At 49.6% G+C, this 57,671-nt stretch carries 46 protein-coding genes (1 of these 46 running past the window's edge); 8 read left to right on the top strand and 38 right to left on the bottom strand.

Annotated elements, in window-relative coordinates; all coding sequences use genetic code 11:
- Positions 1-205: 205 nt before the first annotated feature.
- Together FHP88_RS02180 and FHP88_RS02185 are read right to left on the bottom strand one after the other, a co-directional pair.
- Entirely contained in the window at positions 206-1,411 is a 1,206-nt protein-coding gene (locus FHP88_RS02180) for a beta-ketoacyl-[acyl-carrier-protein] synthase family protein (RefSeq protein ID WP_144357354.1), read from the bottom strand.
- Entirely contained in the window at positions 1,408-1,659 is a 252-nt protein-coding gene (locus FHP88_RS02185; protein ID WP_144357355.1) for an acyl carrier protein, read from the bottom strand. Before FHP88_RS02185 ends, FHP88_RS02180 begins: the two co-directional genes overlap by 4 nt.
- An 81-nt stretch (positions 1,660-1,740) precedes the next feature.
- Between FHP88_RS02185 and FHP88_RS02190 the strand changes: the two genes are divergently transcribed.
- Positions 1,741-4,299: an ATP-binding protein gene (locus tag FHP88_RS02190; RefSeq protein ID WP_144357356.1), complete on the top strand. Its 2,559-nt coding sequence runs from the start codon at positions 1,741-1,743 to the stop codon at positions 4,297-4,299.
- 33 nt (positions 4,300-4,332) lie between these two features.
- On the opposite strand, the gene FHP88_RS02195 is transcribed toward FHP88_RS02190, so the two are convergent.
- Both FHP88_RS02195 and hrpB read right to left on the bottom strand, forming a co-directional pair.
- Positions 4,333-5,238, bottom strand: coding sequence for a crotonase/enoyl-CoA hydratase family protein (locus FHP88_RS02195; RefSeq protein WP_144357357.1), 906 nt, complete (start codon positions 5,236-5,238; stop codon positions 4,333-4,335).
- A gap of 651 nt (positions 5,239-5,889) precedes the next feature.
- Positions 5,890-8,403 (bottom strand): ATP-dependent helicase HrpB, encoded by a 2,514-nt coding sequence (gene hrpB, locus FHP88_RS02200; protein ID WP_144357358.1) that lies wholly within the window; start codon positions 8,401-8,403, stop codon positions 5,890-5,892.
- A gap of 102 nt (positions 8,404-8,505) precedes the next feature.
- Between hrpB and FHP88_RS02205 the strand changes: the two genes are divergently transcribed.
- A complete protein-coding gene (locus FHP88_RS02205; RefSeq protein WP_144357359.1) occupies positions 8,506-8,988 on the top strand; it encodes an aminoacyl-tRNA deacylase in 483 nt (160 codons plus the stop codon).
- A 15-nt stretch (positions 8,989-9,003) separates the two neighbouring features.
- Here the strand turns inward: FHP88_RS02205 and FHP88_RS02210 are convergent, their stop codons facing one another.
- The 4 genes from FHP88_RS02210 to FHP88_RS02225 all read right to left on the bottom strand — a co-directional run bounded on the left by FHP88_RS02210 (position 9,004) and on the right by FHP88_RS02225 (position 13,159).
- Entirely contained in the window at positions 9,004-9,189 is a 186-nt protein-coding gene (locus tag FHP88_RS02210; RefSeq protein WP_144357360.1) for a hypothetical protein, read from the bottom strand.
- 43 nt (positions 9,190-9,232) lie between these two features.
- Positions 9,233-11,056, bottom strand: coding sequence for an AAA family ATPase (locus FHP88_RS02215; RefSeq protein WP_144357361.1), 1,824 nt, complete (start codon positions 11,054-11,056; stop codon positions 9,233-9,235).
- Positions 11,053-11,250, bottom strand: a complete 198-nt coding sequence (locus tag FHP88_RS02220) for a nodulation protein E (RefSeq protein ID WP_144357362.1) — start codon at positions 11,248-11,250, stop codon at positions 11,053-11,055. Before FHP88_RS02220 ends, FHP88_RS02215 begins: the two co-directional genes overlap by 4 nt.
- Before the next feature lie 88 nt (positions 11,251-11,338).
- Entirely contained in the window at positions 11,339-13,159 is a 1,821-nt protein-coding gene (locus FHP88_RS02225) for a ribonuclease catalytic domain-containing protein (RefSeq protein WP_144357363.1), read from the bottom strand.
- A 242-nt stretch (positions 13,160-13,401) separates the two neighbouring features.
- Between FHP88_RS02225 and FHP88_RS02230 the strand changes: the two genes are divergently transcribed.
- Positions 13,402-14,430 carry a YgfZ/GcvT domain-containing protein gene (locus tag FHP88_RS02230; RefSeq protein ID WP_144357364.1) on the top strand — a complete coding sequence of 343 codons (1,029 nt, stop codon included), beginning with the start codon at positions 13,402-13,404 and terminating at the stop codon, positions 14,428-14,430.
- A gap of 112 nt (positions 14,431-14,542) precedes the next feature.
- Positions 14,543-15,376 (top strand): HDOD domain-containing protein, encoded by an 834-nt coding sequence (locus FHP88_RS02235; RefSeq protein ID WP_144357365.1) that lies wholly within the window; start codon positions 14,543-14,545, stop codon positions 15,374-15,376.
- A gap of 66 nt (positions 15,377-15,442) precedes the next feature.
- On the opposite strand, the gene lysS is transcribed toward FHP88_RS02235, so the two are convergent.
- The gene (gene lysS, locus FHP88_RS02240; RefSeq protein WP_144357366.1) at positions 15,443-16,939 is read right to left on the bottom strand and encodes a lysine--tRNA ligase; all 1,497 of its coding nucleotides are present in this window, start codon (positions 16,937-16,939) and stop codon (positions 15,443-15,445) included.
- Between the two features lie 86 nt (positions 16,940-17,025).
- Positions 17,026-18,124, bottom strand: a protein-coding gene (gene prfB, locus FHP88_RS02245; protein WP_144357367.1) for a peptide chain release factor 2 whose coding sequence is annotated in 2 segments (ribosomal slippage) — positions 17,026-18,048 and positions 18,050-18,124 — 1,098 coding nt in all. Because the reading frame shifts where the segments join, the coding sequence is not laid out codon by codon here.
- 158 nt (positions 18,125-18,282) lie between these two features.
- Between prfB and FHP88_RS02250 the strand changes: the two genes are divergently transcribed.
- Positions 18,283-19,329 (top strand): cyclic nucleotide-binding domain-containing protein, encoded by a 1,047-nt coding sequence (locus FHP88_RS02250; protein WP_144357368.1) that lies wholly within the window; start codon positions 18,283-18,285, stop codon positions 19,327-19,329.
- A 128-nt stretch (positions 19,330-19,457) separates the two neighbouring features.
- On the opposite strand, the gene FHP88_RS02255 is transcribed toward FHP88_RS02250, so the two are convergent.
- From FHP88_RS02255 to rpsB, 25 genes are all read right to left on the bottom strand, one after another.
- On the bottom strand, positions 19,458-19,964 hold the full coding sequence (locus FHP88_RS02255) for an REP-associated tyrosine transposase (RefSeq protein ID WP_144357369.1): 507 nt from the start codon (positions 19,962-19,964) through the stop codon (positions 19,458-19,460).
- A 206-nt stretch (positions 19,965-20,170) separates the two neighbouring features.
- Positions 20,171-24,862 (bottom strand): LamG domain-containing protein, encoded by a 4,692-nt coding sequence (locus FHP88_RS02260; RefSeq protein WP_144357370.1) that lies wholly within the window; start codon positions 24,860-24,862, stop codon positions 20,171-20,173.
- 2 nt (positions 24,863-24,864) lie between these two features.
- Positions 24,865-25,287: a type IV pilus modification PilV family protein gene (locus FHP88_RS02265; protein ID WP_144357371.1), complete on the bottom strand. Its 423-nt coding sequence runs from the start codon at positions 25,285-25,287 to the stop codon at positions 24,865-24,867.
- A complete protein-coding gene (locus FHP88_RS02270; protein WP_260843136.1) occupies positions 25,284-26,162 on the bottom strand; it encodes a PulJ/GspJ family protein in 879 nt (292 codons plus the stop codon). The genes FHP88_RS02265 and FHP88_RS02270 overlap by 4 nt, the downstream gene beginning before the upstream one ends.
- Before the next feature lie 14 nt (positions 26,163-26,176).
- Entirely contained in the window at positions 26,177-26,653 is a 477-nt protein-coding gene (locus FHP88_RS02275) for a prepilin-type N-terminal cleavage/methylation domain-containing protein (protein WP_144357373.1), read from the bottom strand.
- A 2-nt stretch (positions 26,654-26,655) separates the two neighbouring features.
- The gene (locus FHP88_RS02280; RefSeq protein WP_186297565.1) at positions 26,656-27,237 is read right to left on the bottom strand and encodes a prepilin-type N-terminal cleavage/methylation domain-containing protein; all 582 of its coding nucleotides are present in this window, start codon (positions 27,235-27,237) and stop codon (positions 26,656-26,658) included.
- Positions 27,238-27,387: 150 nt separating this feature from the next.
- Positions 27,388-27,870 (bottom strand): prepilin-type N-terminal cleavage/methylation domain-containing protein, encoded by a 483-nt coding sequence (locus FHP88_RS19435; protein WP_186297566.1) that lies wholly within the window; start codon positions 27,868-27,870, stop codon positions 27,388-27,390.
- Positions 27,871-28,024: 154 nt separating this feature from the next.
- On the bottom strand, positions 28,025-29,365 hold the full coding sequence (gene tilS, locus FHP88_RS02290) for a tRNA lysidine(34) synthetase TilS (RefSeq protein WP_144357376.1): 1,341 nt from the start codon (positions 29,363-29,365) through the stop codon (positions 28,025-28,027).
- A 90-nt stretch (positions 29,366-29,455) separates the two neighbouring features.
- Positions 29,456-30,412: an acetyl-CoA carboxylase carboxyl transferase subunit alpha gene (gene accA / locus FHP88_RS02295; RefSeq protein WP_144357377.1), complete on the bottom strand. Its 957-nt coding sequence runs from the start codon at positions 30,410-30,412 to the stop codon at positions 29,456-29,458.
- 193 nt (positions 30,413-30,605) lie between these two features.
- Positions 30,606-34,172 (bottom strand): DNA polymerase III subunit alpha, encoded by a 3,567-nt coding sequence (gene dnaE / locus FHP88_RS02300; RefSeq protein ID WP_144357378.1) that lies wholly within the window; start codon positions 34,170-34,172, stop codon positions 30,606-30,608.
- A 112-nt stretch (positions 34,173-34,284) separates the two neighbouring features.
- Entirely contained in the window at positions 34,285-34,860 is a 576-nt protein-coding gene (gene rnhB, locus FHP88_RS02305; RefSeq protein WP_144357379.1) for a ribonuclease HII, read from the bottom strand.
- Entirely contained in the window at positions 34,853-36,007 is a 1,155-nt protein-coding gene (gene lpxB, locus FHP88_RS02310) for a lipid-A-disaccharide synthase (RefSeq protein ID WP_144357380.1), read from the bottom strand. The genes rnhB and lpxB overlap by 8 nt, the downstream gene beginning before the upstream one ends.
- An 86-nt stretch (positions 36,008-36,093) precedes the next feature.
- Complete coding sequence (lpxA, locus tag FHP88_RS02315) at positions 36,094-36,888, bottom strand: acyl-ACP--UDP-N-acetylglucosamine O-acyltransferase (protein ID WP_420492988.1); 795 nt, start codon at positions 36,886-36,888, stop codon at positions 36,094-36,096.
- Positions 36,861-37,301 carry a 3-hydroxyacyl-ACP dehydratase FabZ gene (gene fabZ / locus FHP88_RS02320; RefSeq protein WP_144357650.1) on the bottom strand — a complete coding sequence of 147 codons (441 nt, stop codon included), beginning with the start codon at positions 37,299-37,301 and terminating at the stop codon, positions 36,861-36,863. Before fabZ ends, lpxA begins: the two co-directional genes overlap by 28 nt.
- A 93-nt stretch (positions 37,302-37,394) precedes the next feature.
- Complete coding sequence (gene lpxD / locus FHP88_RS02325) at positions 37,395-38,441, bottom strand: UDP-3-O-(3-hydroxymyristoyl)glucosamine N-acyltransferase (protein ID WP_144357382.1); 1,047 nt, start codon at positions 38,439-38,441, stop codon at positions 37,395-37,397.
- Positions 38,442-38,458: 17 nt separating this feature from the next.
- The gene (locus FHP88_RS02330; protein ID WP_186297567.1) at positions 38,459-38,977 is read right to left on the bottom strand and encodes an OmpH family outer membrane protein; all 519 of its coding nucleotides are present in this window, start codon (positions 38,975-38,977) and stop codon (positions 38,459-38,461) included.
- Between the two features lie 16 nt (positions 38,978-38,993).
- The gene (bamA, locus tag FHP88_RS02335; protein ID WP_144357384.1) at positions 38,994-41,288 is read right to left on the bottom strand and encodes an outer membrane protein assembly factor BamA; all 2,295 of its coding nucleotides are present in this window, start codon (positions 41,286-41,288) and stop codon (positions 38,994-38,996) included.
- A 242-nt stretch (positions 41,289-41,530) separates the two neighbouring features.
- A complete protein-coding gene (gene rseP / locus FHP88_RS02340) occupies positions 41,531-42,943 on the bottom strand; it encodes an RIP metalloprotease RseP (protein ID WP_144357385.1) in 1,413 nt (470 codons plus the stop codon).
- Positions 42,944-42,953: 10 nt separating this feature from the next.
- Entirely contained in the window at positions 42,954-44,132 is a 1,179-nt protein-coding gene (gene ispC / locus FHP88_RS02345; RefSeq protein WP_144357386.1) for a 1-deoxy-D-xylulose-5-phosphate reductoisomerase, read from the bottom strand.
- Entirely contained in the window at positions 44,129-44,950 is an 822-nt protein-coding gene (locus FHP88_RS02350; protein ID WP_144357387.1) for a phosphatidate cytidylyltransferase, read from the bottom strand. The genes ispC and FHP88_RS02350 overlap by 4 nt, the downstream gene beginning before the upstream one ends.
- 2 nt (positions 44,951-44,952) lie before the next feature.
- Positions 44,953-45,735 (bottom strand): isoprenyl transferase, encoded by a 783-nt coding sequence (locus tag FHP88_RS02355; protein WP_144357388.1) that lies wholly within the window; start codon positions 45,733-45,735, stop codon positions 44,953-44,955.
- A gap of 56 nt (positions 45,736-45,791) precedes the next feature.
- Positions 45,792-46,349, bottom strand: a complete 558-nt coding sequence (gene frr, locus FHP88_RS02360; protein WP_144357389.1) for a ribosome recycling factor — start codon at positions 46,347-46,349, stop codon at positions 45,792-45,794.
- Positions 46,346-47,068 carry a UMP kinase gene (gene pyrH / locus FHP88_RS02365; protein ID WP_144357390.1) on the bottom strand — a complete coding sequence of 241 codons (723 nt, stop codon included), beginning with the start codon at positions 47,066-47,068 and terminating at the stop codon, positions 46,346-46,348. Before pyrH ends, frr begins: the two co-directional genes overlap by 4 nt.
- A gap of 70 nt (positions 47,069-47,138) precedes the next feature.
- Positions 47,139-48,026 (bottom strand): translation elongation factor Ts, encoded by an 888-nt coding sequence (gene tsf, locus FHP88_RS02370; RefSeq protein WP_144357391.1) that lies wholly within the window; start codon positions 48,024-48,026, stop codon positions 47,139-47,141.
- Between the two features lie 231 nt (positions 48,027-48,257).
- Entirely contained in the window at positions 48,258-49,004 is a 747-nt protein-coding gene (rpsB, locus tag FHP88_RS02375) for a 30S ribosomal protein S2 (protein ID WP_186297591.1), read from the bottom strand.
- A 387-nt stretch (positions 49,005-49,391) separates the two neighbouring features.
- On the opposite strand from rpsB, the gene map reads away from it, so the two are divergent.
- Both map and glnD read left to right on the top strand, forming a co-directional pair.
- Positions 49,392-50,168 (top strand): type I methionyl aminopeptidase, encoded by a 777-nt coding sequence (gene map, locus FHP88_RS02380; RefSeq protein ID WP_144357393.1) that lies wholly within the window; start codon positions 49,392-49,394, stop codon positions 50,166-50,168.
- A 17-nt stretch (positions 50,169-50,185) separates the two neighbouring features.
- A complete protein-coding gene (glnD, locus tag FHP88_RS02385; protein WP_144357394.1) occupies positions 50,186-52,825 on the top strand; it encodes a [protein-PII] uridylyltransferase in 2,640 nt (879 codons plus the stop codon).
- Between the two features lie 12 nt (positions 52,826-52,837).
- Here the strand turns inward: glnD and FHP88_RS02390 are convergent, their stop codons facing one another.
- The gene (locus FHP88_RS02390; protein ID WP_144357395.1) at positions 52,838-54,244 is read right to left on the bottom strand and encodes a mannose-1-phosphate guanylyltransferase/mannose-6-phosphate isomerase; all 1,407 of its coding nucleotides are present in this window, start codon (positions 54,242-54,244) and stop codon (positions 52,838-52,840) included.
- Positions 54,245-54,526: 282 nt separating this feature from the next.
- Between FHP88_RS02390 and FHP88_RS02395 the strand changes: the two genes are divergently transcribed.
- Positions 54,527-55,327, top strand: a complete 801-nt coding sequence (locus FHP88_RS02395; RefSeq protein ID WP_144357396.1) for an undecaprenyl-diphosphate phosphatase — start codon at positions 54,527-54,529, stop codon at positions 55,325-55,327.
- Between the two features lie 58 nt (positions 55,328-55,385).
- On the opposite strand, the gene FHP88_RS02400 is transcribed toward FHP88_RS02395, so the two are convergent.
- Together FHP88_RS02400 and FHP88_RS02405 are read right to left on the bottom strand one after the other, a co-directional pair.
- Entirely contained in the window at positions 55,386-56,642 is a 1,257-nt protein-coding gene (locus FHP88_RS02400) for a diaminopimelate decarboxylase (protein ID WP_144357397.1), read from the bottom strand.
- 85 nt (positions 56,643-56,727) lie between these two features.
- Positions 56,728-57,671, bottom strand: partial view of an LL-diaminopimelate aminotransferase gene (locus tag FHP88_RS02405; protein WP_144357398.1) — the 3' portion only. The gene runs 283 nt beyond the window's last position; only the last 944 of its 1,227 coding nucleotides appear in the window; the start codon falls outside the window, past its right edge; it ends in the stop codon at positions 56,728-56,730.

Consider the following 57,671-nt stretch of genomic DNA (forward strand, 5'->3'; position numbering starts at 1 on the left):
CGCCGGTTCGACCTGTTTGCCATTACACAGCTTACTTCGCAATCGTTAAGATAAGACTACCTCTTTTGTTTAGTTTGCTATTACCGGATTCAGTTCCGGGTCATAATCCACACCCTTAGCTAGGTAGGGTGGGCACGTTTTTTGTGCCCACGTGCATGCTCCATAATTACCGCGTGGGCACACACGGCGTGCCCACCCTACGGATCTAAAACCGGGTAATAACCTGCACAGCGTTTAAGCCACCAAAGGCAAATGAGTTGGATATAGCGGTGTTAACCTTATGCTCACGTGCGTTATTGGGAACATAGTCAAGATCACACCCCTCCCCTGGGCCTGTGAAATTTATAGTGGGCGGTACAACACTATCCTGTATAGCTAATACCGTGGCGATAAACTCCAATCCACCGGAGGCACCCAATGCGTGCCCATGCATTGACTTGGTGGAGGAGATTATCAACTTGTCGGCGTGCGATTTAAAGACAAGATGCAGTGCTTCTGTTTCAGTTCGGTCGTTGGCCTGTGTACCGGTACCGTGGGCATTCACATAATCCACATCCTGATAATCAATCTCTGCATCCAGTAGTGCGGCAGTAATCGCGCGCGCGGCACCCTGGGCTGAGGGATCTGTTATGTGGCCGGCATCAGAGGACATACCCGAGCCCGCTAATCTTGCATAGATACGCGCTGAACGTTTTTTCGCATGCGCTTCTGATTCCAGTACCACCATGCCCGCGCCCTCGCCTAACACGAGTCCGCTTCTATCCTGAGAGAAAGGTCTGCAGTTATCAGAAGAGATCACGCGGAGTGCTTCCCAAGACTTAATAAGACCAAATGTAAAAGGTGCATCCGTGCCGCCTGCAACGGCCACATCGACAATACCGGAACGTATCATCAGTGCGGCCTGGGCTATCGCATGATTGGCAGATGAACAGGCACTTGAAACAGTGAATACAGGTCCCTGAATACCCAACTGCATACTTACCTGACTGGCAGCAGCACTTGGCATTCCTCTTGGGATGGTGAAGGGATGGGCACGGTTTTTTTGTTGTTTATAGAGATGATCATAGGTCATCTCATCGGTCTCTTTTCCGCCGCAACCTGTACCAATGACGGCAGCCGCCTGTGTCAGCGCTTCTGCATCCAGGCCGGCATCCACGACAGATTCCCTGGCAGCGATCAAAGCGAACTGACTGTAGCGATCGAGTAACGGAAGATCTTTCTGCGCAAAGAAGGTGGCCGGTTCAAATCCTTTGACCTGTGCTCCCAGCGCCATTTTCAGTGCGCCTGGGGCAAATCCTTGCAAAATATCGATACCACTCTGCCCTGTTTTTATTGCCTGCCAAAAAGCTTCGCTATTCAATCCCAGGGCAGATATTGACCCAAGTCCGGTAATAACAACGCGATTACTCATACCGCTGTCTTATTATCCAACAATATCCTGACGCCATTTACGATATCTTGCACGGTCCGAAGGTTTTCCAGCTCATCATTTGGCACTTCAATATCGCAGATCTCTTCCACTTCATAGACAATGGTTATGGCGTCCAGTGATGTCACGCCCAGATCCTGCAGTGAGGTCTCCAGTGTGATGGAGTCTGCATCAATCATTTTCTGGTTGGCAATCGCGGTTTTTACTATAGTTTCAATGTCTGAACTCATGATATATGCTTCCGTTTATATTTCGAATTAGACTGGATTGCCTATCAGTGACATCCAAATCCACTGTAACATCACTCAAATATGAATAGCAATCCTATTTCCATATTCACGCTTATCGAAAAGAAGTTCTGCGAACTCGCCCATATTCTGCGTAGTCGCCCTGATAGTGAACATGAACAAGCGGCTGTCAGAATCATTATACAAGTCGTGCTTTTTGTCTATGTGTTGGCCTCCGGTCCATCTGCTAACGCAGTTGATGGGGACTGGTACTTTATCCTGACATTTATTTCGCTGTTTATCATCCTCTCATCTACCCTGTTCATTGCCATTCTAATATGGCCAGACAAATCACCTTTACGTCGTGTGATAGGTATTTTTGCGGATGTTTCAGCATTCAGCTTTGGTCTCGCCCTGACAGGTGAGCTTGGCGCACCCTGGTATGCGGTCTATCTTTGGATCACCTTTGGAAATGGTTTTCGCTATGGTGAAAAATACCTCTTATTATCCGGCATACTCTCTGTTATCGGTTTTAGTACCGTTATCCTTGTCACTCCTTACTGGCAACAAAATTTACCGCTTGGTATTGGCCTGCTTATATCACTTATCATTTTGCCGGGTTATGCCGCCAAGCTGACAAAAAGAATCCATTTTGAACGCCGACGCGCAGAAGCCGCCAATCATGCCAAGAGTGAATTTCTTGCTCGCATGAGCCATGAAATACGTACACCACTCAATGGCATTATTGGTACAGGCGAGCTACTAAAAAACAGTCAGCTCAATCCAGTCGATCGCGAGTATGTTGATACTATCTATACATCTGGTCATACCCTGTTACGCCTGATCGAAGACATACTTGATATTTCAAAAATCGAAGCAGGAAAACTGGAAATTGAGCATACCCCGTTTGATTTTTATGCATTGATTAACAGCACCATAAAGATGCTATCAACTCAGGTGAATTCCAGAAAAGTTAAGCTCTATAGTTTTATTGATCCTGACATCCCCTTCAGACTGATAGGTGACCCACTGCATCTGCGCCAGGTATTGATTAATCTGGTCGGTAACGCCATTAAATTTACTGAGACGGGTCACATAGAACTGCGCTGCACGAAACACGAGAGCAGAAGTGATGGCGTATCAATTCGTGTCGAAGTTACAGATACGGGCATTGGTATTCCTGAAGAAATTCAGGCCAAAATATTTGAAAAGTTTACCCAGGCAGATGGAAGTACAACCAGGCGTTTTGGTGGAACGGGCTTAGGTACAACCATAGCAAAGCAGCTGGTTGAATTAATGGGCGGTAAGATTGGTATAGAGAGCATGCTCGGTCATGGCAGTACCTTCTGGTTTGAGCTAACACTTGAGCCACAGGATAAGATCGTATCTGATACTGAGATGCAACTGATGCAGCAATGTCGCGTGTTGAGGCTTGCTCAAACGCATGAGACTGAACAGAGCATCGCCTCTCATGCACTCTATGGATGGGGCGTACAACTGGACGATGTAACGGATCCGAGTGAGGCCTTAGCACGGCTAAAGTTGGCCTCGCGGAAAGCCAATCCATTTCATTTACTATTGATTGATTGCCTGCCCTACTGTTCACAGGTGGCAACCCTTATTGAGGAGCTACTGAAGGACAACACATATCATGAAACGGTCATTCTATTAATTTCACCCGACACAGATGACAACACAGCAGCCTTGCCCACGGCAATTCGTCAGCACATTCATACGTTAAGTAATCCTGCAGACAAGATCCATCTTTTCAATATACTGCACGCTTCTCATGTTGTGGATCACACTGCTCATAACAGTAGCGATGAAAACGACCTTGTGGTAGATACCAATGAACAGCATCAAACACTTGAAATACTCATGGCTGAGGATAATGCCATTAATCGCCTGGTACTTGGGCGAATGCTGGATCAAGCGGGACACAAATATCAGCAAGTAGAGGATGGACAAGAATTACTGGATGCACTGGAGACCCGACACTACGATCTCGTTATTGCCGACATGCAGATGCCGCAATTAGGTGGCCTTGAGGCCTTTAAGATCTTTCAGTTTGCGCACCCTGACAACAAGATCCCCTTCATCATACTCACGGCAAACGCTACGGTAGAGAGCAGAAGAGCTTGCGAAGAGGCGGGAATTAAATGGTTTCTAACCAAACCCGTATCGGCAAAGAGGCTTTATCAAGTCATCCATTCATCAGTTAACAACCGTACTGAAGAAAAGCGTATTGAAGAGCTGCATCCCTCTGATCGTGCCGATCCTGATCAAACAATCCTCAATCAAGCAACCATTGATGAGCTGATCTCTCTTGCTCCTAATCAAGCGTTCCTGATCAAATTATTAAATAAAATGAAACAGGATGGTGCACATTTAATCGAAGAGATGTCGGCAGCCGTAATCGCCAACAATCCCGACAATTTCAATGCGCACGCCCATGCATTGAAAGGCTCAGCCGCCAATCTCGGCATGATTCAACTCCACGCACAAGCCCTTGCAGCAGAGCGCCTGTCAAACACCCAACTTGCGGACCTTGGAATGTCGCAGGTCGACAGTATCAAATCCGCCTTTAATCAGGGCATAGAAGCATTATCAATACTCTTTAAAAACCCCCGGATAATGGTTTAAGCCTAATCGGTTTAAAACAAACAGATGACAATCTCACGCGCTCTGTACCTGATGCCGAACATCCATTGATTCCCTGGAAGATGACCAGCGTTTATTCTGCGCATTCACCAGATACTCCATCAATCGTAGATTTTTGTCAGACAGCTTCATCGCCGTATCTACCCAGATATTGACCACATCCATCAACTCTTTGTAAGAGAGTGGATTAAACTGTTCCATCACCTTTTCAAGCCCTTCAAAACCGGTACTCCTGACATGCTGGTGACGTATGAACTCACGCACAGCAGCGACACCTTTTCCATCATCAACCACCTGATCAATAACACCGAGATCAAACAATTCATCTGCCGTATAGACTTTACCGCTGGAAATGATGCGCTTCGCCATGGCTGGCGCAATTCTCCGCGCCAGAAAACTGAAAGCGCCCATACCGGGAAACATGCCAAAGACCGTCTCTGGAAAGCCAAACTTTGCACTGCGCTCCGCAATCAACACATTGGCTGCAAGGGCTGCTTCAAATCCACCGCCTAAAGTCTCTCCCTGAACCAAAGCAATAGTGGTGAAAGGCAGGTCATAACCGGTTATGGATGCGTAAAGGATATCAATGCAATCCTTGGCATAATCGGCCAGTCTCACCCTATCTTTTACTCGTATGAGTTTTATAAAAAGATCCAGATCCCCCCCCAGACAAAACACACCCGGCTGAGTAGAACAGAGTATCTGATAACGCAGCCGTTCAGGGTCCTCAGATTCATGGCCTTTCTTTGCAATGGATGAAATTAATGATTGAACTTGTTGCAGATCATTGATGAGTCCATTGCTGATGCAAGGCCTATCGGGGTATCGCAGTTTTGCCCATACGGCGTGGTATTCTGAGTCAAACTCCAGATCGACATGTGCTAATCCAGTGTTTTTTGCCAATTTCATTTGCTGCTTCATTTCTCCCACTCCTAATCGATGAAAAGAAAAACAGGGGAAATCCCAAACACACAACGTCAGCCTTCTCCGGCATTGTTACCCATCACTACTTATTAAAATTTGGCTGGCCTTGTAAAGGAATCCCATAACAAACAGGCAATTCCTATGCCTATCTACTGATTCAGTAACCTAAAGCCTCCACTTAGGTTGCCATGTATTATTTGAATTTTGTATCTGTGACTACTTATACCTTAATCACAAAACAGGCTTTTCACGCATCCTTTTATGATATCTGGGCTGCAGTTCACCAATGGCATAGTTACATATCAACCTGACAATCCCTATTGTCTAAGATCATCAACATTGCAAAAAAACATTATCCTTTAGTCATATCAATAAGCTGTCAAACAAACTTAACTTAGAGTCTACAAAGCAACGCTACAACTTGCACTAAAAGCAACACCAAGTTCCTCATACTCTAATCAGGAAGCGTCTAATAGAGGCATGATATTCCCATAAAATTATTATAGTTTAAGGAGAGGCCTGTACGGCACGCCGTTTTTTGCGAAGAGTGGCAACAGTTTGCCGGCCAACTCCGGCCACAGTTGCCACAAATAAAGGTCACACAGTCAACATTTTCTTGATTGCCGTAAGATTTGTATCAACCGATGGCTATTTATTTTTCGGACGGACACGTGATGTAGGCACGGCCGTATAAGGATCTTCTGGCCAGTAATGCTTGGGATATCGCCCTTTCAACTCTTTCCTGACTTCGGCATAGGTACGCTGCCAGAATCCAGCAAGATCTTGTGTGACCTGAATCGGGCGTTGCGCCGGGGAGAGCAGGTGCAGTATCACCGGAACAGTGCCATTACAGAGAGTGGGTGTCTGTTGTAGACCAAATAACGCCTGCAGTTTTACCGCTAAAATGGGTGGCTGACCGGCATGGTACTCAATCCTTTTACGGGTCCCACAGGGCAAGTCGAGATGAGTGGGGGCGAGTTTATCCAGATTTTTCTGCTGCTCCCAACTCAGCATACTTTTCAGTATTCCACCGAGATCAAGTTTTTTCAGATAATCCACTCTTGTTACGCCCTTAAGCCAGGGCGCCAACCACGCTTCAAGTTGGTCCAGAAGGGTCACATCAGATAGATCAGGCCATTTGTCATTCGGAAGCCATTCACGCACTGAGGCCACCCGCTCGCGCCACTGCAACGTTTCGTCACTCCAGGGCAAACTCACAATACCCATTTGTCTTATCCCACTGAGCATTGCCTCGCAGGTGAGTGTAAATTCCGGATCCGGTAACAAACGGGCTGACAGGACGACCGCCCCAAGCCGCTCTTCCTCTCGTGCCAGAACCGCCCTGTTTGCAGGGTCCCAGGTTACACGAGAGCAGGTTTGTATATGCGTCTCTTGTGTCTCTCTGATCTGATCAACTGCAATCGGGGCAGCCAGATAAGCACGACCGTCGCGTTTTCCAGCATCCATGGCCGCTATAACCAGATACTCATGCCGTGAAAGCGGATCACCTTCAGGTAATTGTACGGCACGACCGGTAACCAGCAGATACCGACTATCAGCAGTCGAGGCACGTTTGGCAATCCGATCAGGAAACGCCAGTGCAAGTAATCCTCCAACTCCCAATGCAGACTTCACATCATTAGCCTGTTTGTGTTGTAGACGTCGTCCCCATTGCCTGATCGCACGATCCACTTGTTTACAAGCCTGCAAATCAAGCAACTTGGCATGTGCAGCTTGCCGCCCACTTTTACGCCAGCTCATCAGAAGCTGAATGCGCTCCACAATATCAATACTACGAATTTCTCCTGGCACACGCCTAAGAATGTCCCGCTCACTCAGCAATCCAGCCAGATCCAGTGCCAACGCTCTTTCGCCAGAAGCGCTCGAAAGCATGTGGGCGAGCCGTGGATGCAGGGCAAGCCCAACCATATGCTGACCCGCTTTTGTGATGCGATTTTGTACATCCAACGCATCCAATCGCTGAAGCAGCGCTTGTGCCTGGGCGAAGGCACCTGCAGGAGGCATATCGAGCCACTGCAGCTCAGATGGAGTGCTCACACCCCAGAGCGCCAGCTCCAACACCATCGGCGCCAAATCCGCCTCTATGAGTTCAGGAGGATGAAAGGCCGGTAGTCTACCCTCTTCGACCAAACTCCAGAGACGGTAGCAAACACCAGGCCCCTGTCTTCCGGCACGCCCCGCACGCTGGGTAGCAGAGGCCTTGGAGACGCGTATAGTCTCAAGACGTGTCAACCCACTATTCGGATCAAACCGGGGGCGTCGTGACCAGCCACTATCCACCACCGTCGTGACGCCCTCAATCGTCAAACTGGTCTCAGCAATTGAGGTGGAGAGTATGATGCGTCGTCTGTCGGGTTGTGGCGTCAACACCGCATCCTGCTCTGCTCGACTTAACTCCCCATACAGCGGCAGCACCTTCACATCATTCGGTAACTGCTGTTTTAAAGCAGCTTCAGCACGACGAATCTCTCCTGTGCCAGGGAGAAATACAAGAATATCTCCGGCTGTTTCACGAACCGCTCTGAGCACACCACTTACCAGTAAATCATCTGTATTCAGCTGTGACGCCCTTTCCAGATAGCGACACTCCACCGGAAAGCTCTGCCCTTCGGCGGTGATGACAGGCGCACCGCCTAACAGGGTTGATACCGCATCCGTATCGAGCGTGGCAGACATCACCAGCAGGCGCAGATCTTCCCGCAGGTTTTGTATGACATCCAGGGTAAACGCAAGTGACAGATCGGCTTGCAGACTCCGCTCATGGAACTCGTCGAATATTATCAGGCCAATGGAAGCCAATTCAGGGTCATCCTGAAGTCGGCGCGTCAAAATACCCTCTGTCACCACCTCAATACGGGTTTTAGACGAGACCTGACGATCAAATCTTACTTGATACCCTACGCGTTCACCGACCTTCTCATTGAGGAGCTGAGCCATACGCTGGGCAGCGGCACGGGCCGCCAACCGCCTGGGTTCGAGCATCAGAATCTGTTTGCCTTCAAGCCAGGACTGTTTAATCAGCGCCAAAGGCACTAGCGTGGTCTTGCCGGACCCAGGAGGTGCGGCGAGTACCACCTTGTGACGAGTCTCAAGTGCCTCAGCGAGCCCGGGTAAAAGAGGGGTAATTGGCAATTCGAGCATCAGCGGGACAATGACAAAAGAGTCATGGTGACATGATTATTTGAGATCAGCGGCAACTCTTTTATCATAGCGTTATTTAAGTGATTCACAACATTACACACCATGAGTAAGAGTAAGTCGCCGGTTACACCTGCCATCCGCATGTTAAGAACGCATAAAGTTCCGTTCACCGATCATCTATATCGTTACGAAGATGGTGGTGGTACCCGGGTTTCAGCCAGGGAGTTAGGCGTTGATGAGCATACGGTGATTAAGACACTCATCATGGAAGATGAAAATAATAATCCCCTCATTGTGTTGATGCATGGCGACTGCGAAGTGTCGACCAAATCGCTCGCACGCTGTATTGGCGTAAAATCCATCGTCCCTTGTAAACCGGTCGTAGCGGATCGTCACTCCGGTTACCAGATAGGTGGGACGTCACCGTTTGGCACACGGAAGACGATGACGGTCTACTGTGAAGCGAGTATCTTAGCACTCGACAAGATTTATATTAATGGCGGAAAAAGGGGCTACCTGATTGCGATTTCACCTGCAGATTTGAAGCGCGTGCTCAATCCCATACCGGTATCCGCAATCCAATAGGATGAGCAACGGGCGTTATTGTTTTTTTCTACTCGTCAGTACCACCAGTCCCAATGCCCCAAAAAATGCTGCAACGATCGCGTTGTTCTTACTCAATCCCAGTGCGAGAGCGGCGTAGCCCGCTACACCCCCGCCGATAGCACTAAAGGCAAGACTGCGCATGAAACGACAGACGGCGCAGGAGGGTTGATTATCTGCCATGCGTACAATCCAGATTCAAAAAAGTATAACCGCCATCATCCAACTAACCTGCGGCAACCAATTCGGAGCGTTGCTTTGTACAGGCTAGTGAGAGATCAAATGCTTCACCTTCCGGAAAATCTTGCGCCACTATCCAGATCTGACTGATCGACTCATCAAGCTTTGGCAACATTCTCAGGGTATTACGCGTCCGTTCCTGATCAAAAAAGGCGAACGGCTCATCCAGAAATACAAACTGCTTGCCTCCCGCTGTCCTTTTGATCAGAACCTGTGAGAGCGCCAATCGAAGGGCCAACATAATTTGTCGCTGGGTTCCGCTGGATATCTCTTCAAGATCCATGAAATCTCTTTTCTGGCTTGAGAAGACCCTAACCGTCAGGTCATCCTCAATCTGCAGGTGTTCATAATTGTTATCGGTAAAGATAGGCAACGTCTTTCTGACAGAATCACCCAGATCACGATTAAATCGTTGTGATAAATGGCGGGTTGCACCTGCCAGTAACTCAAGAGAGCGTTCACGCAGGCAAATGCGACGATCATGCTCTGCTACCTGAGCCATCAAGCCAAGCTTGATCTCATCCAGCTTATCGCCTTTCTCAACGCGTCCGCGTTCTTTCTGGATGGCCATTCCCAAACGAATACCTTGTTGCTGCAAGTGCTCTTTCGCCTGTTGCATCTCATCAAGAATCTGCTCAACCGCTGGTTCAAGTTCACTAATTGAGATTGATTCTGCACGAATGCGATCGGGCATTTCCCGTAATTGAGCCTGCTCATCAGATGACTCGGTTTGATCCAGAGTGCTTTCAGCTTGAGGGTGTAGCAAAGCACTCTCCATCGCCCCTGCCAGCACCTCACCCTGAGTCAGTAGATTGGAGACCTTCGACTGCTTGGTCGCCACCCTGATCCAGAATAGCAAAAAGAGTACTGCGAAAAGAGCCGTGGCATATAACAGCCAGGGAAGATAGTGTTCGCCCCACTGAGGAAAATAAGCAGTAATTTGTGCAGCCAACTTCTGACTGTAATCATTCTCCGGTAGACGCGCCAACAACCCCCAGGAGATTGCAGAAATGAGGCCCGCCATAAAGAAGACAAACCGGAAAAAACGCGCCCGTCCTTGCGCCTTTCTTGCGGCAAACTTTTTCGGCAACATCGCTCGATAGGCCGAGAAAGATTCCGCAAGCGTATCCTCCTTCTCATGCAGAAGCGCTTCATTGGCCTGCAAGGCCTGCTGATCGGATTCCAATAGCAGCATGGCCCGAGGATCAAGGTCCAGCTCATTCAGCGCTTCGCTAACCCCATCGATCTCTCGCTGCACTGCGGCAATGGCCTGCCGCTCCTGTTCAATCTCCTGCTCATGTTCGAAGGCCACATATTCCAGGGTGGAAAGTCCGGCCATGCTCTTCACGGCTTGGCTATGGGGCTGTGGAGCGATGATCTCACGCTGAGCGAGATAGTAGGACTCGATGAATTCATCGTACCCATAACCCAACAGATCATAGATCGCTTCATCAACTTCAGCCACACCTCGGGCAAACGGTTTCGTCTCCTCCCCTACCCTGGCCAACTGGACGCCATGATTACCATCCCGATCCACCATCCGGGTAATTTTGTACTGGGACTGATCATTAATGACAAAGTGCAAGGTAATACGACAGGTGGATTCTCCCCAACGAATTAATTTTTGCAAACCCTCATTACCGAGCGAAAAAGTCCGGCCAAACAGGGCAAAGCAGATCACTTCACCAATAGAGCTCTTCCCCGACTCATTCGGTCCATCAATAGCAATGATTCCAGCCCTGGGCAGATCGGAAAGTTCCAGGTGATTGTATTTGAGGAAGTTTTCCGCCCTGATATCGGTAATAATCATGCGTAACCCTCCTCTTCGAGTGCCCGAATCTTATGCAAGGTAAGCTCCATGGCCTCGCGATAGGCGGCTTCATCGAAGGGTTCGTCGCTGTTTCGCCTGCGATCAAACTCGGCATTACAGTAGGCGATAAACGCCTCAGAGGGCCCGGTATCCACTGAGGAACCGGAGTGTTTGACCTGTTCTTCTCCCGACATGTTGGCTCTCCGACTTCGGCCTGATATTGTTATTGTTGAGCGGTCCAGTATAGGGAGTAGCCGCGAAAAATGCGAGAAGGAGACCCGCTTATCCTAAGAGGCGAAACCAGGCCGTCTGATCTTCAACATCCACTTGGCGGAGACCAATTTGCACTCGTGTATCCAGTGGAACGGGCGCTTTCAGTCGAAGGCGCGTCTCCATGGCCAATTCCGGAATCAGTAAGGTGGCCTTGCTGTCTGCCATCTCTACCACCACGCCCTCACCCTGCCATCCTGGATTCTGTTTCAGATAGATGAGCTTCCAGTGCATATTAGAGAGCCGCTCAGTACGGCGAACCGCACCATTAATCGGCTCTGTGACACTAATACGTTCATTAATTTGTTGGATTGATAACGTTGCTTCACCCGCAAGATGTGCACGCAATTGTTGATGCACAACCAGATCCAGATAGCGTCTGAGTGGACTGGTGGTTCGGCTATAACAGTTGAGTCCTAATCCAGAATGGGGCCCTTCCTGGGTTCGGGATTGAGAGGGTCTCATTTTTCTGCGATAGGCATACATCGCCGCTGGGCCTTCGGGGGTTTCCGGCTTATCCGGTGCAGCCTGAGTGGCAAAGGGTACAGGTATGCTGTGTTCCAGCGCATAACCTGCAATCGCCTCACCCGCCATGACCATCGCTTCGGTCACCATGTCCCGACTCGCTATGCGTTCCAAAGGTTTTATAAACACTTCGCCGTCACGCACCCGGACGCTGACTTCCGGCAAATCTATACTCGCCGCACCATCCGCTTGTCGTCTGATCCTAAAACGATCGGTTATCTTTTTGATTGCAGCAAAGGGGGCTTCATGCATGCGCTCATTGACCTCGGCATAAGTCAGGCGTGTCACCCTTATGCGGCTCCTACAGAGCTGCACATTCGTAACCTGGCCTGATTCATCAATTTGCAGGCCCAGAGACAATGCCGGAGATATCGGCTGAAGCCCCAGTGCGAGTTGTTCGGTAATACGTGGCGGGAGCATATGCACTATCCTTTCGGGTAAATACAGATTGGCCGCTCGTGCCCGTGCCTCAAGATCAAGCGGAGAGTCAGGTGTGACCACCGATGCCACATCAGCCACATGAATCCACAGACGATCACCGTCCAGTGATAAGGCGTCATCCGGATCTTCACTCCCTTCATCGTCGATCGCGTAGGCCTGTAGGTCGGTCAAATCCGCACGGGTTTCATCAATGGGTAAAGGGATATCCAGATCTGGATCATCCCAGGTAAGCATCTGCCGCAATGGAAATGGATTATATTCGACAGGCCAATAACCTACCTGCGTCAGCATGCGGTGGGCATTAACCGGCGTCTCCTGATGACCCAGGCGCTGCAATATGCGGCTGCCGTCCGTACGCCCCAGCGCTAACTGTTCAACCTCAATCAGTCGATCCCGGTCCTCTGGTTCAATGGCCTGCTGCTCTAACCGCTTAAGGAACGTCTCCCACGCCTGTTCTGCAGCCTCCTTGGCCTGTATTGCCTGCTGATCCGCTTGTACCTGCTCCGCACTGCGTACCTGGATCAGCTCCGGCGTCCCTTCAAAATAGAGTCCTTCTGCCACCAGCATCCAGGTTGCCCAAGCGGTAGCGGGTGTGAAATCACCATAGATGAGCGAGGCAAGCTCTTCCAGATGAGTCTGTTCTCCACTCAGGAGTTCCCAAGCCTCCTCCAGATCCCCTGCTACATTGCTCAGATCATCCAGCTGTTTTAATGGGCCCGGGTGGAGGATAACAATATCTTTCGCGCGCACTCGCTTGCCCTTACCATCCCCCAAATCAATATCAATCTTGTCACTGACCTGTGTAACGAGTGCGGGTCTGATCTTGTATAGTGCTAAACTGCCGGGTGTTGCTCTATAAACTGACATGGCCTTCCTGTCTGTATCGCTGGGCCGGTGAGTATAAATCCATATAGTCAGAGTGGCGACCCGATGTAACCGGTATGGTACCCTTTCTTCTTTGGTGATGTACTTGAGAGCAATAGCAAATAGTTAATGCAATACATTTATATTAACTATTAATTATTTGTTTTTAATGATTTATTTAAGCTAGAAATAACATTAGCCTATTTTATAGTGACGCCCAATTAGGCACCTGAGGAACCAGCAACATGAATAACCAATGGAAAAGCTTTCTTGAATCGCAATCCGCTTTGATTAGCGATGAAGGCATAGTCCGTTTCGATAACGCTGATCACTACCCGGCTTGCGTCCTGTTTGATCTCTCTCAGCTGGGACTGATCCGGGTTTCAGGTGAGGATGCACAGACCTTTCTCCAGGGGCAGTTCACCAACGACACCCGCGATGTGACTGAAAACCGCAGTCAACTGAGTGCTTACTGCTCACCCAAGGGAAGGATGCTGGCCAATTTCAGGGTGTTTCAGTATCAGGGCGACTACATGCTGCAGATGCCGCACGAGACACTCAGCACGGTCGTTAAACGACTCCCCATGTTTATCCTGATGTCCAAGGCCAAGGTGACCAACGCAAGTGACGAGTTCGTCACCATCGGCATTGCCGGTGAGTGTGCTGAAACACTATTGGTAAACCACTTTAAGTCGATTCCAGCCCAACCCGGTGACACTACCCAGCAAAACGACATGGTTTTGATCCGGATGCCCGGATCACCCGCCCGCTTCATGATCATTGGCAGCCCTACGGCTGTGATCGCGCTCTGGAAGCCACTGGCGGCAGAGGCGTCACCTGCAAACAGCGATTACTGGACACTGCTCGATATTCGGGCAGGCATCCCTACTATTTATCAGGAGACGGCAGATGCCTTTGTTCCGCAAATGACCAATATGCAGATGGTCGATGGGGTCAGCTTTACCAAAGGGTGTTACACCGGACAGGAGGTAGTTGCCCGCATGAAGTACCTGGGTAAATTGAAACGCCGCATGTATCTGGCATCGGTCGACACGGATAGACAGCCCAAACCGGGTGATGAGTTATTTGCTCCCGGCAGTGATTCGGGACAGGGTGCGGGCAGAGTGGTAGATGCCAGACCCTCTCCTCACGGCGGTTTTGAATTGCTGGCCGTAGCTGAGATTAAAAGCTTTGAAGAGAATAATCTTCACCTGCAAAGCGAACAGGGGCCCAAGCTGAAGCTTGGTGAGCTACCTTACGGATTTGATGAATAACTGTTGGAAATCCAACTTAAGTATCCCCAGTATCTTCCGATACAATGGTAACAACAAAATCAGGGACTCACTCATTGTGAGTGTACTCAAAGACAGGAACTGAACCGCCGATATGATTGGTAAAGCTGAGTTTTTTGAATCACTCCAGACTGCAATCAATAACAATCAGATCACCCTTCCCACCCTACCGGAAGTGGCGCTCAGAGTACGCGATGCCGTTGAACAGGAAAACGTAACGGCCCATCAAATTGCTGACATGGTAGCAACTGATGCGGCACTCTCCGCACGATTACTGCAGGTCGCCAACAGTCCGCTTTATCGTGGGCGTGTCACTATCGACACCATTCAAATGGCCATCACACGATTGGGCTTCAAGCTGGTTCGAAGCTTAGTAGTCAGTCTGGCTATGAAGCAGATCTTCCAGGCCACCTCAGATACTCTGGATGTACGACTGCGCACTATGTGGGAGCAAAGTGTAGAGGTCGCAGCGATCAGCCGTGTCCTTGCACAAAGTATCACCCATCTTGACAAGGATCAGGCCATGTTGGCCGGGCTTATCCATAATATTGGCGCGCTGCCTATCCTGACCTGGGCAGAATCCTATCCAGAGCTGATGGAAGATGAAGCCGCACTGGACGAACTGGTTGAAGAGCTGACTCCCGCCATAGGCGTACAGATCCTCAATACCTGGGGGTTTAATGAGACGCTGGTGAAGGCGGCTGAACAATCGCGTAACCTGCAATACGACGGTGGTCCAAAGGCCGATTATGTTGATATTGTGATTGTAGCTCGTCTACAGACACAGCACTCAAACCAGATCGCCTCTCCCGCGGACTGGCTTCAGGTTCCCGCCTTCTTGAAAGTGGGTCTTGATCCTGAAATTGAGCTGATTGAGATTGAGGGTGTAGCAGAAGATATCGAATCCGTGCAAGGGGCCTTTTTGTAATTCGCCACCCTGCACCAACAAAAAAGGGCAGCTATTCCGCTGCCCCTTTTTTCGTTCCGTCTAAACCTACTCTGCCCGCATATGCGGGAACAGCAACACATCCTTTATTGAGGGAGAATCGGTAAACAGCATCACCAAACGGTCAATACCGATACCTTCTCCTGCTGTGGGTGGTAGGCCATGCTCTAGCGCCCGAACATAGTCAGCGTCAAAGTGCATGGCCTCATCATCACCCGCCTCCTTCTCTTCGACCTGCATCCTGAACCGCTCGGCCTGATCCTCTGCATCATTCAGCTCAGAAAAACCATTGGCAATCTCACGCCCACCCACAAAAAATTCGAAACGATCCGTCACGAATGGGTCAGCATCACTGCGTCGAGCCAAGGGGGATACCTCGGTCGGATAGGCGGTGATAAAGGTCGGGTTCATCAGACGGTGTTCTGCCGTCTTCTCAAAGATCTCTATCTGCACCTTACCCAGACCATAGCTTGGTTTCAACGGAATACCGAGATGTTCTGCCAGTGCGCGCGCCTGTTCCAAATCGTCCAGTTGCGCCTCACTGATCTCAGGATTGAAGTGCAAGATCGACTCTTTTACCGTCATTCGCACAAACGGCTGGCCAAAATCGTAACGCTCACCCTGATATTGAACCGTTGTTGAGCCTAAAATCTCCAGCGCCAGGCCGCGTAACATATCTTCCGTCAGATCCATAAGATCACGATAATCGGCATAGGCCTGATAGAATTCGAGCATGGTGAACTCAGGGTTATGCCGTGTAGAAAGCCCCTCATTACGGAAGTTGCGATTGATCTCATAGACCCGTTCAAAACCACCTACTACCAATCTTTTAAGATAAAGCTCAGGGGCGATGCGCAAGAACAGCTGCATGTCTAAAGCGTTGTGATGTGTCATGAAAGGACGTGCAGTCGCGCCACCGGGGATGGCCTGCATCATGGGGGTTTCAACCTCCATGAAATCCTTCTTATTCAGATAATTACGGATGAACTGGATCATTCGAGTACGCACCCGAAAAGTATCCCGTGACGATTCGCTCATGATCAAATCAAGATAGCGCTGACGATAGCGCTGCTCCTGGTCAGTCAGTCCATGAAATTTCTCAGGCAAGGGGCGTAACGATTTCGTAAGCAGTTTCATCTCATCACAGCGAACAGAAAGCTCACCTGTCTTGGTCTTAAACAGCTGACCCTCTGCGCCGATGATGTCGCCGACATCCCACTCTTTTTTATACTTCTCGTTGTAAAACCCCTCTGGCAGGGTATCGCGCTGTACAAAGAGCTGAATCCTTCCTGACATGTCTTGCAGATGAGAAAAGGCCGCCTTTCCCATAACGCGCCGACTCATCATTCGTCCTGCCACACGCACCCGAACACCCAAGCTTTCCAATTCCTCAGGACTTTTCTCGCCATATTCTGCATGCAGCTCTCCAGCAACCACATTCCGGCGAAAATCATTTGGGAAGGCGATACCCCGTTCGCGAATCTGTGCCAACTTCTCACGGCGCAGGGTTATCAGCTTGTTCTCATCCAGGATCTCTTCACTCATGGTAACAACTCATTATTTATTTCAGGGAGGTCGATGGGTTTACTTAAACACCTGGACCATTTTCTCGTCGTTTTACATTTTCGCTGTCAAAGACCACTCTTCAGACTAGCTTCTAAAAACATATCAAGACCGCCATCCAGGACTGCCTGGGTATTACCCGTTTCAACACCGGTACGCAAATCCTTGATACGTGACTGATCCAGGACATAGGAGCGAATCTGACTGCCCCAGCCGATATCAGACTTATTGTCTTCGACCACCTGCTGGTCGGCATTCCGCTTCTGCATCTCATGCTCATAAAGCTTGGCCTTGAGCTGCTTCATTGCCTGATCTCTATTCTTGTGTTGCGACCGGTCATTTTGACACTGTACAACAATCCCTGTTGGATTATGCGTTATCCGAACAGCGGACTCCGTCTTGTTAACGTGCTGCCCACCCGCCCCACTGGCGCGATAGACATCAATACGCAAATCGGCCGGATTGATATCAATCTCAATCGAGTCATCAACCTCTGGAGAGACAAACACTGCAGCAAATGAGGTGTGGCGACGATTGCCTGAATCAAAAGGCGATTTTCGCACGAGCCGGTGAACTCCCGTCTCGGTTCTCAACCAGCCGAATGCATATTCACCCTCAAAGCGGATCGTGGCAGATTTAATACCTGCGACATCACCCGGAGAAACCTCGATCAATTCGGTCTTGAAGCCCCTATGCTCGCCCCAGCGCAGATACATACGAAGGATCATTTCAGACCAGTCCTGGGCTTCTGTACCACCTGAGCCGGCCTGAATATCAAGAAATGCGTTGGCGCTATCCATCTCACCAGAAAACATGCGCCGAAACTCCAGCTCGGACACCTGCTTCTCATAACCCGCAAGATCCGCTATCACTGAATCTACAGTATCTTCATCACCCTCTTCGATCGCCATTTCCAGCAGATCGCCGGCGTCATTCAAGCCATTAAAGAGTACATCAAGGGTAAGAACGATAGCTTCGAGGGACGCACGCTCCCTTCCCAGGGTCTGGGCATACTCAGGATTACCCCAGATCGCCGGATCTTCCAACTCTCTGAGTACTTCTGTCAGGCGCTCCTGCTTGCCTTCGTAGTCAAAGATACCCCCTGAGGGATTCAGAGCGCCCTCGTAATTCGCTGATTTTATTGGTGATAGGATTGAGATCCTGCATGTTGCACCTCGAATGAAACGGAGGGCGAATATTACACTACTATAGCGATTGACGGAAACTGCAGGCCTTATCCGTTCTGAGATCAATACCCTTGCTCCCTGCGTACTATTCTCGTAGTGTAACCCTATCGTATTTTGTCCCAATCTCAGGTTAGCCTTATGGATCTGGATCTTAATAAATTTCGAACGCTGATACCCGTCAACGCCCTTTATGAAGACAATCTGCTCTATCTTGCTGAACAGGCACACGTTGAGCGCTACCTTCAGGGCGAGCAAGTTTTCTCCATTGGGGACAATGACCCTGACACCATCTTTTTGATGTCGGGAGAGATCTGTCTCACCTCGGCTGAGGGAGAGGAAATTAGGGTCTCAGCGGGATCAGATAGAGGTCTGCATGCCCTCGCCAGTCGCAAACCGAGACGTTATAAGGGCGAGGCCGTATCCCAATCAGTCACGGTTGTCCGATTTAAGTCTTCCCTACTTGATCGGTTACTGGCCTGGGGCCACTTCTCCCCCGAGTTCACGACCCCGGCAGATGCCGTCAAGCGTGAAGGACCTAATGCCGAAGAGAGTGAGTGGATGATGTCGATGCTACAGACCTCCGCCTTCACACGCCTGCCAGCTGCCAATATTCAAAGCCTTTTTGCCCAAATGGAGGAGATATCAGCCAAAGCGGGCGATCTGATTATTAAAGCAGGCGACCCGGGAGATTATTACTATGTCATCAAACAGGGCCGCTGTCAGGTGACGCTACCTTCTGATACGGGCGAAGTGATTCTTGCCGAGTTAGGCCCCTGCAGCAGCTTTGGGGAAGAAGCGTTAATTACCGACGCTGTTCGTAATGCCAATGTATCAATGATGTCCAATGGGAAATTGATGCGCCTGGCGAAAGAAGATTTTCTGGCCCTATTAGAAGCGCCGCTTTTGCAGTGGATAGACTATCCAACCCTGATCAAGATGGCGGCAGAGGGCGCCATTCGTATCGATGTCCGATTCAGGCGTGAGTTTGAGCACAATGGCATTCGAGGCAGCATTAATATTCCACAAAACCAACTGCGTGCGGCTATCCCTGAGCTTGATCGCCGCAAAAAATATATCGTCTATTGTGATTCGGGCCAACGAAGTGCTACCTGTGCCTTTTTGTTGAGTCAGGAAGGTTTCGATGTCGATGTACTTGAAGGGGGGCTATCGGCCATTCGCAGCTGATGCCCGACACACACTCCACAGGGCGGGCAGTGCACAACGCCGCCACGTGATACCCCATGGCGCCCACGGGGCGCCCTATATCAGGACCATAGAGCGGGCCGTGCCCGCCGTATCCAGCTTAATCACTACTATTCTTTACCGATGCCGTTCGGTATATCAATATTGCCGCCCCAATCATCCGGGTAATAGGCCGATTTGACAAACTGGTGAAATGTCGACCACGGCCAAGCGGATACACAATTCACCAACCCATGTTTCACCGGATTGATATGCACATAATCCATGTGATGCCGGTAATCAGAGTCGCCATCAATACGGTGCGCCCAGAACCGCTCCTGCCAAAAGGGTAGCGCATACCTGCACTGTCCGCCAAACAGCTGGGTAAACCGCCGCTTGATAATGCCCCAACGGCGTGAATAATCCCTATCCCCTTCAGGCAACGTCCAAACGCAGTGAAGATGGTCAGGGAGTATTACCCAGGCATCGATATGGAAGGGATATTGTGCGCGACATATCCACACCGCCTCTCGCAAACAGGCCCTGGCATGTTCATCAAGAAACAACCGTCTGCGCTGTTTGGTTACTACGGTAAAAAACCAGGTGCAACCAGAATAGTCCCGTCTATAATTTGGCATCCATGCCTCCATGATCCGAATTACTTTGCTAAAAAATCACATCCCATGCAACCGTAACGCCAATGGCGCCCACAGGGCGCCCTATATCAAGACCATAGGGCGGGCCGTGCCCGCCTCCACGTGATACCCCATGGCGCCCACGGGGCGCCCTATATCAGGACCATAGAGCGGGCCGTGCCCGCCGTATCCACACATCACCAGTAAGCCTAATAGGCTTCCCGTTGATAAATGAGTGAACTGGGACGACCAAATACGCCAAAGGTTGCCTTGGCGGAAGGGTCATCCACCGTACCACTCCAGTTGTATTCCAGCCATGTGGGTCCATCAACTTCTACATCGGCACTGCCGGTATTCCCCTGGCCGGGTGGCTGCAGATTCAGGTTGAATTCTCCCCCAACAGGCGGGTGAACAAACAGTAGGGAAACATCGCTCAGGTCACTGGCCGAATACCCACCCGCAATAGCGGCGGGGGCATAAATAGCAGTATTTCTGCTGGGTGCGGTAGATGCATCCAAACCATCCGTCCCATCCAGGTCGTTCAGTGATAGTCCAATCACCTGGGTACAGACATCAGCGACGTTCGCAACAAACCCATTTGCACTCCCATCATAATATTCCGCCCTCAGTGGAACATTCAGAGGAAGCAGCTCAGAACCCTGGGCATTCTGCATCGCCAATCGACCATAACGAACAGGAACACCCGTGGGAGAGAAAGCCTGAGGCAGACCGGCTCCTGTAACACCATCACTGTCCGTTATACTCTGAACGGTAAGATCCACATCACTGGTAAAGGGTGCCACTAAATCATTCACATTTCTGGAATAAACAAACGTATCACCCATCAAGGTAAAACTGAGTGTCCCATCGCCGTTGTCGGCTAGGGACGGCACCCCAATATTCCAGTTCAATCCGACTTTATTCACACCATCCACACCCAACTGGGTTCCATCCGTGGTGACATTCGGCATATTAATATCTGTCGTCGAGAGTTTGTTATAGGCACCCGTATAATTTTGCGTCGTTACTCCACCGTTATTTCTGGCGGTGATAGTAGCAGAAGGCGTCTGTAAGGCTGCATAACCAATGGGTGTACCGGCATAGCTGAATCCACCTGCCACACAACTGTTTTCCAGTGTACCTTGATCAGTAATAGTCAGCGTGAAGTCTGCCGGTATAAAACGCCCCACCCAGTTGGAAGGCGTGGTATTTCCAAAGTTACAACCGACCTTTCCACCAACGACACTGTTTGAAAAATCATTGGTGCAATCACTTCCCTGATCGACGGCCGTAAATGAACCGTCAAACAGACCTTCTGTCAGCAGCCTGAAATTTCCCACTTCACTGTAAGTAAACGCGGTCCCACTAGCCGTTCCATTTAGAGGAGATGCCGCCGAGAAACTACCGGACAACGTTCCAACAGCAACAGCGCCCGTATGGGCATCCAGCTTACTGCTGTCGATCAACGGCGTTCCGTCATAGCCATCATCAGTATCAGCCTCCAGCGTGAAGTTACTCCCCGCCACCGCTGTAGGCGTACCACCACTACCACCGTTGTTCAACACGGGCGAATTCAAGCTCATCGCCAAAGGTCGCACAGAAAACTGATCCGTTGAACAACCGACTACCGGCGTTGCGGTGGTGCTGTCCGTAACGCGACACCCTAAAGAGCGGTATGCCTTGTTGACGGTGAAAGGCGCGGAGGCTTTTAGTCCAGTATCCGCCGCACTGAACAGCAGGCTCTGATTAACCGCAGGTGACAATATAGGATAGGCCGCGCAAGCCGTCGGCGTTGAGGTATCGATCAACTCGACGGTGACAGTACGATCCGCATCATTGGCAAAATCGGTTTCCACCGCATCGGCGGTACCATCACTGTCAGCATCCTTCAATGCCGCCACTTCAATCGTAAACGGTTGCCCGACCAGTTTGGTGTAGAGCCGACCCGTTAGTGCATTATCGCCACTCTCTATACAGTTAAAGCCAAAGGCATCCGTTGAAGCAGGGCAAGGATGTGTCTCCGCATAGAGGGCGGAGACAGCACTTGCATCAGTCACTCCTTTATAAACTCTAACTTCATCCACCGCGCCATTAAATCGATAAGAAGATCCATTTTGGTTACCTGCCCCGATAGTCAGGTTGGCGGTATAGCCACTGTTCATCGGTCGATAGTAGGCATTTGCATTCGTAGCGACGAGTGCGCCATTGATGTAAAGTCGCTTGATACCTCGCCAAGTGCCAGACCCCGCATCACTGCCTTTCTCAAAAGTCGCGACAATATGGGTCCAACCATTCGTCACCACAGGGCCTGACAATATATTCCAGGTGTTTCCCGCCGTTCCTCCTGTTCCTGTCCAGAATTGCCAACGATTATCTGTACCAGCATAGAGGTTATAACCATACCGGTCGGAACCAGAATAACCTCGTGAAGTAATGGGCGAACGCCATGTCCCTGATCCACCATCCACCCGCGCCCAGAGCGAGACTGAGAATGAGTCAGGGTTGAGTGCATTGGTATGTGGAACCGTTACAAAATCATTCACCCCATCATAAAGGCCATAACTGCAGGTACCGGGATCACCCGCACGGGCAGCAGAAGTGTTGGAGGTATTGGCGCCACTCACTGAAGTTCCGTGGTGACCGTACCCACTGTCATCCACCACTTCACCAGCGGTACCATCCCATTCACTCTCATCAGATCGCCACAGCCCAACCAACACAGGAGGTGTCGCCACAGGGCAGGCATGGGTATCATTGTAAAGCGCCGTTACCAGGGCTTGCGTAACGGCTGAGTTATAGACCTTGACCTCATCAATGCGTCCTGAAAAACGGTAGCTGTTATTCGCCTGCCAACCACCGATGCGCAGTGTACTGGACACTACTGCACGGCTATTGTTTGGCGTACTACGACGCTGAGTCAGGGTCTGATCGATACCATCAATGTAGAGTTTATTCTGAGTGACGTTACCGTTAGTAAAAACCGCCACCACATGATGCCAGCCATTGGCCAGACCTGCTGAGGAGATACCATAAACGTCACTGTTCGCCGTATTAAAACCAAAATCTCCGTTGATAAACCAAAGGTCGTGATAATTCCAGCCCAGTGGCATCACGGAATTCCCGCCATCCCAGTACATCCAGAACGAGACACTGGTTTGTGCGCCATTGGCGACCGATACAGGAAGACCAGGAATGGTGAAAGCACCCCCATTATTTGTTGAACCTGATAGCGTGGCATAATCGCAGGTACCAGGATCGCCTGTTTTCGCAGGATCAACCGTTGATTTCCAGGGAATGGGTGTGCCAATGCCTTGTCCGTCAAAAGGACCGCCGGCATAACCCGCCGTATCTTTCAATTCACCGGCACTACCGCTCCATCCACCCACTTCCATACGGTACTCGGCAATCAACACCGGACATGAACGTGCACTGCCATCCCAGTTTTTACCGCTGTTTTGATTACTGTATCCCGTGGCAATTTCTGCTGACGAGAGTGGCACATTAAAAACCTGCAACTCATCAATCTCGCCCTGAAAACGAAAACTGGATTCAGCACTGGCATCTGTTTCACCACCTACGGAGGGGACGCCCGTATCACTCCCCCAAGTCCGTGACCAACTCTGCGATCTACTATCCAGAAGATTACCGGCCGCATCATACAGGTATAGGTACTTCATTTTTGTAGTGGTATCGGCTACTGCCGCAACAAAGTACCAGTTATTTGCAGTTAACACCGGACGAGAGTCAAGGCTTACCGGACGTGGCCCACGTGAGAAAAAGCGTACCTTACCTCTACCACCATCACCGAGACTGACAGCATAGCCACCGGTATTATTCTCATCGTCCGCAAATATACGCTGTCCCGGTGTCGAGACATCCGTGGGCTTAAACCAACCTGTGATGGTTACGCCTGATGTATGATTAGGAAATGAGGAAGGAAGATTCACATACCCGCCTGCATAGCTAAAGCTGGAACAGAGTTTACCGGTTGCTCCAACCGTTATGTTGCCGACAGCCGTACCATGATAGCCATTACTGCTTTCATCAAAGGCTGTATTCCCCGCAAGCTCATCAAAACGCCACTCTGCCATGGGTCTAATGGGTGGTACCGGACAGGCGTGCGTTTCACCGTAAAGCGCCGCCACTTCTCCTGCAGTAACAGCACCATCATAAACATTGACTTCATCAATACGGCCGGTAAAACGATAGCTGTTATTCACCTGCCAACCGCCGATACGAAGGGTTGTTGAGACCACTGCACGTGAATTATTAGGTGTAGACTGACGCTGCGAGAGAACCTGATCCACACCATCAATATAGAGCTTGTTACCGGTTACACTGCCGTTGGTAAAAACCGCCGCAACATGATGCCAACCATTGGCCAGACCCGAAGATGAGGTACCAAAGAGATCACCATTGCCCGTATTGAATCCAAAGTGTCCCCCGGTCAACCAGAGATCATGCATATACCAGCCGATCGGCATTACGGAATTTGTGCCATCCCAATACATCCAGAACGCCACACTCGTCTTCGCACCATTGACCGTTGACAGGGGAAGGCCCGAAATTGTGAAAGCGCCCCCGTTGTTGGTTGATCCCGGCATAATGGCATAACCGCAAGTACCGGGGTCACTCGCGCTGACTGGGCCTGCTGTGGAAGGTGATGGAAGAGATGAACCTATGGCCTGCCCATTGTAAGGACCACTGACATAGCCCGCCGAATCTTTTAACTCACCCGCTGCCCCCGTCCATACAGCATCTTCCAAATGATACTGTGCAACCCGCGTGGCCGCATGAATTGACAGGGGAACTGAAATCAACACGAGCAAGGTAAATACAACGAGTAATCTCAGTAACCTTGAGAGCCTCATTGAAAAATGGGATGCTGATTTAATTAACATACTCAACTCCCCGTTACCGTCGCCCGCAATCGGCGAGATACAAAGTCCGTTGTGCCGTATGTACCCCGATTGGCCGTAACCTGAATATCATAAAGCGTATAGTTATTGGCACCTTCAGTTACGGGAAAGGAGCTACATCCCGTCATGGATATAGCGAACCCATCAATAGTAAAATTGCTGGGAACTGCAGGACAACTATTGTTGGTATTGATCTGATAGACTGCCCACTCCATCCCGCTGGACGCGGCATACCAGGCTCGCACAGACTGCAAGGAGAGCGTGGTGGTGGTATGTTGTGAAACATTCAGCCGCACCATATAGCCGCCCAGAGCCGCCAACACCACCACCATAAACAGCGTACTGATCAGTGAAAAACCACGCTGGCCTGGTTTGATTCTTATGCGGTTGTAACAATCTCTATTCATGGCATATTGGCCAGATGGGCCTGTTGCATGAGGGTGATAGATTCACTCTGCTCTTGCACCGTTATTTCAAGTGAAACGAGACCATTGCGTGTAGGTGTACCAGGGTTGTAATTGAAATCACAGGCACTTACCTGATCAATCAGCAGGGCGCTCTCCGCTGGATTAGTCAAACTAACCAGCTCAGCATGAGAATCAACAGCGCCCTGTGAAGATTGAATTGAGTAACCCTGATAACGGCGAATTGTGCCTGCAGCAAGATCACAGAGATAGGTAATGGGTGTATCCACAACGTAAAACCGTTGATCCGGTGAGCTGGCCGGAAAGGCCGTCATACCCGCGTTATTAAAATCAATCGTGATTGGCCCGGCGGTATTCACCGCAGTAATCGTCGCTGCGTTATCCATATTGTAGGCATTGCTACCAATTAGCCCCGTGTTATAGATCACAAGACAGGAAGCAGCGAGATTACGACAATCATTCACGCCTGCTCCCGTCTGTATTAATCCGCTGTCGACCAAGAGTCCCATTACTTCAAACCGGCTATCCCCATCTGCAGGATTAAAACTAAGACGTAACGGATCCGTCACCGGTGCAGCGCGATAGCGCCCTCCCGTGGTCACATGCAGAAACTCCAGGCATCTTCCCCCGCAGGTAATACGCACACTGTTCGGCAAGGCATCACGCAGTTCTCTACTGATTCGTACCAGTGCAGTATCGGCACGATCAACCAATCGGGCACGACTGGACTGGTCCTGATACATCTCAACGGGTCGCTGAATCAATTGTGACGTCACAAGCGCTAGGACACCACTGATCACAATCACGACGATCAACTCGATGAGGGTGAAGCCTGTCTCTCTATCTTGTGTCATCATCTGTAAATCACCCATCAATTCAACCGATAGGCCGTCACAGGGACGTTTATACCCGCCAGACCATCATAGGTGACGGTGACGATGATACGCACTGCAGGACTACCTGCACCGGTCCCAATAGTTGCGCTCGACACCAGCACAGCGATGTTATACCCCTGCAAATTTGGCACCGCATTGCCGTTTTGATCCAAGGCACCGGCATTATTGGTGAGTCCGTTATAGTCCCAAACATCGTCATAAGTGGAACGTATCTCCCCAACCTCAGGCCCATTCACTTCACCGCCACCGGGATTAAGTAACGGCTGAGTCAGAATCTCCTCCATGTAGGATTGGGCTATTGCCGTCGCCTGCTCCCTGATCATTGGATCGGCACTTGAAAGCGTGGTCTGAGTCATGACCATCATAATGCCAGCCGTGGCCACGGAGAGAATCACAATCGAAACCACCAGTTCGATGAGGGTAACGCCACGTTGCCTGATGGGGCTATGCATAATCAATGTATATACCCTGTTTCAGGTTCAACGATGACACTGCGAGTGCCAATAGCTATTGGCGTCGCACTTGTCAGCAGTGCATTTGTTGTGCTGTTTCTCGGCCGGCCCAGTGAATCAAAATAGAGATTGATTGCTGTCAGGGTGATACTGCCCGGTGCATTTCCCGTATAACCCGTCGCATCACTGCCTGGAAGTCGGACCGGTACGGTAAAGGCCCCGCTGTTACAATTGACGCGCTGGTTGAGTTGGTAGCTCGCCACTGCAATCGCAATCTGGGTATCACAACCCGTGGCAACCGCCATCTTCTGACTGAAGCGCAATGCCTCCCCGACCTCGTCACTGAAGCCCCATTCAAGAAAGGTCAGTTGATTGAAAAAACGTGGCATACCGACAGCCATCAATACACCAATAAGCAGTAATACGACGACCAGTTCGATCAGAGTGAAACCGGACTGTTTTCTTAGAACAAAAGGATTGGGACCCTGTTCGACCCTACAAAAGACTACACCAATCCCGTCATTCACAGACAAAAACGGGCGTCCAAAGGGCGCCCGTTTTATTTTGTCGTTAAATGGTTGCATTGCAGTCTGCATTTTTTACATAGAGATTCGAGGCAATTCACAAGGCGTCTTATTTGCAAAGGTGTCGGAGTCAAATGCATCCCATTTGACTCCGACACCTAATTTCGCGACGCTTGATTATATTGACGCATCAGGTGAGACAGATCTTGACTAAGGAATTGCGTCAACGGTTACGGCCCCATTTGTGGCATTATAAACAATACTCATAGTATTAATCGCACGATATGTATAGGTGCAAACTTGTGCCGCACGAGTAACTATATAATCAGAAGTAGCACCAGTAACCGAAGGTGGATTCTGCATAATCCCAGTCCAAATGCTCCTGCAATCATTGGCATTATTCACGTTATTTCCATCATCTGTACCGACAGGCCAGCCATTTGCATTGGTATCGACTGTGTCATCACCAAAACCAGCCAGGTCTACTTCTGCACCCGTGTGACCATTTGCCACCCACTGTGCATGGGCCAACGAAACTGCCGAACCAAACCCGCCACCTGCACCTTTCACTGCCGCCTCATGGGCCTGATCTTGTACATTCATAAACCGGGGTAACGCCGTAGCCGCCAAGACACTGAGAATCAGGATCACCACCACCAACTCAATCAGAGTAAAACCCGCCTGTTGTTTCATCATTCGCTCCAAGTAGCACGTAATATTTTTAAATTATGACTGATAACAAGCCGAGTCCATGGCAGCTCATTACTTCTCTGTAGAGGAATGTCGTCCAAGTCTGCTAAAACTTTAGCATTTCTAATGGAATTATTTAATTGCTCAAGACCAGTGGCTATTGATGCCAGATGAGCGGGCAATCCCAATTGATAACTAATTGAGGGTCTGAAAAAAAACGTGTTAGCGGTTCACAGTGACAAATTCCTATAACGGCAGCGATTTCTCCGTCGATCTCCAACAGCGGAATGCGCTCACGCATCCAGGGTAGCACTCTGTGCTCCTGCAGCAGATGCTTCACCCGCTTTTTTATCCCCCGTCCCACTGGGCGACACCACTCTCCACCCTGGCGAAAACGTACTCTGTACTGACCGGTATGTAGTGAAATCGGCGACATCTCGCTATCTTGTTGTCCGATTCTGAGCGTACCCAGTCCCTCTGGAAGGTTGAGTATGCGCTCCCCTTTCCAGATAAGAGCCTGACTTGCATCAAAATATTCCAACGGCGACATGAGATAGAGCCGGTCCCGGTATCGCCGCACCTCAGCACCGGACCAACAAACCAGTGGATTTCGATCTTCGTCCGCCAGCAGTACTTCGTTAGCTATCCGAGACAATGTGACCGTATCAGGCATATTAAATTGGGATCGTTTTATCCAGGTCCGTAATAAAGGCCCCACATGATGGGCTGGCAGCGCCCTCAATGCGGAAATACCGAGTGTGCCATCCTCTGGATTGAGGATCTGCTTCAACTGCTGGGTTAGAAAGTCATCCAGCAACTGATCGGCATCGGCGCAATGCCTTGCGCTCCGGGAGAGTGTTTTTGGCATCGCAGGCCAGCGGCTACGCAATAGCGGCATGACTTCATGCCTCAGGTAGTTGCGATCAAAAGTGGTATCTTGATTACTGCCGTCCTCTATCCAGCACAGCCCCTTCTGATTGGCGTACTCCTCCAGCTCTTTGTGTGAGTAATTGAGTAGCGGTCGCGCATGATATCCTTGGGCAAATTCATTCCAAGTTGGCATCGAGGCCAGTCCACTCAAACCTGCACCCCTTAGGAGTTGCAGTAACAGTGTCTCCGCTTGATCGTCCTGATGATGAGCCGTCAGCAACAGTTCACCCGACTTCATCTCTGCGACTATGGCAGCGTAACGGGCTTCCCTGGCCAGCGCTTCCAGGCTCTCGCCAGTAACCGGCTGCAAACGCAACTGACAATCGGTGAGTGGCAAACCATAGGCACTACAGATTGATCGACAGTGAATCGTCCAATCGGCTGATTGCGACTGTAATCCATGATCAGTATGGATAGCTCGAATAGGGGCTGCCAGGCTTGACTGAATAGATGCCAGCGCATCCAGCAATACATGGGAATCCATGCCGCCGCTGAAAGCCACCAGGTATCCAGTCGGTGTTGGATACTGTAACAGCTTAGCCAGCAGGCTTTCAGGGGTGAATGACATGTCCGCGTTGAACTCCAGGAGATTGGTTCAGTACGCTGGGAGTTGAGGAAACCGGTTTATAGCGTGCAATCGCTCTAAACCGGTGAACACTCAATTTTGGAAAGCACCATAACTCATCAAGCGTTGATAGCGCTCATCGAGCAACTGCTCAATGGACTTCTCATCCAATCGCTGAAGTGAGGTGAGCAGTGCGGCCTTAAGATTTTGTGCGGCAACTTCTGAGTGACGATGCGCACCACCCAGTGGCTCAGGCACAATCTCATCAATCAGCTCTAATTCTTTAAGTCGATCCGAGGTAATAGCCATGGCTTCCGCTGCCAGAGGGGCCTTGTCTGCACTCTTCCAGAGGATCGAGGCACAGCCTTCGGGAGAGATCACAGAATAGGTGCTGTATTGAAGCATCATCACCCAGTCACCCACACCAATGGCCAAAGCACCACCCGACCCCCCTTCACCCATTACGGTACAGACGATTGGGGTCTTGAGTCCTGCCATCACCAGGAGATTTTTGGCAATCGCCTCACTCTGGCCACGTTCTTCTGCACCAATGCCAGGATAGGCTCCGGGCGTATCGATGAAGGTCAGTATTGGCAGTTTAAACCGCTCTGCCGTCTCCATGAGACGTAGCGCTTTTCGGTAGCCTTCAGGTCTTGGCATGCCGAAGTTACGGAACAGCTTCTCTTTGGTGTCCCGCCCTTTCTGATGACCAATGATCATAACCGGACGACCATCCAGACGGGCCACACCGCCGACGATGGCATGATCATCAGCAAAGGCACGATCGCCGTGCATCTCCTGGAAATCATCAAAGATCAACTCAATATAATTGAGCATATAGGGCCGTAGCGGATGCCTCGCCACCTGTGCAACCTGCCAAGGCTTAAGATGCTGGTAAATTGATTCGGTGAGCGTCCGACTCTTGGTCTCCAGACGGGTAATCTCGTCCTGGATATTGATCTCATTATCATTGCCCACCAGACGCAGCTCTTCAATCTTGGCCTCAAGTTCAGCAATGGGTTGTTCAAATTCTAGAAAGTTCAAGTCCATCTTGGAAATATACCGGATTCAGAACGGATAGAACAGATCAGATGGTGCAAACCAAACCGGATTATCAAACCGGGATCTATCAATCCATCTGTTTAAATGGATGATGATAAATTTCAGTCATCATCGTAAATATTTATGTGGTTCAATCTCTTATCATTGGCCGTGTCACGCTCACACAGTGCAAAAAGTATTATCAGGCAGAAACCGACGCATCTTGTCGTTCAGCTTGCCGATTACGTCCTGAATAGATCACCTCAACAGATTCAGCACCCAACAGGCGAGAGAGTTGGCGCAATAGCTCATCGGTAGGATTAATCCGCCATGACTCACTGCACATCAAGGCACATCCCGCCGAACGCCCCTTAAAGCCGATCTGAATATCACATCCACCGCCCTGATAGGGTGTAAAAAGCTCACTCAACTCCTGGGCAAAATCCTGCGGGGTACTATTCCGTTTCTGTATCAGTTGCTGATCCCAATTGAGTCGTAAAGCGGTCGCACTGACACCCCGAGCCTGTTCAAACTCCATGACCTGATCGACTCGAATGCTTAGCCCACCGCGGTATTCGTCATAATTCAGGTTTCCCGCAACCAGTAAGATTTTATCGCTCACCAGAAGATCTTTGAATGTCTCGTAGGCATCAGAGAAGAGCGTAATTTCAATCCGACCGCTTCGATCATCCAGCACAACGCTCCCCATGCGGCCACGCTGTGTCTGGCGATGACTCACGGAGAGCGCCAAACCTGCCACCAGTACCCGCTGCTTGCTACGACGCTGATAGCTGGCGGTTTCGCCACCCTCCAGTGAGAGATTGGCTATACGCGTGACGCCAAGTCCACTCATCTCCGGCACATAGCGATCAATGGGATGACCCGTCAGATAAAGCCCCAGGGTATCCTTCTCGCCCTGTAACCGAATCTCATCCTCCCACTCATCACAATCCTCTGGGATCATTTGCCAATCCGCATCAGCTTTGGGTTGAGGATCGGCCATACCGAACAGATCATCCTGGCCCGCTGCCGCACTGGCATGATGCTGCTCGGCCATTTTTAGAGCCAGTGGCAACTGATTCATCAGTGTCGCCCGATTGGGGCCAAGCTCATCCAGGGCTCCGGCCTTGAGCAGTGACTCCAGAACACGCCGGTTCACTTTGCGCTGATCTATACGTCGGCAGAACTCAAAGATATCCACAAATTCCCCATCGCTCTGGCGTGCCTCTATAATGCTTTCAATCGCCGACTCACCAACCCCTTTAATAGCCCCCAGGCCATAAATCACGGAACTGTTTTCACCCACCGTGAACATACGTTCTGAATGGTTAACATGCGGCGGATTGACCACCAGATTCATGCTGCGGCACTCATCAATCAGCGTGACCACTTTCTCCGTGGTATCCATATCCGCAGAGAGTACAGCCGCCATGAAGGCGGATGGGTAATGTGCCTTGAGCCACATCGTCTGATAGGAGACGAGCGCATAAGCGGCGGAGTGCGATTTATTAAACCCGTAACCGGCGAATTTCTCCATTAAATCAAATATATAGGTGGCAACGCCTTCATCTACACCGCGGGCAACAGCGCCTTCACGGAAGATCTCTCCCTGCTTTTTCATCTCCTCGGGTTTCTTCTTACCCATAGCCCGGCGCAGAAGATCAGCCCCCCCGAGAGAGTAGCCAGCCAGCACCTGGGCGATCTGCATCACCTGTTCCTGATACAGAATGACCCCGTAGGTGGGGCGCAATATAGGTTCCAGATCAGGATGCGGATACACCACCTCCTGACGTCCGTGCTTCCGGGCAATAAAATCATCCACCATGCCCGACTGCAGTGGACCCGGCCGAAACAGGGCCACCAGCGCAGTGATATCATCAAAACAGTCCGGCTGTAATTTCTTAATCAGCTCCTTCATGCCGCGGGATTCGAGCTGAAATACTGCTGTGGTTTCGCATCTTTTCAGAAGCGCAAAGGACGCCGCATCATCCATGGGGATAAGCGTGATATCGATAGGATCGCTACCTTCAGTCTTCCGCTTTCGGTTGACTGTTTTTAGCGCCCAGTCAACAATCGTCAAGGTTCTTAATCCAAGAAAGTCGAACTTCACCAAGCCCACTTGTTCGACATCATCCTTGTCAAACTGAGTGACCAGATTCGCACCACCCGGCTCACAATAAAGTGGGGTAAAGTCAGTCAGCAGGCCGGGAGAGATAACGACACCGCCCGCATGCTTGCCTGCATTCCGCGCCAGCCCTTCCAATTTCTTCGCCATATCGAGAAGCTGAGTAACCTCATCTTCATCCTTGTAGGCTGCAGCCAGATCCTCACTCTCTTCCAACGCCCGTTTCAAGGTCATTCCTACCTCAAACGGGATCATCTTGGCTATTCGGTCGGTAAAACCATAGGGATGCCCCAACACACGCCCTACGTCCCTGATAACGGCCTTTGCCGCCATTGATCCGTAGGTAATGATCTGCGAGACAGAATCGCGCCCGTATTTTTGCGCGACATAATCAATCACCTTATCCCGATTATCCATACAGAAATCGACGTCAAAGTCGGGCATGGAAACGCGCTCAGGATTAAGGAAACGCTCGAACAGAAGTTCATGCTCAATCGGATCCAGATCAGTGATTTTAAGGGCATAGGCCACAATCGACCCAGCTCCCGAGCCACGACCTGGCCCAACAGGAATTCCGTTATCCTTGGCCCACTGAATAAAATCGGCGACGATTAAGAAATAACCAGGAAACCCCATCTGGTTAATGACATCCAGTTCTACCTGGAGTCGATCATCGTAAACCTTACGCTTCTGCTTATACTCAGGATCGTCTGAGTCCAGAAGTACGACCAATCTCTGTTCAAGTCCACGCTTTGATTGAACCGAAAAATACTCTTCGATGGTCATCCCGTCCGGGATAGGAAAATCAGGCAGGAAGTTTTTACCCAGTATCAGCTCAATATTGCAACGGCGTGCAATCTCGACACTGTTTTCCAACGCCTCTGGTATATCGGCGAACAGGGCGGCCATCTCATCCGGGGTCCGGAGATATTGATCACGACTGAAATTTTTGGGTCGCCTGGAATCATCCAGCGTTCGACCCTCATGAATACAGACCCGAACCTCATGCGCCTCAAAATCATCCTGATGTAGAAACCTGACATCATTTGTTGCGACCACCGGAATATCCAGCTTAATCGCCAGCGCAACACTGGCATGCAAAGCACGTTCATCGCCGTCGCGCCCGGTACGGTGCAACTCCAGATAAAAACGGTCACCGAAAATATTGAGCCAGTGCCTTAACCGACTTTCCGCCTCCGATGAATTCTCAGAGAGCAGCGCACGACCGATATCACCCGACCTACCACCCGAGAGCGCGATTAAGCCTTTACAACTCTGCTGGGTCAGCCACTCTCGCTCCAGCATTGCTTTCCCAAGATGCTGCCCTTCTCGGTAGCTTCTGGAGACCAAACAAGTGAGATTCTTATAACCGTCCGGATTCTGTACCAAAAGCAGCAAGCGGTAGGGGTTATTTGCATCATCGGGATCACGAATCCAGACGTCAACACCACTGATCGGTTTGACGCCAGCGGCGATGGAGGCTTTGTAGAACTTGACGAGTGAGAAGAGATTTGACTGATCAGTAACAGCTACTGCTGGCATGCCTAATTCAGCCACCCTTGCCACGAGCGGCTTAATACGCACCAACCCGTCAACCAGAGAGTATTCGGTGTGGACGCGAAGATGAATGAAAGCCGGTGTCATAGTGGTTGTATTGTAACCTAGAAGCTGACAGTTTTTCAGAACCGATGCACGCGCTGAAGTATTATTCTATTCTGGTTAAAGCTAAACAAAGATGACCTAATAATGCACTGACTCAAACATCCAGCAACCGCTTTACCGGTCCAAAGGAGCGGCGGTGAATAGGTGAAACACCTATCGCCTGCAACGCCTCAATATGCACCTTGGTCGGATAACCTTTATGTTTGGCCAATCCGTAGCCTGGATAGACTGAATCAAGCTCAAGCATCTCCCGATCCCGGGCCACTTTAGCCAGTATTGAAGCGGCACTGATCGCTGGAACGGTGGCATCGCCACCCACGATAGCCTCAGAACTGCAACTGAGAGAGGGACATCGGTTACCATCGACTAAGGCATGGTGAGGCAACATCGACAAAGATTCCACAGCACGTTTCATAGCCAGCATACTGGCATGCAGAATATTAAGCTGGTCAATCTCATCGACCTCTGCACGCCCCAGAGCCCAACACAAGGCTTTTTCCCTTATTTCCAGATTCAGGATCTCCCGTCGTTTCTCGGTCAGCTTCTTGGAATCTGCCAGCCCGTTGATGGGATTATTTGGGTCTAGAATCACAGCGGCCGCAACGACAGGCCCTGCAAGTGGTCCGCGTCCCACCTCATCTACACCCGCAACCAAAATCAGGTCATGCATCTTCGACCACCCCTATCAAGTTGAGTACGGCATCGGCCACCTTGCGGCTTGAGTCCTGTTGTAACGATTCATGCAGCTGGTAATAGCGCTGCTCTATATAGCGAACACGTTCAGGAGATTCCATCAAGTTACTTACTGCATCAGCCAGCGCAGCAGGCGTTGCTGCATCTTGAATAAACTCAGGTGCCAGAGGTTCATCAGCGAGCAGATTCGCCATCGCCACATAAGGTATTTTGACCAGATTGAATCGTTTAACAATCCAGTAGGTCAACGCATTCAACTTATACGCTACCACCATGGCCCGTTTGAGCAGCATAGCCTCCAAGGTAGCCGTTCCCGAAGCGGTCAGCACCACATCTGCCGCCAACATCGCCCCGCGAGCCTGTCCTTCAACCAGAGTCACGGGCAAATCCGGGGCCACTCGGTTCAATATTGCCTCAAATGCATCATGCGTGCGCTGGTTGATCATCGGAACCACAAAATGGATATCTGGGTAACGCTGTTCCAGCAACAACGCAGTCTTGATAAACACTTCGCTGAGGGCTTGTATTTCACCCAAACGACTACCTGGCAGAATAGCAATCACATGCGGCTTGCTGGATACCATCATGGATTCACGGGCGGCCATACGATCATTTTCGAGGGGGATTTCATCGGCCAGTGGATGACCGACATAAGCCACCGGTATCTGATGCCGCTTTAGAAACTCAGCTTCAAACGGGAAAATGCTCAGCATAAGATCCACGGCAGCCCGTATTTTTTTTACCCGCTTTGGCCGCCAAGCCCACACAGTTGGACTGACGTAATGAACTGTTGGGATTTGATGCTTTTTGAGTGCCGATTCCAGCCCAAGATTAAAATCGGGGGCATCGACCCCAATAAAGACATCTGGGGGATTTTGAGTAAAGTGGCTAATAAGCCTTTTGCGTATCGACAGTAGTTCAGGGAGGTGTTTCAGGACCTCCACCAGCCCCATGACTGACAGTTTTTCCATTGGGTAGAAGCTTCGACAACCCTGCGCTATCATCAAGGGGCCACCAATCCCTTCAAACTGAGCATCGGGAAACCGTTCGCGTATCTCACGAATCACCCCGGCACCCAATAGATCGCCCGAAGGCTCATTGGCGACTATCCCAATTTTCAACATGATAGCTATCTTTATTATGTGAGCCTGACAGGGCTTTGTGACACGCTAATATATAGGATCTATACCTAAATGCAGACAAAAAACTGTCACCGCACAATGCCGCGATCACTCGCCTCCAGAAAGGCAATGTAGCGATCTATCTCTTGACACTCTTCTGCCAATTCACGAAGCAGTAAAATGGCCTCTTCAACGGTATTCTGCTGTTTATAGATAATCTTATAAGCGCGCTTTATTTGTTGAATAGCTTCAGCAGAAAAATCACGACGACGGAGCCCTTCTGAATTAATACCATAGGGTTTTGCCGGATGCCCACTTACAGTAACGTAGGGCGGAATATCCTTATTAATGACAGAACCCATCGCACAAAAGCTATGGGCACCAATATGAGAAAATTGATGCGCCATGCTGAAACCGCCGAGTATTGCCCAATCATCTACCGTGACATGTCCGCCCAATGACGCCGCATTTGCCAGAATAACCTGATTACCCAGTTGGCAATCATGTGCAACGTGGGTATAAGCCATCAACAGGTTATCGTTGCCAATTCTGGTTGCAACCGCGTCTTGAGTTGTACCCCGATTGATGGTGGTGAATTCTCGAATGACATTACGATCACCAATTTCCAGGCGCGTATCTTCACCGGCATACTTCTTATCTTGCGGATCCTCGCCAACCGAAGCAAATTGGTAGATCCGATTATCGACCCCTATAATGGTCGGGCCTTTAATGACGGCATGGGAACCGATAGTGGTGCCCTTTCCAATGCACACGCCAGGTCCAATAACTGTAAAAGGTCCTACAGTAACGCCTTCATCCAGCTCGGCGGCTGGATCGATGCAAGCCTTAGAATCTATCAAGGAGCAAAATCCCGTGCAGTACACATAATTTCAGCTGTAGCGGCAATCTGGCCATCTACCTTTGCCGTACATGAGAATACGCCTATCCCCCGCTTGATGGCGTTCTGTTTCACTTCGATCATAAGCTGGTCACCAGGCTCAACAGGCCGCCTGAATCGCGCCTTATCTATCCCTACAAACAGATATACGGTGGTTTCATTAACCGTCTCGGGATTAGATTCCATAGCCAGCAAACCTGTTGCCTGTGCCATAGCCTCGACAATCAGAACGCCTGGCATTACTGGTCTGATGGGGAAGTGTCCATTAAAAAACGGCTCATTATAGGTCACGTTTTTCAACGCCAGCAAACGACTATCCTTCTCAAATTCAAGTACCCTGTCAATTAATAAAAAGGGATAACGGTGCGGTAAGAGCGTCAGCACCTTGTTGATATCCATTGTACTCAAAATACTCCTCCTGCCCCCGCCGCCATAAGCGTTCAGGGATCAAGGTAAAGACAGCAAAATAAATCAATTTGAGCCGTTCAAGGCTCAGGATGATTCATCAGAATCGCACTTATCTTGTGAAAAAACCTGTTGCTCGAGTTTATTCAGCCGTTGAATCGTATTCTCTAGTCGTCGAATCCGGGCTACTGTTTTTCGCCACTCACCATTTGGGACGGCCGGTAAGTTACCGCTGTAGTACCCAGGCTCTTTAAACGACCGGGTGACCAATGTTTGCCCGGAAAAATGGACGTTATCACCAATCTCAAGGTGACCCGAAACACCCACACCACCACCCAGTGTGCAATACTTACCTATGGTTGTTGAGCCCGCGATGCCGGCACATCCTGCAATGGCCGTGTGATCACCGATCTTCACGTTATGAGCAATTTGGATCTGATTGTCGAGCCTGACACCCACACCGATCACTGTATCCCGTATAGAACCCCGATCAATAGTTGTATTGGCACCAATTTCAGCATCATCGCCGATTCGTACGCGACCTATCTGTGGCACTTTGCACCAGGCACCCTGATCATTCGCATTTCCAAAACCGTCACTTCCAATAACTACGCCGGGATGAATCAAAACCCTTTTTCCGATTTGGGTTCCATGACACAAGGTCACGTTGGCGACCAAACGAGCGCCCTCATCTAAGACGCAATTTTCTTCAACCACACAGCCTGGCCCAATGGATACACCCTCCGCAATCTCAACACCTGCACCAATCACACTGCAAGGACCAATCCAGGCAGTTGAATGAACATTTGCAGTCTCTGCAACTACAGCAGACTGATGCACACCCCCAACAATCGCAGCAACAGGATAGAGCAGTGACGCCACTTTCGCATAGGTAAGGTAGGGATTATCTGTAACCAAACAGGCAATCGGAGAATTGGCAGCATCTTCTTTAGTTAAGATCACTGCCGATGCAGCAGTTGCATTCAGATAGTGGCGATATTTGCTATTAGCGAGAAAACAGATGGCCCCTTGAGAGGCATCTTGAATTGTGTCGGCACAAGTGATGAGCGTATCTCCATCACCGAGCAATTCAACGCCCAGCTGCTTTGCCAGATCACCTAAACGATAGGCCACACTGCTCTCCCGAAAACTTATTTGGAAGCCTTATGGATCTCTTCCAACCGCTGCAGGACCTTTTCAGTGAGATCAACACGCTTGTTAAAATAGGCGACACCATCCGTCAGGATCACATCTACCTGAGCCTCTTCGCCGATCTGTGTGACAACTTCACCCACCTTTTTTAACAAGCGGTTAACGGCTTCATTTCTACGTAGATTGGCATCTTCACGAAATTCAGCGCGTGTTGTAGTCAACTTGCGACGACGTGCTCGTATATCATTCTCTAACCGTTTGGCCTCTTCTGCACTCATTACAGCACCATCACGTGCCAGCTTATCTTCAAGCTGTTTCAATTGCTTGGCCTTGGCAATCAAATCCTGATCTCTGGCCTGAAACTCCTTTTTGAGTGCATTGCTGATCCCTTCCGCCTGAGGAGATTTTTCCATAACCTTATTCAGATCAACCACCCCAACCTTAAAGTCGCTGGCGGTAGCCTGTGAGACCAGACCGAACAGACAAACGGCCAAGAAAACAAATGCTGATTTCTTCAAAATACTCTCCTAACGCTTAAAAGGCGGTTCCAAAGGTAAACTGGAACACTTCCGTATCATCCCCTGATTTGTCATTAAGGGGCAGGCCCAAACTCATACCTAATGCACCCATTGGTGACAACCATAAAGCAGAGGCACCCGTAGAATAACGTAACTCACCCAAATCTATATCCGCTCCACCGTGAGTTGAAAATACATTACCCGCATCAAAAAACAGACCAAGGCGAATCGTTTTTTCCATCAACTTGAATGGTGCTGGAAAAAATAGTTCGGCATTGCCTACAATTTTAATATTGCCACCCACCGGGTCGTTACTGCTGTCCCTCGGCCCCAGACTGTGGTCTTTAAAACCTCTGACAGTTTTGGTGCCACCGGCAAAATAATTCTCCCATAAAGGAAGACGACTGGTATCTCCGTAGACATCTCCATAAGCCAGATCTGCATTCAGGGCCAGCGTAAATGAATTGCTAAGTGGGAAATAGCGCTTTTGGCGATAAGCGATCTTATAGTACTCCAAATCACTACCCGGCAGAGTGGCAGAGGCTGAAAGACTCTGCATGCCGCCCTTGGTAGGCATCAAAGATGAATCACGAGAATCTCTATTCCAACTTGTCCCGATCTTGAAATCAAAAAAGCTATCACCATTTTCGTTCTTAAAGGCGCTGACCACATCGGATGGTGTATCGGCGGGCTTGAAATTTGTACTAATCAAATCGAAGGTAAAGTTGACTCGATCGGTCTCCGTTATTGGCACACCAAAATTAACACCAACCGTACCTGTATCTGTCAAATATTTTGCCGTATCGACTTCGTCAAAGTCAGTTTTTTGATAACTGACATTAAAACCTCGACTGATGCCATCAACCGTATAATAGGGATTGACATAACCAAGACGGTAATGTGTGTTGGAAGAACTATTATCAAACGCCAATGACACCTGCTTACCGGTACCCAGAAAATTCTTCTGGGTCAGACTGGTACTGAAGATAACACCATCCGACTGGGAAAAACCCAAACCAGCCGCTAGGTTACCCATTGGCTTCTCAGTCACCGAAATATTAACATCGACCTGATCGGTAGACCCGGGTACAGCAGGCGTTTCAACATTAACCTCATCGAAGAAACCGAGCCGCTGCAAACGTTCCCGGGAACGAGTCACCTGTTCGGCTGAATACCAAGCCGCTTCCATCTGGCGCATCTCACGTCGCAATACCTCATCACGAGTATCACTATTGCCTTTCATATTGACCCGCCTGACATAGACTCGTTTTCCTGGGTCAACGAAATAAGTGATTGCAACCTGCTTTTTCTCTTCATCAATATCAGGAATGCTGTTCACGTTAGCAAAAGCGTAGCCGTTATTGCCGAGTAACGCGTTAATCCGTTCGGCGCTGCCAATAACCTGTTTTCGGGAGAATACTTCCCCTCTCACCAAATGTATCATCGGAAAAAAGGCCTCTTTGGCAAGAACCAGATCACCCGTCAGCCGGATATCACTAATGGTAAAGACATCACCCTCTTCAATATTTACCGTGACGTAAATATCTTTTTTATCCGGTGTAATCGAAACCTGGGTCGAGGTGATTTTAAAATTGATAAACCCGCGATCCAGATAGAAAGAGCGTAGTTTTTCAAGATCACCCGAAAGCTTTTGACGGGAATATTGGTCATCCTTGGTAAAGGATGAAAGAAAGCCCGTGGTATTTAAGCTAAATTCATCCAACAGATCTTCTTCATCAAACGCCGCATTGCCGATAATATTGATCTTTTTAATTCGGGCAGTCCCACCCTCAGAGATGGTGATATTAATCGCCACTCGATTACGCTCAAGCGGCGTGACAGATGAAGACAGCTTTACGGCATACTTACCGAGATTGAAATACTGACGTTGTAGCTCTTGTTCAATCTTATCCAGAATCGATCGATTGAAAACCCGTCCTTCAGCAAGTCCAATGTCTTTCAATGCTAATAACAGTGGGTCAGTCTCAAGTGCCTTATTTCCCTCGATCTCTATCTTGGCAATTGCGGGTCTCTCTGTGGCGAAAACAATCAGTACATCGCCTTCACGTTCCAGTTTCACATCCTTAAAAAAACCTGTCTTAAACAGGGCTCGGATGATCTCCCCGGTCTCTTCAGACTCAATCTGTTGGCCAATTTTGACAGGCAGATAATTAAAGACTGTTCCAGGCGAGATGCGTTGCAACCCCTCAACCCGAATATCTTTAACAACGAATGTATCACTCAAAACTAGCTGGGGTGCTATCAGAATGATGAGGATCAGTGAAAAGCGGACCGTATTAACTAGGTTCATATTATCTTTTTAAGTTCTTGTTTTTTAAGTCTATCCATGAAATCAGCTCCTAATCTCTACGATATACAAGACCGAGACCCCTGTCGGGTACTCTCTGGGTCAATTTCTGTAAGATTAATACAACACGTTGATAACTCTATTTATTTTGTATTATCAGCCTCAAAACTTGGCCTAACAAATTCAAAGCCGCACTAGTATAAATAATCTTTCGACCATGCCCAAGCTTAGAGCGAAATAATTTGCTAATTAAACAATCTGCTCAGGTCCACATAGAATGCCAGCGTCATCAAGCTTAACAAGATAACCAACCCCAATCGTTGCCCCAATACCTGCGCAGACTCAGAAAGAGGACTTCCCTTCACAGCCTCGATCATAAAGAAAAGTAAATGCCCACCATCCAGCACAGGAACAGGAAGTAAATTCAGTACGCCTAGACTGATACTAACCAATGCCAGAAACTTCAGAAATTGGGTCAATCCATAGCTGGCAGTTTTTCCTGCCGTCTGGGCAATCGAAATCGGGCCGCTCAGATTTTTTATTGAAATATCACCCGTCAGCATTCTGCCTAACATCTTTAACATAAACAAAGACATTTCCGCTGTCTTTGTAGCCGCTACTCCGACCGCATCAATGGGTCCATACACGACCTCAACACGGTAATCATCAAACAGATTCTCTGCCACATAAGGTCCTGCACCGATGCGCCCAAAAACCTGCTCAGCCTGTTTGGTCTGACCGATTATGAGCTTGATTTCGGATGTGACACCCATACGATCAATTGTCACATCAACCAGTTTGCCGGGCTTTTGCCGTACATACTCCACCAGTTCTGACCAAGTATTCACTTCAATTCCATCAATCGAAAGCACCCGATCACCAACCTTAAAGCCGGATTGCTCTGCTGGCTCGCCAGATACTAGCTGACCAATAACAGGGTCTATAATGGGTCTCTTGGGTGCAAATCCAAGCCGATCCAGCAGACGACCATCCTCTGCCAAACCGAGCAGCCGGTCGCCAGGTAAAACACGAATGCGCTCGTAGCCCTTTGCATCACGGACCTTTACCACTACATCACCCCCAACCGTAGATTCGGTAAGGAGCGCATAGACGGCGGATTCCCAGGTCGGTGTTGGTGTATCGCCCACAGACAAAAACTCATCATCTTGAGCAAATCCAGCTTCAGCAGCTATAGACGATTCTGAAACCTTGCCAATCCAGGGGCGTGAGCCAGTATCACCGGATACGGCTATTAGCCAAAATGCCAGCAGAGCAAACAGGAAATTAAATAAAGGACCCGCCACGACAATGGCTGATCGAACCACAACAGATTGCCGATTAAAAGATTGGCTGAGGTAATGTTCAGGAACGGCCCCTTCTCTCTCATCCAGCATCTTGACATAGCCACCAAGCGGGATGGCTGCAAGGACATACTCCGTACCCAAATCCGCCTCGAACTGAGCCTCACTTCCGGATCCTCCGTCAGAACGGCTACTTTTCCCGCGGAATGAAAACAGCGGCTTGCCAAACCCAATAGAGAAGCGCAGTACTTTTACACCCAACTTTCGCGCTACCCAGAAATGACCGAACTCATGAACGGCAATCAGAATAGCCAGAGCAATTACAAAAGAACCCGCTGAAAAGAGAAATGATGACATAACGATGAATTCAGACCCAATTCTGGATCATTTGTTCCGCATACCGACGTGCTTCGGCATCAGCAGAGAGTAGCGTGCCCAGCCCTGTAGCCTGCCCGCCTGGTAGAGACTCAAGAACGGACTCTATTACTTGTGGAATCGCTGTAAAGGCAATCCCACCCGCCAAAAACGAGGCAACAGCTACCTCATTCGCTGCGTTCAAGATTGCTGGACAGGTACCACCTTGCTCAATGGCTTCATAGGCCAAACGTAAACAGGAGAAACGATTAAAATCCGGCTCTTCAAAATCAAGCCGAGCCACCTCAAACAGATCTAAAGGTTCAACCCCCGATACAATGCGTTCGGGCCAAGCCAAGGCGTGAGCAATCGGGGTACGCATATCTGGATTACCCAATTGAGCCAGAACGGAACCATCACTATAGGCCACCATTGAATGAATTACACTCTGGGGATGTAACACTACCTTCACGCGGTCTGATTGGGTATGAAATAGCCAGCAGGCCTCAATCACCTCCAGCCCCTTATTCATCATGGTTGCTGAATCGACTGAGATCTTCCTGCCCATCTCCCAGTTTGGATGGGCGCAGGCCTGTGCGGGCGTCACACCTTGAAGCTGATCCAAAGGGAGACGACGAAACGGTCCACCAGAGGCCGTCAACAAAATCTGAGTGACCCCGACCTTCTCCAGACCCTTATGGAAGTTGGCAGGCATACACTGAAATACTGCATTATGCTCACTATCGATGGGAAGAATCTCAGCACCCCCGGCTGCCGCTTCCCGCATAAAGAGCTCTCCAGCAACGACCAGCGCCTCTTTATTGGCAAGTAAAATGCGCTTGCCAGCGCGGGCAGCGGCCAAGGCTGGCAAGAGTCCAGCAGCACCTACTATTGCAGCCATCACATAGGCTACATCTTCAAGCGAAGCCACATACTCCAGACCTTCCACGCCAGAAAGTACTTCTATATTAAGCCCTTCATAGCGAATTTTTTGCTCGAGCTCAGAAGCTGAGTTCGCATCAGCCATTACTGCATAATGGGGCAGAAATGATTTGCACTGATTAAATAAACCATCAACATCACGATTGGCCGTCAATGCAATCACGCGGTATCTGTCTGGATGCCGCCCAATCACATCAAGCGTGCTGATCCCAATCGATCCGGTAGACCCTAATACGGTCAAACCAATCACTTACCACCCCCAAACAGCAGCAGGCCAAACATAAAAGCAGGGGCTACTGCGGTAAGGCTATCAATTCTATCCAAAATCCCACCGTGCCCTGGAAGTATATTCCCGCTATCTTTGACACCTGCCTGACGCTTAAGCAGGCTTTCAAACAGGTCTCCAACAACGGAAATGAGACAGATTGCTAAACAAAATAGCACTATCAGTATTACCGGACCTGTCTCAGGTCGTAGCCAAATTAATAACCCGCTCCACAAACCAACGGCAACAAGCGCGCCATAGACGCCTTCACGAGTCTTCTTCGGGCTGATATTGGGTGAAAGCTTAACACGCCCCCATTGACGACCCGAGAAATAGGCTCCGGTATCTGCCACCCACGAGAGTGACATGGCGTAAAGGACTAGAGCTGGCCCTTGTTCATCATAACTATGCAGATAGACAAGTGCCGCCCAGGTGGGCAACAACACAAACAGCCCAATAAAAACTCTCGCGATTTTCCCAGGAACAGGGGATGTCTGTGGATTATATTGAATGACTAAACCGGTCACCACCAACCAACCTACGGTGACCAATGTAAATAAGCCTAAACCAACACCCGGATACTCCAGCACCACATAAAGGAACAGCAACCCCAAGGCAACGGCAAAGAGAAACAGAAGTTGCTCCAGTAGGCTCGTAAGTCCGGCCAAACGCAACCATTCCTTGGCACCGAGTAAAACCACCAGCGCCAATACGAGTGCAAATCCGTCAGTAGGAAGATAAAGGACCCCGGCAATAACCAGTGGTAATAAAATCAATGCGGTAAGAACACGATGAAGTAACATAATTATTCCACCGAACCCTTGTTTTCAGCCAATGCGAGCTGCTCAGATGTCATCCCAAAGCGGCGTTGGCGATTTGAAAAAAACTCGAGTGCCTGATCAAATGCCTGAGCATCGAAATCAGGCCAAAAGGCCTCAGAGAAATAAAGCTCCGAATAAGCTGACTGCCAAAGCATAAAGTTGCTGATACGTTGCTCACCACCGGTCCGAATAAACAGATCGGGGTCAGGCAGGTCACTAAACGAGAGTTCCGATGAGATCAGTGATTCATCAATCGCACCGGCTTTGAGCTGGCCAGATTCTACTTTTAAGGCAAGTCGATGCACGGCTTGTGTGATATCCCAGCGCCCACCGTAATTTGCAGCAATCTGCAAGACCAGTCCCGAATTATTTGCAGTGTCGGCCTCAGCAGCAGCAATGCGTTGTTGTAGCTTTTCAGAAAAAGCGGAACGGTCACCAATAATTCGCAAGCGGACATCATTTCGCTTGAGACGTTTGACTTCACGCTGTAAGGCAACCATAAAGAGATCCATCAACAAAGAGACCTCTTTCTGTGGGCGCTTCCAGTTTTCACTACTAAAAGCAAACAGGGTTAATACTTCGATGCCATACTTAACCGACTGCTCAACACTGGATCGAACAGTTTTAACCCCAGCTTTATGCCCGGCATGTCGCGGTAGATTCCGCTGTTGCGCCCACCGGCCATTCCCATCCATGATTATGGCTACGTGACGAGGCAATTGGGTCAATCCATCCACATCCATTAAATCGATCCCAGATTGTGTCATTACTCTGCGACTGAAAAGCTCGGTGAATCTCTCTGCAGACACCCCGGGCCAATTAATCAGATCGACATCAAGTCTTTTTCTTTCTCTGCCAGATGCTCATCAATCTCTTTAATATGTTGATCTGTCAGCTTCTGAATAATCTCTTGACCACGATGCTCATCATCTTCAGAGATCAGCTTATCCTTTACAAGGCTTTTCAGATCGCTATTGGCATCTCTACGAATATTACGCACCGCAACACGCGCCTGTTCTGCCTCACCACGCACGACACGGATCAGGTCTTTGCGCCGCTCTTCGGTCAATGGGGGTAGCGGCACGCGGATCACTGTACCGGCTGAATTGGGATTGAGACCAAGATCGGAATTAAGAATAGCCTTCTCAATCGCCTTGACCATATCTTTTTCCCACGGGGTAATGGCCAAAGTACGGGCATCATCAACATTGATATTAGCCACCTGACTTAAAGGCACAACTGATCCATAGTAGGAGACAGTGAGGTGATCCAGAAGGCTTGGATGTGCCCTGCCCGTCCTTACCTTGGCCAACTCATTATCCAGCGCATCCACGCTTTTACCCATGCGCAGTGTTGCGTCTTTTTTAATATCGTCGATCATTTTCCACTCTCCACTAGGGAACCGATTGCCTCCCCTTTAACAAGGCGCATCAATGCACCCGGGGTATTGATATTCATTATGCGCAATGGCATTTCATTGTCACGACAGAGGACAATTGCCGTAGCGTCCATAACCTTCAATCCATCAGCAAGTGCTCTATCATAGCTGATTCGAGGATAAAAAACGGCGCTGGGTTCCTTGACAGGATCAGCCGAGTAAACACCATCAACTTTTGTAGCCTTAATCATCAAATCGGCATTGATCTCTATAGCACGAAGACTGGCAGCAGAATCAGTGGTAAAGAACGGATTTCCTGTACCTGCTGCAAACAGTACGACTTCACCGCGATCAAGATGCTCGACAGCCTGCCTACGCACATAGGTATCACATACCTGCTCCATAGGGATAGCGGACATGGTGCGGGCAGGGACACCAATCTTGACTAATGCATCCTGCATCGCCAGTGCATTCATGACCGTGGCCAACATGCCCATATGATCCCCAGAAACACGATCAATACCGGCCTTTGCTAACCCTTCACCTCGAAAGATATTGCCGCCACCAATCACTAAACCTATCTGAATACCAGACGCAACCAGCTCCTTGATATCACCAGCAACTCTGGCTATTACATCGGGATCAATACCGAAACTACCCTCGCCCATCAACGCCTCACCGCTTAACTTAAGCAGGATTCGCCGGTAGATCGCTTCAGACATATAAACTCTCTAGTTGTTATAAGATGGCAATAAAAACAGTCCCGGATTACCGGGACTGTTTTCACTTCATTTACTCTCCGCGAACCTGGGCCATGACCTCGTCCGCAAAGTTTTCCTGCTTCTTCTCGATGCCTTCTCCGACTTCATAGCGTTTGAAGTCATTGACCTTGGCTCCAGCAGCAGACAGTAATTTTTCTACCGTAGTATCTGGGTCCTTGATGAAGGCCTGTCCCAGCAACGTGGTGTCAGCCAGATATTTCCTAACTCGACCATCAACAATCTTGTCGACAATGTTTTCTGGCTTTCCGCTCTCCAGGGCTTGTACCTTGAAGATCTCACGCTCTTTCGCCAGCAGATCCGCAGGCACCTGATCTTCAGAGACACATATTGGATTGCTCGCCGCGACATGCATGGCCACATCTCTGGCCAAATCATCATCACCGCCTTCAACGTCGATTATAACGCCGATGCGCGCACCATGACTGTAGCTTGACAGCTTACCATTAGCCGATTCAAAACGCTGGAATCGGCGTACATTCATGTTCTCACCGATCTTGACGATCAGTGCTTCACGAGCCGTATTAATGGTGGTCTCCTCTCCATCATGGAGTGGCGCATCCAACAACTCTTCAACAGTTGCAACATCAGATGCCAAAGCACGTTTGGCTACAGCATTTGCAAATGAGGTGAAGTTTTCATCCTTTGCAACAAAATCCGTCTCACAGTTTACTTCGACTATGACACCTTTGGTGTTGTCATCATTCATCTGGATAACAATGAGGCCATCAGCGGCTGTGCGACCCGCTTTCTTCGCAGCCTTGGCTTGGCCAGATTTGCGCATGTTTTCGATGGCTGCTTCAATATCGCCATCAGTTTCAACCAGGGCCTTTTTGCATTCCATCATGCCGGAACCGGTACGCTCACGCAGTTCCTTTACCAGAGAGGCTGTAATCGCCATGATTCGTATATCCTTGCTTTAATTTAAAGCTTGTGTGTAGATAGCGGCAGGAGAATCGTGCAATCTAATTCCTTGAGCGAATAGGCAGATCAAATTATCCACCAGGCATTGCCCACTCAGGAAAAGGCCGCACGCTCGGAACTCATAAAGACACTATCTGTTTTGCAAATTTGGCGGGTCCCTGTTTATTCAGGAACCCGCTGTGATATAAAAAGCTGAACGTAAAAGGCCTTATTCAGCCGCTTCGCTCTTCGCCTCTTTGACTTCAACAAACTCATCCGCTCCGTCAGCCTTGCCACCCAGATGGGCAGCACTGGCACGCCCTTCGAGAACAGCTGCAGCCGCCCCTTGAACGTAGAGCTGAATAGCACGAATGGCATCGTCGTTACCTGGAATAACATAATCAATGTTATCTGGGTTGTTATTGGTATCCACCACACCAACAACCGGAATACCCAATTTACGCGCTTCGGCAATGGCAATATCTTCATGGCCAGTGTCAATAACAAAGAGCACATCCGGCAGACCGTTCATGTCCTTGATGCCGCCCAGGCTGCGATCAAGCTTTTCCATCTCACGACGTAGACCAAGGGCCTCTTTCTTGTTAAAACGCTCGATCGTGCCATCTTCAAACATGGCCTCGAGCTCTTTCAGACGTTTGATGCGCTGTTTGATGGTCTTGAAGTTGGTAAGCATGCCACCCAACCAACGATGATTAACGTAAGGCATGCCACAGCGGGTGGCCTCTTCCTTAACAGTCTCGCTGGCAGCGCGTTTGGTACCGACAAATAAAATTTTTCCACCGTTGGCAGCCAAAGACCCCATGAAATTCATGGCCTCTTTGTACAGCGGGAGGGTCTTATCCAAATTAAGAATATGGATCTTATTGCGGTGACCGAAGATGTAGGCCCCCATCTTGGGGTTCCAATAGCGGGTCTGGTGACCAAAGTGCACGCCAGCCTCGAGCATCTGACGCATCGATATATTACTCATTTAAAGCTCCGAATTGTACGGGTTAGTCCTCCACATACCCCAACTGGCGACCCGGTTTCCCAGGCACCCCGACAGTTGTGCCGGTATGTGTGTGAATTGTTTGGTGAGTATACCCCACCCCCAAGAGCCACTCATCTGACTCCGGGCGCGTTTTATACCACATTAAGGTATTTACGACAATCGATCTTGATGGATAAGTGCTTCCCTGCAAAACAGGCAATACGGGCACTTCCTTCATACAACCCTATCTTAAGTAGAGATGATTGTAGTTAAATTAACCTTTACAATGGATACTTTTACTGGAATAACCGAGATTCAGAGGAAGGCGCCTCTTTTCAACGCCTTTGCCGATCACAGGAATACTGAACAGATATGAGTGTAATCATCAAGACCCCGGAAGAGATTGAAAAAATGCGGGTGGCTGGACGTCTGGCTGCAGAAGTTTTGGAGATGATAGCCCCCCACGTCCAGCCGGGCGTTACCACAGATGAGCTGGATCAGATCTGTCATGACCATATCGTCAATCATCAAAACGCAATCCCCGCGCCACTCAATTACCGGGGCTTTCCTAAATCTATTTGCACCTCAGTCAATCATCAGGTTTGCCATGGCATTCCCGGCAACAAGAAGCTAAAAAGCGGCGATATCATTAATATTGATATCACTACGATCAAGGACGGCTTTCATGGTGATACCAGTAAAATGTTCTTTGTAGGTGAAGCATCCATTCTCGCAAAACGCCTTACCAAAATCACTTACGAAGCCTTGTGGCTGGGCATTAATGAGGTAAAACCGGGCGCGCGACTGGGAGATATTGGCCATACTATTCAACAATTTGCAGAATCACACCACTATTCTGTTGTTCATGAATACTGCGGACACGGGATTGGACGCGGTTTCCACGAAGACCCGCAGGTATTGCATTATGGATCACGCAATACCGGAATTGAGTTACGCCCTGGCATGTGTTTTACGATCGAACCCATGATCAATGCAGGAAAACGCCAAGTAAAAATGTTACCGGATGGGTGGACAGTGGTAACCAAAGATCGCAGCCTTTCGGCTCAGTGGGAGCACACCATACTGGTGACTGAAGAGGGCTATGAAGTGCTTACCCTGCGAGAAGAGGAGCGCAATCAGCTTGTCTGATTCTCGAATAATCCCATATGGTTTCAACAATCCTGCTCGAACCTGAAAAACTAAATACTTCTCTAAAAAACAGCGAAAATCCTCTAAAAGTTTTTCGTGATGCATTAAAAGAGGCCAATCTGGCGCTGAAAACACGCTTTGAGAAGGGTGATCCTATCACTGCGCTGGTGCCGCTCCGTGCCCAGATGATCGACAACCTGCTGAAACAGGCCTGGATGCATAAGATGCCCGAGGATGCGGCAGCAGCCTTGATTGCCGTCGGTGGATATGGTCGGATGGAGCTTCATCCCGGTTCTGATATTGACTTGATGATCCTACTGGATGACACAGACCCAGAGCGCCACTCTGATTCTTTAGCTGAACTGTTGACATTCTTTTGGGATATTGGATTAGAGGTTGGGCACAGTGTTCGCACCATCGCTGAGTGCATCACTGAAGCCGAGCGGGATATTACAGTCGCCACCAACATCATGGAGTCTAGGCTTCTCATCGGTCAGGCATCCCTTTTTACTCAAATGCAGGCCGCCACAGGACCAGAAAAGATTTGGCCAAGCGACCGCTTCTTCACCGCCAAGTGGGAAGAGCAGACACAACGCTACCTACGCTACGAGGAGGCCATCTCCAATCTCGAACCCAATATAAAAGAGAGTCCTGGTGGTTTACGAGACATCCAAATGGTTGGATGGGTAGTCAAACGTCACTACGGCGCCAAGACTATGCATGACCTTGTCGTCCATGGTTTTCTAACGGAAGAAGAGTACCTGGATCTAATGGATGGTCAGGATTATCTCTGGCGTATCCGTTTTGCCCTGCACCTCCTTACTGGACGCAGGGAAGACCGTATCCTTTTCGATTATCAACGCACACTGGCGGCCCAGTTTGGGTTTGAAGATGACGATCAGGAGTTAGGAGTGGAAAAATTCATGCAGCAGTACTACCGTACAGCGCTGCGCCTCAGAAGAATGAATGAGATGCTGTTGCAGCTCTTTCAAGAGGTAATCCTACTCAAATGTCATCTGGATGAACCTAAACCGATCAACCGTCGCTTTCAATCCAGAAGCGGTTTTCTGGAGGTTGTGCATAAAGATATATTCACCCAATACCCGCTCGCACTATTAGAGCTTTTCCTGATTATGGAGCAGCATCAGGAACTTAATGGGGTAAGGGCCAGCACCATTCGACTGATTCGTAGTCACCGACATCTTATCGACGACAATTTCCGTCAGGACATTCGGGCCAGAAGCCTGTTTATGGAGATACTGCGTCAGCCCGTTGGCATTACCCACGAATTGAGGCGGATGAACCGGTACGGCATCCTGGCTCGATACATCCCGGCCTTCGCACATATTGTTGGGCGCATGCAGTATGATCTGTTTCATGTATTTACCGTCGACAAACATACGCTGTTTGTCGTGCGAAATCTGCGCAGATTAACCGTGCCTGAGCACCGAGGTGAATTTCCGCTGTGCAGCGACATCATGGAAAAGCTCCCCAAGCCTGAACTCCTCTATATTGCAGCCATCTTTCACGATATAGCCAAAGGCAGAGGCGGTGATCACTCTGAACTGGGCGCCAAAGAAGCCTGGGACTTTTGCAAACTGCATGGCCTAAGCGACTATGACAGTCGATTGGTATCCTGGTTGGTAGAAAAGCACCTACTGATGTCCATTACCGCCCAAAGAAAAGACACCAGCGATCCAGATGTCATCAATGACTTTGCCCAATCAGTCAAAAACCCGGTCCACCTTGATTACCTTTACCTACTCACTATGGCCGATATCCGGGCGACCGATCCAAAAAAATGGAACAGCTGGAAAAACTCGCTCCTGCGGGAACTCTATATAACCACCAAACAAGCGCTGTTGCGTGGATTACAAAACCCTCAAGAGAGAGAAGAGATTGTTCAAAACAAACAAGCTGGCGCACTCCATCTCCTCAGGGCTGAAGGCAATGATCCTGACAGTGCACTCGCACACTGGGCCACGCTCAGTCTTGACTATTTTCTCTACCACACCTGGGAAGAGATCGCTTGGCAGACCCGCATGGTACTCGCCAGCACACCGGATCAACTACCCCTGGTGCAATTACGCAAATCAAGCACCCGTGGCGGCACAGAAATATTCCTCTATGGGCCTGATCGAGATGATCTGTTTGCCATCACTACCAGCCAACTGGATCAGTTGGGATTAAACATTGTGAGCGCTCGTATTGAAACGGCTAACACAGGCCTGACCCTCAATAGTTTTCTCGTACTGGAGCAGGATGGTGGCCCCGTTGAAGAGGCAGGGAGACGGGAAGAAATTTGTGACCTGTTGAGAGAAGCGCTGCTTAACCCTGAATCAACCAACCTCGTCGTATCACGCAGAGTACCGAGAAGACTAAAACACTTCTCGACACCTACGCGCATCGATTTTGTACAAGATTACGGCAATCAACGAACCATCATGAAGCTGATGACAGATGACCGACCAGGCCTACTCTCTGAAGTCGGACACGCCTTCGCCAAGTGCAAAATCAAGTTGATTAATGCAAAAATTGCGACAATTGGTGCCGAAGCAGAGGACACCTTCTTTATCACTGACCGGAATAATAAACCTCTGGGCAGTCGAGAACAGTTTGAAAGTCTGGAAAAAGAGATACAGGAACGGCTCAGCTAGGGGTAATAACTCTTAATCGGTCCGACCATAACGATCCTCAAAGCGGACAATATCATCTTCACCAAGGTAGCTACCCGTCTGTACCTCTACCATCTCAAGCGGAATCACACCAGGATTCTCCAGACTATGTGTGGTACCGATGGGTATGTAGGTCGATTGATTCTCAGAAAGCATCAACAGCTCTTCACCACGCGTAACACTGGCAGTACCTTTAACCACAATCCAATGTTCAGCACGATGGTGGTGCATTTGCAGCGAGAGCTTTGCACCCGGGTTCACCACAATCCGTTTCGCCTGATGCCGCTCACCCAGATCAATCGAATCATAATAACCCCAAGGCCGATACACTTTCCGATGTGTTTCATATTCACATCGCCCAGCCGCCTTGAGTAGATCGACAATCTGTTTTACCTCTTGCACACGGGAACGCGGGGAAACCATTACGGCATCATCTGTTTCGACCACAACCATATCCGAGAGCCCGACTACCGCAACCAATTTATTCTCGGAATGCAGGTATGAATTACCCGTATCCACTGCGAGCACATCTCCCTTTATGGCGTTTCCATTGACATCTTTTCCCGCCACATCCCAAAGCGCTGACCAAGAACCCACATCATTCCAACCAGCATCAAGCGGCACTACGACAGCCCGGTCGGTCTTCTCCATCACGGCATAATCAATTGAATCTGCAGGGCATGCTGCAAAAGCCTCCTTCCCTAGCCGGGTAAAATCAGGTGAAACAAGAGCATTCTGATGTGCCTTTTGACAGGCGGCCAAAATGGCAGGATTGTGTCGCCCCAACTCTTCGAGATAACGTGATGCCCTGAAGACAAACATCCCGCTGTTCCAGTAATATTCCCCTGAATCAATATAAGCGGTCGCGGTACTCAGATCAGGCTTCTCCACAAACGCCGTCACGCTATAGGATTCCCCAGCAGCATCTGCATCACCCCGCTGAATATAGCCATATCCGGTTTCTGGACCCGTAGGGACGATACCGAATGTCACCAATGCCCCAGAATCAGCAAGCTGCACCGCTTTTAAGATAGACGACTGAAAACTGGCGACATCTGAGATCACATGATCCGCCGCCAGCACCAAGAGTAAAGCATCAGGAGAGTGTGCAGATAAGGCCGCCATAGCAACTGCCGGTGCTGTATTGCGACCTACAGGTTCTAACAATATAGATTGAGGTATAACACCCAGCTCACGAAGCTGTTCAGCCACCATAAAGCGGTGATCTTCGTTACACACCACAATCGGATTATCAATATCGCCAAGCCCATCAAGACGTAACAATGTCTCCTGGAGCATGGTATTTTCAGTCACCAAGGGAAGAAACTGTTTAGGATAATGACTGCGTGACAAAGGCCACAACCTTGTGCCTGAACCACCCGATAAAATGACTGGTATCATTATTTCTCCATTATCTTCGTGTATACCTAAAACCCATACTCAGGACGCGATGCCACTTTCTACAACATATTCACAGCCTCGCCTTGTAGCTCATCTAAAAGACTACACTAAAACATCACAAAGTCACATGAATTCCCTCAGCCAAACCTGTATGATTGCCCAAAATATGACATCCAACTATCCCGAAATAATTTTGAAGCATGCCAGCTTATTAATAAAGGGAATATCTGTATTGGACATCAATCAAAACATTAGCTTTTTTAGTTAGAGCCTCGCAAAATTATGGATAGCCTGCAGATTCTAATCCTATCAATCGTCCAGGGATTGACAGAATTTCTCCCCATTTCCAGTTCAGCACATCTCATCCTCACCCCAATGCTATTTGGTTATACAGACCAGGGATTGGCATTTGACGTAGCGGTTCATTTAGGCTCATTGCTCGCAGTCACCACCTATTTTAGGCATGAATTAATCCTAATGGCGGGTGATTTTTTTCGCTCATTAAAACGCGGCGCACCTCAAACCGAAAACTCCCGCATGGTCTGGATGATTATACTGGCTACATTACCGATCATTGTGGCTGGGGAACTCTTTATCTCACTGGTTCAGCACGACTTGCGATCCACCGGCGTGATAGCGGCGACAACCATACTCTTTGGTTTGCTGCTTTTCTGGTATGACAGACAGGGTAGCCAATCCCGAGATGAATACTCCATCAGCTGGCGTGACGCCTTGACTATCGGGTTGTTTCAGGTGCTGGCGCTGATCCCGGGGACATCGCGATCTGGCATCACCATGACAGCTGGGATGATGCTTGGGCTCACAAGGGAGGCCACCTCCCGCTTTTCATTCCTGCTCTCCATTCCCACCATATTGATGTCTGGTTCAATGGTAACCCTTGATTTAGTCACCCATGCGGCACCTGTCAACTGGCTGGCAATGGGATCGGGCGCCCTGCTCTCCTTTGCTTCAGCCTATATCTGTATCCACTACTTCCTACAGCTGATCAACAAGATCAGCATGCTGCCCTTTGTAATCTATCGATTACTCTTGGGCAGTTTATTGGTCTGGCTTGCAATCTAGAAGCAATTTGTACTTTAGGAATTACCGAACGGACCGCTAATAACCGGCCCATATCGGGTCAGCCTGGAGTATACACATCTGCCTCGAAATTGAGCGTGGCAAACAGGTCGTCCAGGGTCTCCTCGCGACGAATCATCTCTACCGTTCCATCACTCCGAAGCAACAGCTCCTTGGGCCGGGCCTTGCCATTGTAATTGAACCCCATAGCGTGACCATGAGCGCCGGTATCATGAATACAGAGTATGTCGCCATCCGCTACCTTAGGTAATGAACGCTGAATCGCAAATTTGTCATTGTTTTCACAAAGCGAACCCGCCACATCCACGACTTCCGCTTCACCCGACTTGCCCAAGACGGTGATGTGATGATAAGCCCCATACATGCCTGGACGCATTAAGGCAGACATACAGGCATCGACACCCACATAGGTACGGTAGATCTCCTTTCGATTAATCGCTTGTGTCACCAATACACCATGTGGTCCCGTCATATAACGTCCACTCTCCACATACATGCTCGGCGCATAGCCATGCTGCTGCCTGAATGCATCAAACAGTTCGGTGATCTCGTTGGCCATCGACGTAATATCCAGAGGCCGCTCTTCTGGACGGTAGGGAATGCCTAAACCTCCGCCGATATTGATAAACTCGAACTGTATACCCAGTTCACCCGATATCCACACCACGGTTTCCAACAACATCTTGGCTGTCTCAACCATATAGCGGTAATTCAGCTCATTCGAAGCCAGCATGGTATGCAGGCCAAACCGCTTGGCTCCACGTGCCTGTGCCTTTCGATAGGCCTCCAAGAGTTGATCATGGGACACGCCATACTTTGCCTCTACCGGAGTTCCAATGATGCTGTTTCCGGTTCGCCGTTCACCTGGATTGTAACGAAAACAGATCAACTCCGGCATTTCTGGAACCTTGTCCACCAGAGAGATATCATCCAGATTGAGGACACATCCACCTTCAGCCGCCGCCGCAGAGAAATCGGTCTGACTCGTGTTATTGGAGGTGAACATGATCTCATCACCACGCGCACCGGTTTCCCGGCTCAACTGCAGCTCAGCAACAGAACTGCAATCAAAGCCAAAATCCATTGATTTCATGATCTCGAGAATCTTCGGATTTGGAAGTGCCTTAACCGCGTAATACTCCTTGAACCCGGCAACACCAGAAAACGCCTGCTTTAGACCTTCACCTGTTTCTCGAATACCCTTCTCATCATAGATATGAAACGGCGTACCGTAATGCGCTACGATCTGCTTAAGTATGGGGTTGAGACGTTGTTCAAAATCACTCGATATGGGCATGTTCTTTTCCAGTAACAATCTAGTTTTGCCGCAATCTCACAAGATCATGAGGCCGTGGCGCACATTGGTTCGGTTAAGGTTTTTTTCAGAGCACGTTACTGATTCGCTCCATCGCTTCTTGCACATTCTCAAAGCTATTGAATGCGCTGATGCGGATGTATCCTTCACCACACTTCCCAAAACCGGCACCCGGCGTGCAGACAACCGCCGCGCTATTCAACAGGTGATCGAAGAATTCCCAGGAGTCGCGCTTGCTGTCGATCCAGATGTAGGGTGAGTTTTCACCACCGATACATTCATATCCCAGCGCTTCCATCTTTTCACGGATATATTTTGCATTATTGAGGTAGTAAGCGATTAGCTCTTTGATCTGCGCTTGCCCCTCATCGCTGTACACCGCCTCGGCTGCACGCTGCACCGGATAGGAGACACTGTTGAATTTAGTGGTATGCCGACGATTCCAGAGCGTATGCACAGACACCGCCTCGCCCGCTTCGGTATAGGCCATGCACTCCTTGGGGACTACCGTATAAGCACAACGTGTACCGGTAAATCCTGCGGTCTTGGAGAAACTACGGAATTCAACCGCTACTTCACGCGCGCCTTCAATTTCATAGATAGAGCGAGGCAGGTTCTCGTCCTGAACAAAGGCCTCATAGGCCGCATCAAACAGAATCAGTGCCTTGTTTGCCTTTGCGTAATCAACCCAAGCCTTCAACTGCTCTTTCGTTGCCGTTGAGCCAGCAGGGTTATTCGGGAAACAGAGATAGATCAGATCAACCGGCTGATCAGGTAGGTTGGGAATAAATCCATTTTCTCGATTACCATCCAAATAAACAAACCCATCATAGCGACCCCGCTCGGCATTCCACTTGCCGGTGCGACCAGCCATCACATTAGTGTCTACATAAACCGGATAGACGGGATCAGGAATCGCCACCGTGATATCGGTCGAAAAAATCTCCTGGAAATTTCCACTGTCACATTTTGCACCGTCGCTTACGAACACCTCATCCGCTTCGACATGCG

Origin of the sequence: Sedimenticola selenatireducens, assembly GCF_007625115.1 — a bacterium.
In the GTDB taxonomy this organism is placed as follows: Bacteria; Pseudomonadota; Gammaproteobacteria; order Chromatiales; family Chromatiaceae; genus Sedimenticola; species Sedimenticola selenatireducens_A.

Bases quoted from the DNA above. Each gene is read 5' to 3' on its own strand.
- FHP88_RS02180 (WP_144357354.1), bottom strand. From the start codon at position 1,411: ATGAGTAATCGCGTTGTTATTACCGGACTTGGGTCAATATCTGCCCTG.
- FHP88_RS02185 (WP_144357355.1), bottom strand. From the start codon at position 1,659: ATGAGTTCAGACATTGAAACTATAGTAAAAACCGCGATTGCCAACCAG.
- FHP88_RS02190 (WP_144357356.1), top strand. From the start codon at position 1,741: ATGAATAGCAATCCTATTTCCATATTCACGCTTATCGAAAAGAAGTTC.
- FHP88_RS02195 (WP_144357357.1), bottom strand. From the start codon at position 5,238: ATGAAGCAGCAAATGAAATTGGCAAAAAACACTGGATTAGCACATGTC.
- hrpB (WP_144357358.1), bottom strand. From the start codon at position 8,403: ATGCTCGAATTGCCAATTACCCCTCTTTTACCCGGGCTCGCTGAGGCA.
- FHP88_RS02205 (WP_144357359.1), top strand. From the start codon at position 8,506: ATGAGTAAGAGTAAGTCGCCGGTTACACCTGCCATCCGCATGTTAAGA.
- FHP88_RS02210 (WP_144357360.1), bottom strand. From the start codon at position 9,189: ATGGCAGATAATCAACCCTCCTGCGCCGTCTGTCGTTTCATGCGCAGT.
- FHP88_RS02215 (WP_144357361.1), bottom strand. From the start codon at position 11,056: ATGATTATTACCGATATCAGGGCGGAAAACTTCCTCAAATACAATCAC.
- FHP88_RS02220 (WP_144357362.1), bottom strand. From the start codon at position 11,250: ATGTCGGGAGAAGAACAGGTCAAACACTCCGGTTCCTCAGTGGATACC.
- FHP88_RS02225 (WP_144357363.1), bottom strand. From the start codon at position 13,159: ATGTCAGTTTATAGAGCAACACCCGGCAGTTTAGCACTATACAAGATC.
- FHP88_RS02230 (WP_144357364.1), top strand. From the start codon at position 13,402: ATGAATAACCAATGGAAAAGCTTTCTTGAATCGCAATCCGCTTTGATT.
- FHP88_RS02235 (WP_144357365.1), top strand. From the start codon at position 14,543: ATGATTGGTAAAGCTGAGTTTTTTGAATCACTCCAGACTGCAATCAAT.
- lysS (WP_144357366.1), bottom strand. From the start codon at position 16,939: ATGAGTGAAGAGATCCTGGATGAGAACAAGCTGATAACCCTGCGCCGT.
- FHP88_RS02250 (WP_144357368.1), top strand. From the start codon at position 18,283: ATGGATCTGGATCTTAATAAATTTCGAACGCTGATACCCGTCAACGCC.
- FHP88_RS02255 (WP_144357369.1), bottom strand. From the start codon at position 19,964: ATGCCAAATTATAGACGGGACTATTCTGGTTGCACCTGGTTTTTTACC.
- FHP88_RS02260 (WP_144357370.1), bottom strand. From the start codon at position 24,862: ATGTTAATTAAATCAGCATCCCATTTTTCAATGAGGCTCTCAAGGTTA.
- FHP88_RS02265 (WP_144357371.1), bottom strand. From the start codon at position 25,287: ATGAATAGAGATTGTTACAACCGCATAAGAATCAAACCAGGCCAGCGT.
- FHP88_RS02270 (WP_260843136.1), bottom strand. From the start codon at position 26,162: ATGATGACACAAGATAGAGAGACAGGCTTCACCCTCATCGAGTTGATC.
- FHP88_RS02275 (WP_144357373.1), bottom strand. From the start codon at position 26,653: ATGCATAGCCCCATCAGGCAACGTGGCGTTACCCTCATCGAACTGGTG.
- FHP88_RS02280 (WP_186297565.1), bottom strand. From the start codon at position 27,237: ATGCAACCATTTAACGACAAAATAAAACGGGCGCCCTTTGGACGCCCG.
- FHP88_RS19435 (WP_186297566.1), bottom strand. From the start codon at position 27,870: ATGAAACAACAGGCGGGTTTTACTCTGATTGAGTTGGTGGTGGTGATC.
- tilS (WP_144357376.1), bottom strand. From the start codon at position 29,365: ATGTCATTCACCCCTGAAAGCCTGCTGGCTAAGCTGTTACAGTATCCA.
- accA (WP_144357377.1), bottom strand. From the start codon at position 30,412: ATGGACTTGAACTTTCTAGAATTTGAACAACCCATTGCTGAACTTGAG.
- dnaE (WP_144357378.1), bottom strand. From the start codon at position 34,172: ATGACACCGGCTTTCATTCATCTTCGCGTCCACACCGAATACTCTCTG.
- rnhB (WP_144357379.1), bottom strand. From the start codon at position 34,860: ATGCATGACCTGATTTTGGTTGCGGGTGTAGATGAGGTGGGACGCGGA.
- lpxB (WP_144357380.1), bottom strand. From the start codon at position 36,007: ATGTTGAAAATTGGGATAGTCGCCAATGAGCCTTCGGGCGATCTATTG.
- fabZ (WP_144357650.1), bottom strand. From the start codon at position 37,301: ATGGATATCAACAAGGTGCTGACGCTCTTACCGCACCGTTATCCCTTT.
- bamA (WP_144357384.1), bottom strand. From the start codon at position 41,288: ATGAACCTAGTTAATACGGTCCGCTTTTCACTGATCCTCATCATTCTG.
- rseP (WP_144357385.1), bottom strand. From the start codon at position 42,943: ATGTCATCATTTCTCTTTTCAGCGGGTTCTTTTGTAATTGCTCTGGCT.
- FHP88_RS02350 (WP_144357387.1), bottom strand. From the start codon at position 44,950: ATGTTACTTCATCGTGTTCTTACCGCATTGATTTTATTACCACTGGTT.
- FHP88_RS02355 (WP_144357388.1), bottom strand. From the start codon at position 45,735: ATGACACAATCTGGGATCGATTTAATGGATGTGGATGGATTGACCCAA.
- frr (WP_144357389.1), bottom strand. From the start codon at position 46,349: ATGATCGACGATATTAAAAAAGACGCAACACTGCGCATGGGTAAAAGC.
- pyrH (WP_144357390.1), bottom strand. From the start codon at position 47,068: ATGTCTGAAGCGATCTACCGGCGAATCCTGCTTAAGTTAAGCGGTGAG.
- tsf (WP_144357391.1), bottom strand. From the start codon at position 48,026: ATGGCGATTACAGCCTCTCTGGTAAAGGAACTGCGTGAGCGTACCGGT.
- rpsB (WP_186297591.1), bottom strand. From the start codon at position 49,004: ATGCGTCAGATGCTCGAGGCTGGCGTGCACTTTGGTCACCAGACCCGC.
- map (WP_144357393.1), top strand. From the start codon at position 49,392: ATGAGTGTAATCATCAAGACCCCGGAAGAGATTGAAAAAATGCGGGTG.
- glnD (WP_144357394.1), top strand. From the start codon at position 50,186: ATGGTTTCAACAATCCTGCTCGAACCTGAAAAACTAAATACTTCTCTA.
- FHP88_RS02390 (WP_144357395.1), bottom strand. From the start codon at position 54,244: ATGATACCAGTCATTTTATCGGGTGGTTCAGGCACAAGGTTGTGGCCT.
- FHP88_RS02395 (WP_144357396.1), top strand. From the start codon at position 54,527: ATGGATAGCCTGCAGATTCTAATCCTATCAATCGTCCAGGGATTGACA.
- FHP88_RS02400 (WP_144357397.1), bottom strand. From the start codon at position 56,642: ATGCCCATATCGAGTGATTTTGAACAACGTCTCAACCCCATACTTAAG.